General features: G+C 74.1%; 50 protein-coding genes, 1 rRNA gene and 1 pseudogene (1 of these 52 running past the window's edge). 48 read left to right on the top strand and 4 right to left on the bottom strand.

What is annotated here, in order from left to right; genetic code table 11:
• From rrf to EUS26_RS10535, 15 genes are all read left to right on the top strand, one after another.
• A 5S ribosomal RNA gene (rrf, locus tag EUS26_RS17705) occupies window positions 1-77 on the top strand; the annotation flags it as partial.
• Window positions 78-452: 375 nt separating this feature from the next.
• Complete coding sequence (locus tag EUS26_RS10470; protein WP_202865117.1) at window positions 453-1,247, top strand: tetratricopeptide repeat protein; 795 nt, start codon at window positions 453-455, stop codon at window positions 1,245-1,247.
• Window positions 1,244-2,074, top strand: a complete 831-nt coding sequence (locus tag EUS26_RS10475; RefSeq protein WP_130013792.1) for an HAD-IIA family hydrolase — start codon at window positions 1,244-1,246, stop codon at window positions 2,072-2,074. Before EUS26_RS10470 ends, EUS26_RS10475 begins: the two co-directional genes overlap by 4 nt.
• Window positions 2,071-2,325: a hypothetical protein gene (locus EUS26_RS10480; RefSeq protein ID WP_130013793.1), complete on the top strand. Its 255-nt coding sequence runs from the start codon at window positions 2,071-2,073 to the stop codon at window positions 2,323-2,325. The genes EUS26_RS10475 and EUS26_RS10480 overlap by 4 nt, the downstream gene beginning before the upstream one ends.
• Window positions 2,322-3,191: a TlyA family RNA methyltransferase gene (locus EUS26_RS10485; RefSeq protein ID WP_130013794.1), complete on the top strand. Its 870-nt coding sequence runs from the start codon at window positions 2,322-2,324 to the stop codon at window positions 3,189-3,191. Before EUS26_RS10480 ends, EUS26_RS10485 begins: the two co-directional genes overlap by 4 nt.
• Window positions 3,188-4,117 (top strand): NAD kinase, encoded by a 930-nt coding sequence (locus tag EUS26_RS10490; protein ID WP_130013795.1) that lies wholly within the window; start codon window positions 3,188-3,190, stop codon window positions 4,115-4,117. Before EUS26_RS10485 ends, EUS26_RS10490 begins: the two co-directional genes overlap by 4 nt.
• Complete coding sequence (recN, locus tag EUS26_RS10495; protein WP_130013796.1) at window positions 4,114-5,913, top strand: DNA repair protein RecN; 1,800 nt, start codon at window positions 4,114-4,116, stop codon at window positions 5,911-5,913. The genes EUS26_RS10490 and recN overlap by 4 nt, the downstream gene beginning before the upstream one ends.
• On the top strand, window positions 5,910-7,088 hold the full coding sequence (gene steA, locus EUS26_RS10500; RefSeq protein ID WP_130013797.1) for a putative cytokinetic ring protein SteA: 1,179 nt from the start codon (window positions 5,910-5,912) through the stop codon (window positions 7,086-7,088). The genes recN and steA overlap by 4 nt, the downstream gene beginning before the upstream one ends.
• Complete coding sequence (locus EUS26_RS10505) at window positions 7,085-8,152, top strand: copper transporter (protein WP_165368587.1); 1,068 nt, start codon at window positions 7,085-7,087, stop codon at window positions 8,150-8,152. The genes steA and EUS26_RS10505 overlap by 4 nt, the downstream gene beginning before the upstream one ends.
• Window positions 8,149-8,961, top strand: coding sequence for a hypothetical protein (locus tag EUS26_RS10510; protein ID WP_130013799.1), 813 nt, complete (start codon window positions 8,149-8,151; stop codon window positions 8,959-8,961). The genes EUS26_RS10505 and EUS26_RS10510 overlap by 4 nt, the downstream gene beginning before the upstream one ends.
• The gene (locus tag EUS26_RS10515) at window positions 8,958-10,595 is read left to right on the top strand and encodes a lipid II flippase MurJ (protein WP_165368588.1); all 1,638 of its coding nucleotides are present in this window, start codon (window positions 8,958-8,960) and stop codon (window positions 10,593-10,595) included. Before EUS26_RS10510 ends, EUS26_RS10515 begins: the two co-directional genes overlap by 4 nt.
• Window positions 10,596-10,605: 10 nt before the next feature.
• Window positions 10,606-11,763: a glycosyltransferase family 4 protein gene (locus tag EUS26_RS10520; protein WP_130013801.1), complete on the top strand. Its 1,158-nt coding sequence runs from the start codon at window positions 10,606-10,608 to the stop codon at window positions 11,761-11,763.
• A 118-nt stretch (window positions 11,764-11,881) separates the two neighbouring features.
• Window positions 11,882-13,576, top strand: a complete 1,695-nt coding sequence (locus EUS26_RS10525) for a CTP synthase (RefSeq protein ID WP_130013802.1) — start codon at window positions 11,882-11,884, stop codon at window positions 13,574-13,576.
• A complete protein-coding gene (locus tag EUS26_RS10530; RefSeq protein ID WP_130013803.1) occupies window positions 13,576-14,178 on the top strand; it encodes an NUDIX domain-containing protein in 603 nt (200 codons plus the stop codon). The genes EUS26_RS10525 and EUS26_RS10530 overlap by 1 nt, the downstream gene beginning before the upstream one ends.
• A 122-nt stretch (window positions 14,179-14,300) precedes the next feature.
• A complete protein-coding gene (locus EUS26_RS10535) occupies window positions 14,301-15,680 on the top strand; it encodes a sugar porter family MFS transporter (protein ID WP_130013804.1) in 1,380 nt (459 codons plus the stop codon).
• 69 nt (window positions 15,681-15,749) lie between these two features.
• On the opposite strand, the gene EUS26_RS10540 is transcribed toward EUS26_RS10535, so the two are convergent.
• Window positions 15,750-16,574 (bottom strand): hypothetical protein, encoded by an 825-nt coding sequence (locus EUS26_RS10540; protein ID WP_130013805.1) that lies wholly within the window; start codon window positions 16,572-16,574, stop codon window positions 15,750-15,752.
• Between the two features lie 355 nt (window positions 16,575-16,929).
• Between EUS26_RS10540 and aspS the strand changes: the two genes are divergently transcribed.
• The gene (gene aspS, locus EUS26_RS10545; protein ID WP_130013806.1) at window positions 16,930-18,726 is read left to right on the top strand and encodes an aspartate--tRNA ligase; all 1,797 of its coding nucleotides are present in this window, start codon (window positions 16,930-16,932) and stop codon (window positions 18,724-18,726) included.
• Window positions 18,727-18,857: 131 nt separating this feature from the next.
• On the opposite strand, the gene EUS26_RS17540 is transcribed toward aspS, so the two are convergent.
• The 3 genes and pseudogenes from EUS26_RS17540 to EUS26_RS10555 form a co-directional block, all read right to left on the bottom strand.
• On the bottom strand, window positions 18,858-19,472 hold the full coding sequence (locus EUS26_RS17540; RefSeq protein WP_272947961.1) for an HNH endonuclease: 615 nt from the start codon (window positions 19,470-19,472) through the stop codon (window positions 18,858-18,860).
• A gap of 141 nt (window positions 19,473-19,613) precedes the next feature.
• Window positions 19,614-20,231: pseudogene (locus EUS26_RS17545) on the bottom strand (DUF222 domain-containing protein); the annotation flags it as partial.
• Between the two features lie 356 nt (window positions 20,232-20,587).
• Complete coding sequence (locus tag EUS26_RS10555; protein WP_130013808.1) at window positions 20,588-21,352, bottom strand: GNAT family N-acetyltransferase; 765 nt, start codon at window positions 21,350-21,352, stop codon at window positions 20,588-20,590.
• 18 nt (window positions 21,353-21,370) lie between these two features.
• On the opposite strand from EUS26_RS10555, the gene EUS26_RS10560 reads away from it, so the two are divergent.
• The 32 genes from EUS26_RS10560 to fmt all read left to right on the top strand — a co-directional run.
• On the top strand, window positions 21,371-22,759 hold the full coding sequence (locus EUS26_RS10560; RefSeq protein ID WP_420330006.1) for a replication-associated recombination protein A: 1,389 nt from the start codon (window positions 21,371-21,373) through the stop codon (window positions 22,757-22,759).
• A gap of 112 nt (window positions 22,760-22,871) precedes the next feature.
• Window positions 22,872-25,556: an alanine--tRNA ligase gene (gene alaS, locus EUS26_RS10565; RefSeq protein WP_130013809.1), complete on the top strand. Its 2,685-nt coding sequence runs from the start codon at window positions 22,872-22,874 to the stop codon at window positions 25,554-25,556.
• Window positions 25,553-26,092, top strand: a complete 540-nt coding sequence (gene ruvX / locus EUS26_RS10570) for a Holliday junction resolvase RuvX (protein WP_130013810.1) — start codon at window positions 25,553-25,555, stop codon at window positions 26,090-26,092. Before alaS ends, ruvX begins: the two co-directional genes overlap by 4 nt.
• Entirely contained in the window at window positions 26,089-27,360 is a 1,272-nt protein-coding gene (mltG, locus tag EUS26_RS10575; RefSeq protein WP_130013811.1) for an endolytic transglycosylase MltG, read from the top strand. Before ruvX ends, mltG begins: the two co-directional genes overlap by 4 nt.
• Complete coding sequence (locus tag EUS26_RS10580; protein ID WP_130013812.1) at window positions 27,354-28,184, top strand: shikimate dehydrogenase; 831 nt, start codon at window positions 27,354-27,356, stop codon at window positions 28,182-28,184. The genes mltG and EUS26_RS10580 overlap by 7 nt, the downstream gene beginning before the upstream one ends.
• Entirely contained in the window at window positions 28,181-28,900 is a 720-nt protein-coding gene (locus EUS26_RS10585; protein ID WP_130013813.1) for a prepilin peptidase, read from the top strand. The genes EUS26_RS10580 and EUS26_RS10585 overlap by 4 nt, the downstream gene beginning before the upstream one ends.
• Window positions 28,901-28,955: 55 nt before the next feature.
• The gene (gene aroC, locus EUS26_RS10590) at window positions 28,956-30,218 is read left to right on the top strand and encodes a chorismate synthase (RefSeq protein WP_130013814.1); all 1,263 of its coding nucleotides are present in this window, start codon (window positions 28,956-28,958) and stop codon (window positions 30,216-30,218) included.
• Window positions 30,215-30,727, top strand: coding sequence for a shikimate kinase (locus EUS26_RS10595; RefSeq protein WP_130013815.1), 513 nt, complete (start codon window positions 30,215-30,217; stop codon window positions 30,725-30,727). Before aroC ends, EUS26_RS10595 begins: the two co-directional genes overlap by 4 nt.
• Window positions 30,712-31,806, top strand: coding sequence for a 3-dehydroquinate synthase (gene aroB / locus EUS26_RS10600; protein ID WP_238148925.1), 1,095 nt, complete (start codon window positions 30,712-30,714; stop codon window positions 31,804-31,806). The genes EUS26_RS10595 and aroB overlap by 16 nt, the downstream gene beginning before the upstream one ends.
• 105 nt (window positions 31,807-31,911) lie before the next feature.
• Window positions 31,912-32,472, top strand: coding sequence for an elongation factor P (gene efp / locus EUS26_RS10605; RefSeq protein ID WP_130013816.1), 561 nt, complete (start codon window positions 31,912-31,914; stop codon window positions 32,470-32,472).
• A 3-nt stretch (window positions 32,473-32,475) separates the two neighbouring features.
• Window positions 32,476-32,889, top strand: a complete 414-nt coding sequence (gene nusB, locus EUS26_RS10610) for a transcription antitermination factor NusB (RefSeq protein ID WP_130013817.1) — start codon at window positions 32,476-32,478, stop codon at window positions 32,887-32,889.
• Window positions 32,890-32,976: 87 nt separating this feature from the next.
• The gene (gene pyrR, locus EUS26_RS10615; RefSeq protein WP_130013818.1) at window positions 32,977-33,558 is read left to right on the top strand and encodes a bifunctional pyr operon transcriptional regulator/uracil phosphoribosyltransferase PyrR; all 582 of its coding nucleotides are present in this window, start codon (window positions 32,977-32,979) and stop codon (window positions 33,556-33,558) included.
• Window positions 33,555-34,487, top strand: coding sequence for an aspartate carbamoyltransferase catalytic subunit (locus tag EUS26_RS10620; protein ID WP_130013819.1), 933 nt, complete (start codon window positions 33,555-33,557; stop codon window positions 34,485-34,487). Before pyrR ends, EUS26_RS10620 begins: the two co-directional genes overlap by 4 nt.
• Entirely contained in the window at window positions 34,484-35,803 is a 1,320-nt protein-coding gene (locus EUS26_RS10625; RefSeq protein WP_130013820.1) for a dihydroorotase, read from the top strand. The genes EUS26_RS10620 and EUS26_RS10625 overlap by 4 nt, the downstream gene beginning before the upstream one ends.
• Before the next feature lie 26 nt (window positions 35,804-35,829).
• Window positions 35,830-37,008 (top strand): glutamine-hydrolyzing carbamoyl-phosphate synthase small subunit, encoded by a 1,179-nt coding sequence (gene carA / locus EUS26_RS10630; RefSeq protein WP_238148927.1) that lies wholly within the window; start codon window positions 35,830-35,832, stop codon window positions 37,006-37,008.
• A gap of 2 nt (window positions 37,009-37,010) precedes the next feature.
• Window positions 37,011-40,352: a carbamoyl-phosphate synthase large subunit gene (gene carB, locus EUS26_RS10635; RefSeq protein WP_130013822.1), complete on the top strand. Its 3,342-nt coding sequence runs from the start codon at window positions 37,011-37,013 to the stop codon at window positions 40,350-40,352.
• Window positions 40,342-41,157: an iron-sulfur cluster-binding protein gene (locus EUS26_RS10640; RefSeq protein ID WP_130013823.1), complete on the top strand. Its 816-nt coding sequence runs from the start codon at window positions 40,342-40,344 to the stop codon at window positions 41,155-41,157. Before carB ends, EUS26_RS10640 begins: the two co-directional genes overlap by 11 nt.
• Window positions 41,144-41,974: a nitronate monooxygenase gene (locus EUS26_RS10645; protein ID WP_130013824.1), complete on the top strand. Its 831-nt coding sequence runs from the start codon at window positions 41,144-41,146 to the stop codon at window positions 41,972-41,974. The genes EUS26_RS10640 and EUS26_RS10645 overlap by 14 nt, the downstream gene beginning before the upstream one ends.
• Window positions 41,971-42,840: an orotidine-5'-phosphate decarboxylase gene (gene pyrF, locus EUS26_RS10650; protein ID WP_130013825.1), complete on the top strand. Its 870-nt coding sequence runs from the start codon at window positions 41,971-41,973 to the stop codon at window positions 42,838-42,840. The genes EUS26_RS10645 and pyrF overlap by 4 nt, the downstream gene beginning before the upstream one ends.
• A 140-nt stretch (window positions 42,841-42,980) precedes the next feature.
• Window positions 42,981-43,298: an integration host factor, actinobacterial type gene (mihF, locus tag EUS26_RS10655; RefSeq protein ID WP_130013826.1), complete on the top strand. Its 318-nt coding sequence runs from the start codon at window positions 42,981-42,983 to the stop codon at window positions 43,296-43,298.
• A gap of 50 nt (window positions 43,299-43,348) precedes the next feature.
• A complete protein-coding gene (gene gmk, locus EUS26_RS10660; RefSeq protein WP_420330007.1) occupies window positions 43,349-43,897 on the top strand; it encodes a guanylate kinase in 549 nt (182 codons plus the stop codon).
• Between the two features lie 7 nt (window positions 43,898-43,904).
• The gene (rpoZ, locus tag EUS26_RS10665; protein ID WP_058890998.1) at window positions 43,905-44,174 is read left to right on the top strand and encodes a DNA-directed RNA polymerase subunit omega; all 270 of its coding nucleotides are present in this window, start codon (window positions 43,905-43,907) and stop codon (window positions 44,172-44,174) included.
• A gap of 34 nt (window positions 44,175-44,208) precedes the next feature.
• A complete protein-coding gene (coaBC, locus tag EUS26_RS10670) occupies window positions 44,209-45,465 on the top strand; it encodes a bifunctional phosphopantothenoylcysteine decarboxylase/phosphopantothenate--cysteine ligase CoaBC (RefSeq protein WP_130013828.1) in 1,257 nt (418 codons plus the stop codon).
• 89 nt (window positions 45,466-45,554) lie between these two features.
• Window positions 45,555-46,025 (top strand): DUF2243 domain-containing protein, encoded by a 471-nt coding sequence (locus EUS26_RS10675; RefSeq protein WP_130013829.1) that lies wholly within the window; start codon window positions 45,555-45,557, stop codon window positions 46,023-46,025.
• A gap of 6 nt (window positions 46,026-46,031) precedes the next feature.
• A complete protein-coding gene (locus EUS26_RS10680) occupies window positions 46,032-46,907 on the top strand; it encodes a cytochrome c oxidase assembly protein (protein ID WP_130013830.1) in 876 nt (291 codons plus the stop codon).
• Between the two features lie 44 nt (window positions 46,908-46,951).
• Entirely contained in the window at window positions 46,952-48,166 is a 1,215-nt protein-coding gene (metK, locus tag EUS26_RS10685) for a methionine adenosyltransferase (protein ID WP_130013831.1), read from the top strand.
• A gap of 13 nt (window positions 48,167-48,179) precedes the next feature.
• Entirely contained in the window at window positions 48,180-50,255 is a 2,076-nt protein-coding gene (locus EUS26_RS17550; protein WP_165368589.1) for a primosomal protein N' family DNA-binding protein, read from the top strand.
• Window positions 50,256-50,468: 213 nt separating this feature from the next.
• Window positions 50,469-52,334, top strand: a complete 1,866-nt coding sequence (locus EUS26_RS10695; RefSeq protein ID WP_202865118.1) for an ABC transporter substrate-binding protein — start codon at window positions 50,469-50,471, stop codon at window positions 52,332-52,334.
• A gap of 246 nt (window positions 52,335-52,580) precedes the next feature.
• A complete protein-coding gene (locus EUS26_RS10700) occupies window positions 52,581-54,113 on the top strand; it encodes an ABC transporter permease (RefSeq protein WP_130013832.1) in 1,533 nt (510 codons plus the stop codon).
• A 64-nt stretch (window positions 54,114-54,177) separates the two neighbouring features.
• The gene (locus tag EUS26_RS10705) at window positions 54,178-55,170 is read left to right on the top strand and encodes an ABC transporter permease (protein WP_130013833.1); all 993 of its coding nucleotides are present in this window, start codon (window positions 54,178-54,180) and stop codon (window positions 55,168-55,170) included.
• Window positions 55,170-57,023: an ABC transporter ATP-binding protein gene (locus EUS26_RS10710; RefSeq protein ID WP_130013834.1), complete on the top strand. Its 1,854-nt coding sequence runs from the start codon at window positions 55,170-55,172 to the stop codon at window positions 57,021-57,023. Before EUS26_RS10705 ends, EUS26_RS10710 begins: the two co-directional genes overlap by 1 nt.
• 6 nt (window positions 57,024-57,029) lie before the next feature.
• Window positions 57,030-57,671, top strand: the 5' portion of a protein-coding gene (gene fmt / locus EUS26_RS10715) for a methionyl-tRNA formyltransferase (protein WP_130013835.1). It continues 300 nt past the right edge of the window; the window shows 642 of its 942 coding nt (coding positions 1-642); it begins with the start codon at window positions 57,030-57,032; the stop codon falls past the right edge of the window.

Here is a 57,671-nt window from a genome sequence, read left to right on the forward strand (position 1 = left end):
CGAACCCGGAAGCTAAGCCTGACAGCGCCGATGGTACTGCACTGGGAACGGTGTGGGAGAGTAGGACACCGCCGGACCACCCTTCACGAAAGGGCCCGCCCACCAGGGCGGGCCCTTTCGCATGCCCACCGGCCGATGGGCCCGGCGGACCTGCCAGACTGAGCATCCCAGCCTGCTACCGAGAGGACCTCCCCGTGAACCAGGACCGACGCCCGCCCGCGCCCGGCCGGGGGGACGACGACAGGTCGCGGCGGAGCCCGCTCGACCGCGGTGAGCGTCCGCAGCGAGGCGATCGTCCGCAGCGGGACGGCGGGGACCCGCGCCGGGGACGAGGCCCGTCGGACCGGGACCGGCGCGACGACGGTCGTGGCCGTCGGGGGGAGCGGCGCGGACGTGACGAGGGTGGCGCGCGCCGCGGTTCCGACCGGTCCACCGGGGGAGACCGCCCCGACGTGCGCCGGCCGCCCCGCATCCCGGAGCCGCCGCTGCCCGAGGACGCCGACGCGGGCGGGCTCGACCGCTCCCTGCGCGCCGAGCTGCGCACCCTGAGCAAGGAGAACGCCGAGGGCGTCGGCGGCCACCTCGTCATGGTGGGGCGGTTGCTCGACGCCGAGGACTTCGACCTGGCCCTGGCGCACGCCGAGGCGGCGGCCCGCCGCGCCGGCCGCGTGGCGGGTGTGCGGGAGACCCTCGGCATCGTCTACTACCGGCGCGGTGAGTGGGCCAAGGCCCTGGCCGAGTTCCGCACCGCCCGCAGGCTCAGTGGGTCCCAGCACCTGCTGCCGCTCATGGCCGACGTCGAGCGCGGTCTGGGCCGTCCGGAGCGCGCCGTCGAGCTCGCCGCATCGCCCGAGGCCGCCCAGCTGGCGGCGGCCGAGCAGGTTGAGCTGGCCATCGTCGTCACCGGTGCGCGCGCCGACCTGGGCCAGCACGCGGCGGCGGTCCAGCAGATCGAGAGGCTGGCCCAGGCCAGCACGGCCCGTCAACCATGGGCAGCCCGGGTCCGGTACGCGTACGCGGCCGCGCTGGAGGGCGTCGGCCGCAGCGACGAGGCGATGCAGTGGTACGCCCGCGCCGCGGAGGTGGATGTCCACGGTGAGACGGACGCTGCCGAGCGGCTGGGCACCAGCGACGAGACCTGGGTGGTCGACCTGGGCGACGACGACGGGCCGGAGTCCGCGGCGGAGCGCCCGCGGACGGGCCCGTCGCGCCCGGACCAGAGCCGCCGGCCGCCGGGGTCGCCGTGATCCGCGGCCTCCTCTGCGACCTCGACGGGGTCGTCTACCGCGGCGACGAGGCGTGCCCGGGCGCCGTCGAAGGCCTGCAGCGGGCGAGGGACGCCGGCGTCGACGTCCTGTTCATGACCAACAACGCCTCACGGACCCCTGAGGTGGTCGCCCGTCAGCTGACGGCGCTGGGCGTGCGCGCGGAGGAGCACGAGATCCTCACCGCCTCGCAGGTCGCGGCGCAGGTGCTGCGGGAGGAGCACCCGGAGCTGGTGGGGTCCGTCCCCGTGCTCGCGGTGGGTGGTGAGGGTGTCGCGCACGCGTTGCGCGCCGCCGGTTTCGAGGTCACCACCCCCGAGGCCGTGGCTGCGGCCGCCGCGGACGGTGGTCCGCCCGGGCTGGGCGCCGTCGTCCAGGGCTACGGTCCCGACCTGGGGATCACCGACCTCACGGAGGCCGCCTACGCCATCCGGGCCGGCAGCCCGTGGTTCGCGACCAACGACGACGCCACCCTGCCCACCGCCCGAGGCCTCGCCCCGGGCAACGGCTCGCTCGTAGCAGCCGTGGCGCACGCCACGGGACACCGGCCGACGGTCGTCGGCAAGCCGCACCAGCCGGCCTACACGGTGGGGCTCGAGCGGCTCGGCCACGCGCGCGAGGAGACCCTCATGGTCGGGGACCGGCTCGACACCGACATCGCCGGTGCCCGGGCCGCCGGCCTGACCAGCGCGCTGGTGCTGACCGGGGTGTCCGGCCAGGACGAGGCCGAGCGGGCGCCCGAGGAGCAACGCCCGGACCACGTCGTGCGCACCCTCGTCGACCTGGCCGACCTGTGGGGCGAGTCGTGAGCACGGGAGCACAGGACGAGGGCGCCGCCGTCGACGTGCCCGATCCGCGGACGGACCTCCCCGCCGTCCCGACCACCGGCGACGACCAGGTGGACGCCACGCTACGGACCCTGCGGCAGGAGCTGGACCGGGGCGACCCCGGTGCGGCCGCGGACGCCCTCGCCGCGGCCCACCGGTCGCTCCAGGCACGGCTCACGAGCCCGGAGGTCGACGAGCCGGGTTCGCCGGGGGCCAGGCCGCGACCACGGTGAGCAGCCGCCTGGACCAGGCCCTCGTCGCCCGCGGTCTGGCCACGAGCCGTACCCAGGCCCAGCTCCTCGTCCGTGACGGTCTGGTGCGGGTGCGGGGCCGCGTCGTCCGGCGTCCCGCGCACCAGGTCGGCGATGCCGACGTGGTCACGGTGCACGGGTCGGGCGCCGGCACGGAGGCCGCGTGGGTGCGACAGGGCTGGGTCGGCCGCGGCGCGGTCAAGCTGGCGCACGCGCTCGACTCCTGGCCCGACGTCGCCCGGCGCGCCGTGGGCTGCCGAGCCCTGGACGTGGGGGCGTCCACAGGGGGCTTCACCCAGGTGCTGCTCGAGCACGGGGCCGGGTCCGTGGTCGCGCTCGACGTGGGACACGACCAGCTCGCGCCCGCTCTGCGCGACGACCCGCGCGTGGCGGACCGGTCCGGTCTCTCCGTCCGGGACGCCACCCCGGTGGACCTGGGAGGCCCGTTCGCGGTGGTCGTCGGGGACCTGTCGTTCATCTCGCTGTCCGTCGTCCTGCCGCACCTGGCGTCGCTCGCCGCGCCCCACGCCGACCTCGTGCTCCTCGTGAAGCCGCAGTTCGAGGTGGGCGCGCAGGCCCTCGGTCGCGGCGGCGTCGTGCGCTCGGCGGAGCAGCGTGAGCGGGTCCTGCGCCGGCTGGACGCCGAGGCACGAGGTCTCGGGCTGAGCCCGCAGGACCTCCTGCGCTCCCCGCTGCGTGGCGGCAGCGGCAACGTCGAGTACCTGTGGTGGCTGCGCCGGTGCGCCCACCCGGGGCCGGGTCCGGGTCAGGAAGGCATGATGGGCTGTGCACCCGGGCCGGCGGACATGACGGCCCTGATCAGGGCCCGAGCACAGGAGGACGGATGAGCCGACGGATCATGCTCGTGACCCACCCGACGCGCTCGGACGTGCCGCACCTCGCGAGCCGCTTCGCCGAGCTCCTGGGCCGGCATGGGATCGAGGTGGAGGTCGTGCCCGAGGCCGACCCCACGCACCAGGTCGTCGGTGACAGCGAGGTGGTCGCCCTCAAGAGCCCGGTGCCCGCGCACGTCGACGCGACCGGGTACGAGCTCGTCGTGGTGTTCGGCGGCGACGGCACCATCCTGCGCGGGGCGGAGATCGCGCGACCCGCCGGGACGCCCCTGCTGGGCGTGAACCTGGGACGCGTCGGCTTCCTGGCCGAGGCCGAGAAGGACGACATCGAGGCCATCGTCGCCCGCATCGTCGACCGCGACTACCTCGTCGAGCGGCGGATGACCCTCGAGGTGGACGTCGTCCACCACGGTCGGGTCGTCTGCCACAACTGGGCCCTCAACGAGGCCAGCGTGGAGAAGTCGGCCCGCGAACGCATGCTCGAGCTGGCCGTCGAGGTGGACGGCCGCCCGCTGTCCACCTGGGGGTGCGACGGGGTCGTCATGTCCACCCCGACCGGGTCCACCGCCTACGCCTTCTCCGGTGGCGGCCCCATCCTGTGGCCCGACGTGCAGGCCCTGCTCGTCGTGCCCATCTCCGCGCACGCCCTCTTCGCCCGCCCGGTGGTCCTCGGACCGGACACCCACCTGGCGGTCGAGGTGGTGCCGAACAGCCACGTCACCGGGGTGATGTGGTGCGACGGCCGCCGCACCGTGGAGCTGCCCCCCGGCGCCCGGATCGAGGTCCGCCGGTCGGCCACCCCCGTCCTGCTGGCGCGGATGGGCACCGGCCCGTTCACCGACCGCCTCGTCGCGAAGTTCGCGCTCCCGGTCTCCGGCTGGCGCGGTCCCGCGGGGGGTCAGTCCGAGGCGACGGCGTGACCCTGCGCCGCATCCGGCTCCAGCAGCTCGGCGTCATCGAGGAGGCCGAGCTCGACCTGGCCCCCGGCCTCAACGTCATCACCGGCGAGACGGGTGCCGGCAAGACGATGGTCGTCAGCGGCCTCGGGCTGCTGCTGGGTGCGCGGGCCGACGTCGGTCTCGTGCGCGCCGGCGCCACCCGGGCCGTCGTCGAGGGTGAGGTCGACGTGACCCCCGACCACCCGGCCTCCCACCGGGTGGAGGAGGCCGGCGGGGACGTGGCGGACGGGCTCATCCTGGTGCGCTCCGTGGCCGCCGAGGGCCGCTCCCGCGCGAGCGTGGGCGGACGCAGCGCTCCGGTCTCGGTGCTGGGCGAGGTGGGGGAGCACCTCGTCGCGGTCCACGGCCAGGCGGACCAGTGGCGGCTCCGCGACGCCGAGCAGCATCGGGTGCTGCTCGACGCCGCCGGCGGTCCCGACCTCGCCACCGCGGCGCAGGAGTATGCGGTGGCCTGGGAGGCCTGGCAGCACGCCCGGTCCCGGTGGGCCGAGCTGACCAGGACCAGCACCGAGCGGTCGTTGCGGGTGGCCGCGCTGCGCACCGCGGTGGAGCAGATCGAGCAGGTCGACCCGGCTGCGGGGGAGGAGGTCACGCTGCGGGCGGAGGCGGAGCGGCTCACCTATGCCGAGGAGCTGCGCAGGGCCGCCCACGACGCCCACGAGGCGCTCGTCGGGGCGGACCCGGCCACCGGCGCCGTCGACGGCCCGTCGGTGGCCGGGCTGCTGGGTGCGGCCAGCGCCGCGCTGACCCCCGCCTCCGACCACGACGAGGAGCTGGCCGCCCTGCTGGCCCGGGTGCAGGACCTCCTCTACCTCGCGACCGACCTCGGCCCCGACCTGGCCGGCTACGCCTCCGGGGTCGAGGTCGACCCGGAGCGGCTGGAGGCGGTGCACGCGCGCCGCGCGGAGCTCGGCGGTCTGCTGCGGCGGTACGGCTCGAGCACCGAGGAGGTCCTGGCCTTCGGCCAGCGGGCGGCGGCCGAGCTGGACGAGATCGACGTCACCGACGAGGACCTGGCCGAGCTGCGCGAGGAGGTCGGCCGGCTGGGGCAGGAGGTCGGGCGGCGGGGGGCCGCGCTGGGGGCGGCCCGTCGACGCACCGCCGAGCGGGTCGCCACCCAGGTCACCGAGGAGCTCGCTCACCTCGCGATGGGGTCGGCGACCGTCTCCATCGACGTCGCGCACCGCCCGGCCGGTGCCGGGTCGACGGATGCGGCGGTGGACCCGCCTTCCTCGGCCCCGGGGCCAGAGCCGGTGGTGGAGCTGCCGGACGGCACCCTCGTCCGCGCCGCGCGCTCGGGACTGGACACCGTGGAGATCCGGCTGGCGGCCAACCCGGGGGCGCCGGCCCGGTCGGTCACCCGGGCGGCCTCGGGGGGCGAGCTCTCCCGGGTCATGCTGGCGCTGGAGCTCGTGTGCGGCGACGGGACGGTCCCCACCTACGTCTTCGACGAGGTCGACGCCGGGGTCGGGGGAGCGGCGGCGCTGGACCTCGGGGCCCGGCTGGCCCGCCTGGCGCGCTCCTCCCAGGTGGTCGTCGTGACGCACCTGGGGCAGGTGGCCGCCTACGCCGACCGCCACCTCGTCGTGCGCAAGAGCACCGACGGGCAGGTCACGAGCAGCGGGGTGAGCGTCGTCGAGGGGGACGAGCGCGAGGCGGAGCTGGCCCGCATGCTCGGGGGTGTCGCCGACTCCGACGCGGCCCTGCAGCACGCACGGGAGCTGCTCTCCCGCCGTGCGACCATTGACGCCGGATGAGCACCAGGCGTCGAGCTGCCCCCCGCCACGCCGGTCCCGTCGCGGGGCCGGTGCGCGTCGACGCGCGCACCAAGCGGCTGACGGCCCGGCTGCAGGCGGGTGACGTCGCCGTCATCGACCACGCCGACCTCGACCAGGTGAGCGCCGCCGCGCTCGTGGCCTGCGCCCCCGCGGCCGTGGTCAACGCGGCGGCCTCGACCACGGGTGCGTACCCCAACATGGGCCCGCAGATCCTCCTGGACGCGGGCATACCCCTGCTGGACGCCGCCGGGGCGGACGTCATGGCCCTGCCCGAGGGCGCGACGGCGACCGTGTCCGGGGAGCAGGTGCTCATCGAGGGCGCGGTCGTGGCGGAGGGGACCCGGATGACCCGGGAGCTGGTGCGGGACCAGCAGGAGCGGGCCCGCAGCAACCTCTCGGAGCAGATCGAGGCCTTCTCGCACAACACGATGGAGTACGTCCGCGCCGAGCGGGAGCTGCTCCTCGACGGCATCGGCGTGCCCGACCTGCGCACCAGCTTCACCGGCCGCTACGCCCTGGTCGTCGTGCGCGGCTACCACTACAAGGAGGACCTGCAGACACTGCGGCCGTTCCTGCGCGAGGCCCGGCCGGTCCTCATCGGGGTGGACGGCGGGGCCGACGCGCTGCTGGAGATGGGGCACACCCCCGACCTCGTCGTGGGTGACATGGACTCCGTCTCCGACGCGGCCCTCACCTGCGGTGCCGAGCTCGTGGTGCACGCCTACCGTGACGGCCGCGCCCCCGGCCTGGAGCGGGTGGAGGCGCTGGGGGTGGACGACGCCGTCGTGCTGCCGGCGCCCGGCACGAGCGAGGACATCGCCATGCTGCTGGCCGACGAGCTCGGTGCCGAGCTCATCGTGGCGGTCGGCACGCACGCCACGCTCGTGGAGTTCCTCGACAAGGGCCGGCAGGGGATGGCCAGCACCTTCCTCACCCGGTTGCGGGTCGGCAGCAAGCTGGTGGACGCCAAGGGGGTGAGCCTGCTCTACCGCTCCCGCATCCCGACGGTGTCGCTCGTCTGGCTGGTGCTGGCAGGTCTCCTGGCCCTGCTCGTGGCGCTCGCCGTCACCCCTGGTGGCAGGGCCCTGCTGGGGGTGCTGGCCGTACGATGGGACGACGTCTGGGCCTGGATGGAGGGGCTGTTCTCACCGTGATCGACTTCCGCTACCACCTCGTCTCGCTGGTCGCGGTCTTCATCGCCCTGGCGGTCGGGATCGTGCTCGGCGCCGGTCCGCTGCGGGAGGGGATCTCGGACACCATCGACGAGGAGGTCGCCCAGCTGCGGACCGAGCGCACCGAGCTGCGCACCGAGCTGGACGTCCGGTCCCGGCAGGCCGCCGCCAAGGACGAGGCGGTCGCCCTGCTCAGCCCGCGCGGCGTGGCCGGCACCCTCAACGGCACCCGGGTGGGCCTGGTCGTGCTGCCCGGGGCCGACCGCAACCACGTGGCCCTCCTGGAGGACCGGCTGGGCGAGGCCGGCGGTGCCGTGGTGCTCCAGGTCGAGGTCGACGGGTCCTTCGACGCCGCCGAGCTCGACGCCGGGGTCGTCGAGCGGCTCGCGACCACGCTGGAGGTGCCGGAGGCCCGCGGCCTGGACGACGGCAGCATCGGAGCCCTGCTGGGGGCCACCCTGGCCGGCGCGGACCGCGAGGGCGACGTCGGGGCCTGGCTGGCGGCCGCCGAGCGCCTGGAGGACGAGGGGCTGCTCGACCTGCGCTGGCAGCAGCCGGACGCGCAGGTGACCGACCGGCGCCCCCCCGACGCGCTCATGGTCGTGGGCGGGGGGCTGCCGGTGGCCGACGGCGACGACGTCGACCCTGACGCGGAGACGCGGTTGCGCACCCGTCTCGACCTCGTCCGTGCGCTCGCGGCGCTGGGGCAGCCGCTCGTCGTCGCGGCGGCCGGGACGGAGACCGACGCGCTGGCCGAGGGCGGTGGCGAGGACGGCCTGGTCGGGGCGGTCCGGGACGACGGTGCCCTGCGTGACGACGTCTCGACGGTCGACGACCTGGAGAGCCACAGCGGACGGGCCGCGGCGGTGCTCGCCGTGGCCTGGGAGCTGCAGGAGGAGGCGGGGCACTACGGGCTGGGTGAGGGTGCCGAGGCCCCGGTGCCGGCGCCACCGCCGCTGCGCCTCGGCACGACCCCCGGCACGGCGGAGCGGGCCCCCGCGCCCGAGCCGGTGCCGGACGACGCCGAGACCACGTCGGACCCGTGAGCGGGGCCCGTCCGCAGGGCCGCCCACCGAGGCCCGGCGTCGTGCTGCCCGCCGCCGCGGTGGTCACCGCCGGCGTGGCCTGGCTGGACCGGCGCGGCGCCCTGCCCGGTGGCGGGCGGCGGTGGGTGCGCCTCAACCACCGCGGGGTCGAGGTCACCCTCGTCGAGGGCGTCGCCGTGGCGCTGGGCACCGCCACGCCGCTCGCCGTCGTGGAGCCGGCCTCGGCCGCGGTCGTCCTGCTGGCCGCCGGCGCCGGCGCGGTCGACGACCTGGGCGGTGACGGCGGCGTCAAGGGCCTGCGCGGCCACCTCGGGGCGCTGCGGCACGGCACGGTCACCACCGGCGTCCTCAAGATCGGTGTGCTGGGCGCCGCGGGGCTGCTGGCCGCCTGCTCGGTCGACCGGGACCGGGGACGGGGACGGCATACCCTCGCGGCCGCGGGGCTCGTCGCCGGTGCCGCCAACCTGGCCAACCTCCTCGACCTGCGCCCCGGCCGGGCGCTCAAGGCCGGGCTGCTCGTGGGCCTGCCCCTCGCGGGCGGTCAGCCGGCCGCAGCCGCCTGCACCGGTGCTGCGCTCGTGGCCCTGCCCGAGGACCTGCGCAGCCGGAGCATGCTCGGCGACACCGGCGCCAACGCCCTGGGCGCGGCGCTCGGGGTCGCGGCCGCGCGCCGGCTGTCACCGCGGGGGCGGTGGGCCTGGCTGGGGGTCGTCACCGCACTCACCCTCCTCAGCGAGCGGGTGAGCTTCTCCCGCGTCATCGACGCGACCCCGGGGCTGCGGCAGCTGGACCGCTGGGGCCGCGAGTGACCCCGCCGGGGCCGAGCACCCGGATCGCCGGCCAGGGGCTGCTGGCCGCGGCTGGGGTCGTCGCGGCCACGACGTTGCTCGCCCGGGTGGCCGGGGTCGCGCGGTGGGTGGCCTTCTCCGAGGCGGTGGGGACCACCTGCCTGGGCGGGGTCTACGTCACGGTCAACCAGGTCCCCAACGTCCTGTTCGAGATCGCCGCCGGTGGTGCGCTCGCCGCCGTGGCGGTGCCCCTGGTCGCGCGGCACCTGCAGGCGGGCGACGAGGAGCAGGCGGACCGGACCGCGTCGGCGCTGCTCGGCTGGGCCCTGCTCGTCCTCGTCCCGCTCACCCTCCTGGCGGCGTTGCTCGCCGGGCCGCTCACCACGGCGCTGCTGACCTCCACCGGCGCCGGCGGCTGCGACCCGGTGGCGGCGGAGCGGGCGGGTCGTCTCATGCTGCTCCTCTTCGCGCCGCAGGTGGTGCTCTACGGCGTCGGCATCGTGCTGACCGGCGTGCTGCAGGCGCACCGCCGCTTCCTCGCCGCGGCGGTGGCCCCGCTGCTCTCCAGCGTCGTGGTCATCGCCGTCTACCTCGCGGTCGGCGCCACCGTCGACGCGGACGTCCCGCTGGCCCAGGTGCCCGACCGCACCCTGCTCCTGCTGGCCGGCGGCACCACGCTCGGGGTGGCCGCCCTCAGCCTGCCGCTGCTCCTGCCCGTCGCCCGGGCCGGGGTGCGCTGGCGACCGACGCTGCGCTTCCCGCCCGGTGCGGGACGCGCGGCCGGCGCGCTGGCCCTCGCCGGGGTGGTGACCGTGGGGGCCCAGCAGGTCTTCACCGTCGCCGTGCTGGTCGTCGCCAACAGCACCGGCGTCGGCGGCATCACCGTCTGGACCTACGCCCAGACGGTCTACCTGCTCCCGTACGCCGTGCTGGTGGTCCCGCTGGCGACCGCCGCCTTCCCCCGCCTGGTGGGCGAGGCGCAGCAGACCCGGCCGGTGCTGCGGCGGACGGTGACAGCTGTCGTGGTGGCGGGGGTGGCGGGGGCCGCGGCTCTCGTCGCGGCGCGGGCGGAGGTGGGCGCCGCCTTCCTGGCTCTCGACGCCGGTGCCGAGGGGGCGGGGCAGGAGGCGCTGCAGGCCCTCCCTGCCGCCCTGGCCACCCTCGCGCCCGGCCTCGTCGGCTTCGGGCTCGTCGCGTTGCTCACCCGGGCGCTCTACGTCGTCGGGCGGCCACGGGCGGCGGCGGCCGGGGCTGCCTCCGGCTGGGTCCTGGCGGCCGTGGTGGGTCTGGCCGGGGCGCAGACGGCGGCCCGAGAAGGGGTCACCGGGGTCCTGGTCCTGCTGTCCGCCGCGTCGTCGGTGGGCATGCTCGTCTCCGCGCTGGTCCTCGCGTGGTCGGTGCGGCGGGCCTGGGGCGCCGACGCGCTCGCCGGGCTGCCCCGCGCCCTGCTCGTGTCGCTGGCGGGTGGCGTCGTCGGGGTGCTGCTGGCGGGTCTGCTGCCGGGCGCTCCCGCCGGTCTGGCCGGTGCGGTCGGCCTGGGCGTGGTGCGTGGCCTGCTGGCCCTGGCCGCGGTCCTCGGTCTCGTGCTGCTGCTCGACCGGGAGGCGGCGGCACCGATCCGGGACCGGCTCCGACGGCGGGCCGGTCGCGGGTGAGGAGCGTGTCATGAGGGTGCTGCTCGTGGTCGGTGTCGTCGGTGGCGGAGTGGGCCGCCACGTGCGACAGCTGGCGGAGGACCTCGTGTCCAGCGGGCACCAGGTGGTGGTCGCCTGCCCGGAGGTCGTGGCCGACCGGTTCGACCTCGCCGCCACCGGGGCCACGGTGCGGCCGGTCGAGGTCGGCGTCGCCGCACCACCGGCCTGGGCCCGCGCCCTCTCGGGTCTGCGCGTGCTGGCGCGCGGGGCCGACGTGGTGCACGCCCACGGTGTCCGCGCCGGAGCGGCTGCGGCCCTCGCCGCGGGCGGCGGCCGGCGGGGGACACCTCCGCCCGGCGACGCGGCTTCATCCCCGCGGACCCCCGTCGTGGTCACGAGCCACAACGGCCCACCCTCCGGGCGCTCCGCAGGCCTGGTGTATGCCGTGCTCGAGGCCGCCGTCTGCCGCCGGGCCGACCTCGTCCTCGGGGTCTCCGCGGACCTGGTGGAGCGGGCCCGCAGGCGCGGGGCCCGGGCGACGCTGCTCGCCGTCGTGCCGTCCACGGCCGCCGCGCCGACGACCGACGCGCAGCGGCACGACGCGGCGCGCACGCTGCGGGCCGAGCTCGGGGTGGCGCCCACCGCCGCCGTCGTCCTCACCGCCGGCCGGCTGGCGGAGCAGAAGCGGGTGGACCTGCTCGTCGAGGCCCACCGGCGGCTGGTGTCCGAGGCCCGGCCGGGTGACGCGCCGGTGCTCATCGTCGCGGGCGACGGCCCGCTCGCCGGCGAGCTGCGGGAGCAGGCGGCCCGGGGTGGGGGAGAGGTGCGCTTCCTCGGGCACCGCGACGACGTGCCGGCGCTGCTCGCGGCGGCGGACGTGGTGGTGTCGTCGGCGGACTGGGAGGGGCAACCGCTGGTCCTGCAGGAGGCGCTGGCCGCGGGCGCACCCCTGGTCGCCACGGACGTGGGGGGCACGGCCGACCTCCTGGACGGTGCCGGGGTCCTGGTCCCGGCGGGTTCGCCGGGGGCGCTGGCCCGGGCCGTCTCCGGCCTGCTGGCCGACCCGGCGGCCCGGGCAGACCTGTCCGCCCGGGCCCGGGCCCGCGCCGACCGGCTGCCCTCCCGGCAGGACGCGCTCGACGCCGTGCTCACGGCATACCGCGCCGTGCTGCCTCCCCCGGTCGCCTGAGCTCCGGCCCTCCCGACCCCGCGCCGGGACGCCGCCGTGACCCGCCCGACCCCCTCGCGCCACGCCCGGTGACCACCCCTGCCACCGTCGCCGACGGTGTCACGTAGACTGCAAGCCCGTGGCGGAGACGACGACGAAGCACATCTTTGTGACCGGAGGCGTCGCCTCCTCGCTGGGGAAGGGACTGACGGCCTCCAGCCTGGGGTTCCTGCTCCGCAGCAGGGGGCTGCGGGTGACGATGCAGAAGCTCGACCCCTACATCAACGTCGACCCGGGCACGATGAACCCCTTCCAGCACGGGGAGGTGTTCGTCACCGAGGACGGCGCGGAGTGCGACCTCGACATCGGGCACTACGAGCGCTTCCTCAACACCGACCTGTGGGGCCGGTCCAACGTCACCACCGGGCAGATCTACAACGACGTGATCGCCAAGGAGCGCCGCGGCGACTACCTCGGCGACACGGTCCAGGTCATCCCGCACATCACCAACGAGATCAAGGCCCGGATGCGGGCCGCCGCCGACCGTCCGCCCGGGGAGCGCCCGGACATCATCATCACCGAGGTCGGGGGGACCGTCGGCGACATCGAGTCGCTGCCGTTCCTCGAGGCCGCCCGGCAGGTGCGGCACGACATCGGCCGGGCGAACTCCTTCTTCCTGCACGTCTCGCTGGTGCCCTACCTCGCGCCCAGCGGCGAGCTGAAGACCAAGCCGACGCAGCACTCGGTGGCGGCGCTGCGGCAGGTCGGCATCACCCCGGACGCGCTGGTCCTGCGGGCCGACCGGGAGATCCCCGAGGGCATCAAGCGCAAGATCTCGATGATGTGCGACGTCGACTCCGACGCCGTGGCGGCCGCCGTGGACGCGCCGTCCATCTACGACATCCCCAAGGTGCTGCACTCGGAGATGCTCGACGCGTATGTCGTGCGGCACCTCGGCATGCCGTTCCGGGACGTCGACTGGTCGGCCTGGGACGCGCTGCTCGAGCGGGTGCACGAGCCGGAGCACCGCGTCGAGATCGCGCTCGTCGGCAAGTACGTCGACCTGCCGGACGCCTACCTGTCGGTCACCGAGGCCATGCGGGCCGGCGGGTTCCGCCACGACGCCAAGGTCGACATCCGCTGGGTGCCCTCGGACGAGTGCCGCACCGAGGCCGGGGCGGCCAGGGCGCTCGGCGGGGTGGACGCCATCCTGGTGCCCGGCGGCTTCGGGGTGCGCGGCATCGAGGGCAAGATCGGGGCGCTGCGCTGGGCCCGCGAACGGCAGGTCCCGACGCTCGGCATCTGCCTGGGTCTGCAGGCCATGGTCATCGAGCACGCGCGGCACGTCGCGGGCATCGACGGCGCGAGCTCCACGGAGTTCGACCCGGACACCCCCGCGCCGGTCATCGCGACGATGGAGGAGCAGAAGTCCTTCGTCGAGGGCGCGGGTGACCTGGGCGGGACCATGCGCCTCGGGTCCTACCCGGCCGTCCTCACCGAGGGGTCGATCGTGGCGGAGTCCTACGGGACCACCGAGGTGACCGAGCGGCACCGGCACCGCTACGAGGTCAACAACGGCTTCCGCGACCAGCTCGGGGCCGCCGGGCTGGTCTTCAGCGGCCAGTCGCCGGACGGCGGCCTGGTCGAGTTCGTCGAGCTGCCGCGCGAGGTGCACCCCTACTACGTCGCCACCCAGGCGCACCCCGAGTTCAAGTCCCGCCCGGACCACGCGCACCCGCTCTTCGCCGGGCTCGTCGCGGCGGCGCTGGACGCGCAGCGCAGCCAACGGCTGGTCGAGGTCGAGCGCCAGCGCCACCACGAGCTGCCCGACTGATGACGCTCTCCGCACCCCGCCTGGACCTCACCCAGCTCGTCGACCTGCCCGGGTCGCGCCGCGTCCGGCACTCCGAGGTCGCGATGCACGGCGCCGTCTGGGACGTCCACCGTGACGAGGTCGAGCTCGACGACGGCCCGGCGAGCCGGGAGTACGTCCACCACACCGGGGCCGTCGCTGTCCTGGCCGTCCGCGAGGACCGGGGCGCGCCGGAGATCTTCGTCATCCGCCAGTACCGCCACCCCATCGCCGCCGAGGACTGGGAGGTCCCGGCCGGGCTGCTGGACGTCGAGGGCGAGCCGCCGGTGGAGGCGGCGCGCCGCGAGCTGGCCGAGGAGGCGGACCTGCGGGCCGAGCACTGGGAGCCACTGGTCTCGTTCACGCCGTCCCCGGGCGGCCTGGACGAGACGATCCACGTCTTCGTCGCCACCGGGCTCGCCGACGTGCCCGAGTCGCAGCGGCACGCCCGTGAGGGCGAGGAGGCGGGTATGCCGTCCGGCTGGGTCCGCCTGGACGACGCGGTGACCGCGGTGCTCACCGGGCAGGTGCACAACGGTCCGCTCATGCTGTCGGTCCTGGCGCTGCATACCCGCCGGTCCTGAGGGAGGCCACCGGCGCGTCCCGACGCGCCGACCCCCCACCGTGCTCCCGACGAGGGGATGTGTCAGGCTGACGTGACGTCAGGCGGGGGACCGTCACCGTCATCGTCGGCAAGGGAGCAGACATGTCACCACTCGTCCTGCGCAGCGCGATCATCGCGGCCCTGGGGGGTCTGCTGTTCGGCTTCGACACGGCCGTCATCTCGGGCACCACCTCGGACCTGACCGAGGTGTTCGGGCTGTCCGGCTTCGCGCTCGGCTTCACCGTCGCCACGGCCCTCATCGGGACCGTCATCGGGGCCGCCTACGCCGGGCTCGGCAAACCGGCCGACCGCTTCGGCCGCAAACCGGTGCTCATCGTCATCGGGGTGCTCTACGTGGTCTCGGCGCTCGGCAGCGCCCTGGCGACCGACTGGGTCGTCTTCATGGTGTTCCGCTTCGTCGGCGGTCTCGGGGTCGGGGCCGCCACCTCGGTGGCGCCCATCTACAACGCCGAGGTCGCGCCGCCGCGGCACCGGGGCCGTCTCGTCGGGCTCTTCCAGTTCAACATCACGGTGGGCATCCTGCTGGCCTACGTCTCCAACTTCGCCATCCTCAACCTCTTCCCGGAGGAGACCGCGTGGCGGTGGATGTTCGGGGCGGAGGCGCTGCCGGCGCTGGTCTTCGCGCTGCTGGTGTTCCTCGTCCCCGAGAGCCCGCGGTGGCTCATGGCGGTGGGCCGCGACGACGAGGCCCGCGAGGTCATCGAACAGCTCTCCTCCGACGAGGAGGAGGCGCGGGTGCAGCGCGAGGAGATCAAGGAGGCGCTCGAGGTCGAGGGCGACAGCGCCAAGGTGCCGTTCTTCACCCAGGGGCACCGGAAGGTCATCCTGCTGGCCTTCGCGATCGCCGCCTTCAACCAGCTGGGTGGCATCAACGCGGTGCTCTACTACGCCCCCTCGATCTTCGAGAGCGCCGGGCTCGGCGAGAGCGCGGCCTTCCTCAACAGCGCCGGCGTGGGGCTGGTGAACCTGCTGGCCACCATCCTGGCGCTGACCCTGATCGACAGGGTCGGGCGACGCTTCCTCATGCTGGTCTGCTCGGCCGGCTACGTCCTGACGCTCGGTCTGCTGACCGTGCTGTTCTTCGCCTACGAGGGCAGCTTCAGCGGGGTCACGAGCGGGCTCGTGGTCGCCAGCACGATGCTCTTCGTCGGGGTGCACGCCTTCGGCCAGGGCGCGGTCATCTGGGTCTTCATCGCCGAGATCTTCCCCAACGCCATCCGGGCGCGCGGTCAGTCCTTCGGGGCGCTCACCCACTGGACCTTCGCCGCCGCGATCTCCTGGTCGTTCCCGGCGATCGCCGGTGGTCTCGGTGGCGGGGCCGCCTTCCTGCTCTTCTTCCTCGGCGGGGTCGCCATGACGGTGTGGACCATCAAGGTCATGCCGGAGACGAAGGGCATCCCGCTGGAGGAGATGCAGGAGAAGCTCGACCTGTCCGGCAGCGCCGCCATGGAGGCGCGGTAGGGAGCACCTCGCCCGGGCGTCGGCGCGGCTGGGCTCCTGCCGGCCCGGTCGACGCCCGTGGTCTCCCCCTCAGAGGGGGATGACGGTGACCCCGAGCAGCCAGCTGAGCAGCTGGGCGCCGGCCGTCAGGAGGAACGAGCCGAGCAGCAGGACGGCGAAGCCGTAGCCACCCGTCGACCGCTGCTGCGGTGCCGGCGTGCGGTGGTCGCGCCAGCCGCCCTCCTCCCAGATCGCGTAGGCCAGCACCCCCAGGCCCGCCGGCAGGCCGATCAGCCAGAACCAGAACCACCGGGTGCCGTGCACCGGGGCGCGCCCGAACACGACGCGCAGCAGCATGCTGAGCGCCAGGACGAGACCCAGCAGGCCGTGCGCCTGGGCGACCGAGCCCCGCCCGGACGCCGCGACCGTGGAGGGCAGCCCGCTGGTCACCAGCTCCGCCTCGATCCACTCCATCTCCGACTCCGTCCAGGACCCCCAGCCGGTCGTGCTCAGCGCCAGGCGGTCCGGGACCACCAGGCGCGGCCGTGAACCGGCCACGGTGTAGACCACGACGGCCGTGCCGGTGCGCACATCCTCCACGGACGCCGGGGCCAGATCCTGTCCCGTCCACCACCCGGCGGTCGAGGAGCTCACCCCTCCGGGCCGGTCCGCGACCAGCTCGAAGCTGGTCATCCTGCCGTACGACAGGTCCTCCACCGCCTGGCTGTGGTGGACCAGCTGATGACCGCCCAGGAGCGACAGCAGGGCCCACGCCGCCCAGAGCAGGATGACCGCGATGCCGGCGATGCGGCGGGCCCACCGGTCAGCACCCTGGCGACGGCCCGGCGCCCCGCGACCCCGGGCCGGCTCGGGGGAGGCATACCCCGGTCCCTGCCCGGCACGCGTCGTGGCCACCCGATCGTCCCGCCCTCGATCCGTGCCTCAGGGTGGCACGGCATCCCGCCCGCGGCAGGTCGACGCGGCCCGCTCCGGTGCCGGACGTCGCCCGTCGACCCGTAGACTGGTCCCGTTCCCGGGGCGGAGTGACGACCCGCCGGGGTGGACGAGGACCGAGGCGCAGGCATACCTCGCGACCGTGACACCCGCCCGGGGCCGCGCGTCCGGCGAGACCGACGAGAGGCCGAGGTCCCCTCGGCGAAGGTGTGGTGGCACCGCGACCTGGCCCCCGCCCACACCTCCCGGGCTGCCTTGGCGGGCCGGGTCGTCGCATCGACAGATCCTCCGGCGCGCCGCACCGAGAGGAGAGATCATGCTTCGCACCCACGAGTCGGGCACCCTGCGGCCCGAGCACGTCGGCCAGACCGTCACCCTCACCGGCTGGGTGGCCCGACGCCGCGACCACGGCGGCGTCGCCTTCATCGACCTGAGGGACGCCAGCGGCGTCGTCCAGGTCGTCGCGCGTGACGAGGTGCTGACCGGCACCGCGCACGACCTGCGCAGCGAGTACTGCGTCAAGGTCGTCGGTGAGGTCACCGCCCGTGCCGAGAAGGACGTCAACCCCGAGCTGCCGACCGGGGGCATCGACGTCGTCGCCACGGAGATCGAGGTGCTCAGCGCCTCGGCGCCGTTGCCCTTCCAGATCGACGAGCGGGTCAGCGTCGGCGAGGAGGCGCGGCTGCGCCACCGCTACCTCGACCTCCGCCGGCCCGGTGCCGGCGCGGCGGGTCAGAACCTGCGCCTGCGCTCGAAGGTCAACGCCGCCGCCCGCACCGTGCTCGCCGAGCGCGACTTCGTCGAGGTCGAGACGCCGACCCTGACGCGGTCGACCCCGGAGGGCGCCCGCGACTTCCTCGTGCCGGCGCGCCTGCAGCCGGGCAGCTGGTACGCCCTGCCGCAGAGCCCGCAGCTGTTCAAGCAGCTGCTCATGGTGGCCGGCATGGAGCGCTACTACCAGATCGCCCGGTGCTACCGGGACGAGGACTTCCGGGCCGACCGGCAGCCGGAGTTCACCCAGCTCGACATCGAGATGAGCTTCGTCGAGCAGGACGACGTCATCGAGCTCGGCGAGGCCGTCGCGGCCGCCGTGTGGCGGACCATCGGGGTCGAGCTCACGACGCCCTTCCCGCGGATGACGTATGCCGAGGCCATGCGGCGCTACGGGTCGGACAAGCCGGACCTGCGGTTCGGGGTCGAGCTCGTCGAGTGCACCGACTACTTCGCGGAGACACCGTTCCGGGTGTTCCAGGCCGAGTACGTCGGGGCGGTCGTCATGCCCGGCGGGGGCAGCCAGCCGCGACGCCAGTTCGACGCGTGGCAGGAGTGGGCCAAGCAGCGGGGCGCCAAGGGCCTTGCCTACGTCACCGTGGGCGAGGACGGCACGCTGGGCGGACCGGTGGCCAAGAACCTCACGGACGCCGAGCGGGACGGGCTCGCCGCCCACGTGGGTGCCGAGCCCGGGGACTGCGTCTTCTTCGCCGCCGGCGCCACCAAGGCCTCCCGTGCCCTGCTGGGCGCGGCGCGCCAGGAGATCGCCGAGCGGGTCGGGCTGGTGGACGAGGACGCGTGGAGCTTCCTCTGGGTCGTCGACGCGCCGCTGTTCGAGCCGGCCGGCGACGCCGTCGCCGCGGGGGACGTGGCCGTCGGCGCCGGGGCCTGGACCGCGGTGCACCACGCCTTCACCTCGCCCAAGGCGGAGTTCCTCGACTCCCTGGAGGAGGACCCGGGCGCCGCGCTGGCCTACGCCTACGACCTGGTGTGCAACGGCAACGAGATCGGGGGCGGGTCCATCCGTATCCACCGCCGCGACGTGCAGGAGCGCGTCTTCGCCATCATGGGGCTCTCCCCGGAGCAGGCGCAGGAGAAGTTCGGGTTCCTCCTGGAGGCGTTCAAGTTCGGCGCCCCGCCGCACGGTGGGATCGCCTTCGGCTGGGACCGCATCGTCGCGCTGCTCGCCGGCACGGACTCCATCCGCGACGTCATCGCCTTCCCCAAGTCGGGGGGTGGCTTCGACCCGCTGACCGCCGCACCGGCGCCCATCACGCCGGAGCAGCGCAAGGAGGCGGGTGTGGACGCCGAGCCGGAGCCGGAGCAGCCCGAGACCGCCTGAGACCGCCTGAGACCTGGTGGCCGGCTGCGAGGTGGAGCGGCCGGCCACGGGGCCTGCGTTCGAGCAGGGTCGCCCGGACGGTAGGAGTTCTAGGTCTGGGCAGCCGGCCAGATGATGGCCCACGAGGCGGGTCAGGGTGACGGGGGCGCCGGACCGGCCTCCGGTCCGCCCCGCCCCTGCCCAGCGGCGGCCGACACCGACCCCACGGCGGGCGACATCGGCCCCGCGGCGGGCGACACACGCCCGGCGGCGGGCGACACCGGCCCCTGCGCGCCATGGCCGTTTTGCCCGACCCGCGGCGAGATCCTCGGGAGCACAGCGCTCGCACGGAGGTAGAGGGTCGGGGGCACGGCGGCCTGCCGGGGACGCTCGCGGGCCTGGTTGCAGCGCTGGCACAACCCCTGTCCGTTGCTGAGATCGGTCGAACCGCCGTCTCGGTGCCGGACCCGGTGGTCGACGTGCCGGATGGGAGCGCCGCACCACGGCGTCCGGCAGGAGCGGTCCCGGCTGACGACGAGCGCCCGCTGCGCCTCGCTGAAGAACCGTCGACGGCTGTCCCGCGCGAAGACCTCTCCCGAGAGCGGGTCGGCGTACAACCGGCGGACGAAGACCCGGGCAGCGGTGACGTCGGCGTCGGGCAGCGAGCCGTCGTCGGAGAGTGGGCCGTCGGCGGGTAGCGAGCCGTCGTCGGAGAGTGGGCCGTCGGCGGTCAGCGAGCCGTGGTCCTGCCGCCGGCCCTCCGGCACCCCGTGCGCCCGGAAGCACGACGCCTTCGTGCAGCGGGGCTCGTCCTGACAGGGCCTGCCGACGTCGCCGTCAGGCGTGGGCCCACCCGGTCGCCGTGTGGCTGCCTCCCGGTCGCGTGGCGTCAACAGGTCTCGGGCCGTCTGCGCCGGGAGCGGCCCGTAGCCGTCGAGGTGCGCAGCCACCGTGTCGCCGGCCATGAGCGAGGCATCGGTCATGACCAGGCTGAGGTCGATGTCGGGCAGTCGGCCCGGGTCCCGCCCGGTGACGTGGGCGTAGAGCGTGTCGGCCATGATCTTGCCCTGGCTCCGTGGGTCGCCGGAAGCGCGGAGCAGCTCGGCGTGACGCTTGAGCGCGGCATACACCGCGACGCCCTGGGCCGCCGGAAGCATGGCGGAGACCACGCACATGACGTCGGGCGCGGGGCGCATGGACACGTAGGCGTCCTCGGCCGCCCGGGCGGCGCGGCGCACGTGGGCCTGCGGGTCCAGCTCGTCGACGAGGGCGGTCACCGTGGCACGCAGCTGCTGGGTGGACAGCCCGGCGAGCCGGCCGACGAGCTGCTCGTCGACGAGCCTTCGGTCCTCCGGCGACAGGCACGCCGTGGCCCGGGTGAGGGTCTCGGCCTGGTGACCGTCGATGACGCCGCCGGCCAGGGCCGCCAGGGTCGACGGCGTCTCGCGGGCGAGCGCCCGCGAGCAGGCCAGGCGGTTCGAGGAGCGGGCCGGGGACGCCTTGCTCGCCACCGCCAGGTCGTCGGCGACCCCCGATCCGACGAGCGCGGGTGCACCCCCTCCGCCGCCTGCTGCCGCCGCTGCGACCGGTCGAACTCGTCCGACAGCACGGCATGTGCCGCCGCGGACGCGCGGTTGAGATCCTCGAGCGCCCGGACCAGCTCGAGTCGCTCGGCGTCAGACGCGTCCGGCCGGGGCAGCGCGAGACGATGAGCCAGCGCCCGGATCTCGGCGCACCCCGCGGCCTCTCCTGTCGACGACGGCTCCTCGGCCGACCACACATGGTTCGACACGTCCCCCACCCCCTCGATGGCTTCTGCCTCCAGTTCATCGAACAGATGTTCGACATGCAAGGGTGGTGAGCGGTCGTTTTGGGGATCGCCTCAGGCGAGCATCCGGGAGTGCCAGGCGCGCGCCGTGCGGTAGCCGAGCCGGGCGTAGACCGTCCTGGCGGCCGCGTTGTCGCTGAACATCCCTAGCGTGCAGGCCCCGTGACCCGCCAGCGCCCACCGCGTGAGGGCCGCGCTGACCACCGTCGCGAGCCCGGTGCCGCGGTACCGCGTCGAGGTGACGATCCCGGCCAGGTGCGGGACGCCGGTCGGCTCCCGCTCGGCCCCGCCGACGGCGAGCAGATCTCCGTCGGGCCCGCGCAGGCCGACCCAGTGGTGCACCCGCCCGGTCCCGATCTCGGTCCACACGCGAGGGTTGTGGGTGTGGGTGAACGCCTCCAGCTCGGCGGCGTCCGCCCGGTCGTCGAGGTGTATGACGTGCCGCTCGCGCGGGTCGACGCGCGGCACCACGGTGGTCCACATCCAGTCCCAGTCACCTCCGTCAGCGAGGTCGAGGACGTCGTGCGCGACGGCGGCGTGCTCGCGCGGCACGGAGACCGCGCGGGCTCCCAGCCGCACGAGGTGGCCGTCGTCCCGCAGCCGGCACAGGGCCGCCCGCACACGGGCCGCCTCGTCCGCCATCGCACCCGGCCGCAGCGGCGCCACCCAGAACCCCGGCCGGTCACCGAGCCGCTGCACGAGCGCGACGCCCTCGTGCACCCATACCTCCCCGTGCAGCGGGTCGGGGAGCGCCCACCGCACCCACGGGTCGTCGCCGGACAGCGTGAGCAGCTGGGCGTGCGCGGTCAGTCGGTCCACGGCGTTAGCCTGACATGCGTGTCCGACCTCTTCACCTCCGCCGCGGACGCCACGACCGGCGGTCCTGCGGGTGCCGGTGACGCCCGTGGCGCGCTGCTGGCCCCGCTGGCGGTCCGGATGCGTCCGCGCTCGCTGGACGAGGTCGTCGGGCAGCGCGACGTGCTCCGCGCGGGCTCGCCGCTGCGCCGGCTCATCGAGGGCCACGGCGGCGCCGCCGGTCCGCTGTCGGCGATCCTCTGGGGGCCTCCGGGGACCGGCAAGACCACCCTGGCGCACCTCGTCGCCCAGGCGGCCGACCGCACCTTCGTCGAGCTGTCGGCCGTCACCGCCGGCGTCAAGGACGTCCGGGCGGTGATGGACCACGCCGTCCAGGAACGCTCCCTGCACGGCCGCCAGACCGTGCTCTTCCTCGACGAGATCCACCGTTTCACCAAGGCGCAGCAGGACGCCCTGCTCCCCGGTGTCGAGAACCGCACCGTCATCCTCGTCGCGGCGACCACCGAGAACCCGTCGTTCTCGATCATCGCCCCGCTGCTGTCGCGCTCGGTCCTGGTGACGCTGACCTCCCTTGACGACGAGGACGTGCGCGGCGTCGTGGGGCGTGCGCTCGCCGACGACCGTGGCCTCGACGGGGCGTTCACCCTGGCCGAGGACGCCACCGAGCACGTCGTCCGGATGGCCGGGGGCGACGCCCGACGCGCGCTGACCACCCTCGAGGCGGCGGCCGGGGTGGCCGCCGACGACCGGCCGGCCGGCCGCGAGGACGACGTCACCGAGATCACGCTGGCGCAGGTCGAGCAGGCGGTGGCGCAGGCCGCTGTCCGCTACGACCGCGCCGGCGACCAGCACTACGACGTGGCCAGCGCCTTCATCAAGTCGATGCGCGGCTCCGACGTTGACGCGGCGCTGCACTACCTCGCCCGGCAGCTCGAGGCGGGGGAGGACCCGCGGTTCATCGCCCGGCGCATCGTCATCGCCGCCAGCGAGGACGTCGGCATGGGTGACCCCACCGCGCTGCAGACCGCGGTGGCCGCGATGCACGCCGTCGCGCAGATCGGGATGCCCGAGGCCCGGATCATCCTGGGCCAGGCGGTCGTCCACAACGCGCTGGCGCCCAAGTCCAACGCGGCCTACTCCGCGGTCAACGCGGCGGTCGCGGACGTCCGCGCCGGCAAGGGCGGCCCCGTCCCGGCGCACCTGCGGGGGAGCGGGTATGCCGGGGCCGCCCGCCTCGGCCACGGCGAGGGCTATCGCTACACCCACGACGAGCCGGCCGGCGTGGGGGAGCAGCAGTTCCTGCCCGACGACCTCGCCGAGGCCGACTACTACCAGCCCACCTCGCGGGGCTGGGAGGAGCGTCTGGGCCCGCGCTGGCGCGAGCTGCGCCGCATCATCCGCGGCCGCTGAGCCCGCCCCGCCCCGGGGCGTCGGGGTTCGGCCGGTGCCGGTGGGGTCGTCTAGAGTGGATGAGCCCTGTCGCACCGCCGGCGCACCCTGGCGCCGGGCCTACGAGGAGATCATGGAAACCGCCGAGATCCGCCGCCGCTGGCTGTCCTTCTTCGAGGGCAAGGGCCACGTCGTGGTGCCGAGCGCCTCGCTGGTCAGCCAGGACCCGACGCTGCTGTTCACCGTCGCCGGCATGGTGCCGTTCATCCCCTACCTCACCGGTCAGCAGACGCCCCCGTGGAAGCGGGCCACGAGCGTGCAGAAGTGCGTGCGCACCCTCGACATCGAGGAGGTCGGCAAGACCACCCGGCACGGCACCTTCTTCCAGATGAACGGCAACTTCTCGTTCGGCGACTACTTCAAGGAGGAGGCGATCTCCTACGCGTGGGAGTTCGTCACCGGGTCGCAGTCGCAGGGCTGCCTCGGGTTCGACCCGGAGAGCATCTGGGTCACCGTGCTCAAGGGCGACGAGGAGGCCGCCGAGATCTGGGGGCGGGTCGCGGGGCTGCCGCCGGAGCGCATCCAGGAGCGCGGCCTGGAGGACAACTACTGGCACACCGGAGTCCCCGGCCCGGGCGGGCCCTGCAGCGAGATCTACGTCGACCGCGGCCCCGAGTTCGGCCCGGACGGCGGGCCGGTGGTGGACGAGGACCGGTTCCTGGAGATCTGGAACCTCGTCTTCATGCAGGAGGAGCTCTCCGAGGTCCGGTCCAAGACCGACTTCGACGTGACCGGTGAGCTGCCGAGCAAGAACATCGACACCGGCATGGGCCTGGAGCGGGTGGCCTACCTCCTCCAGGGCGTGGACAACCTCTACGAGATCGACGAGGTCTACCCCGTCATCGAGCGCGCAGAGGAGCTGAGCGGCCGCGCCTACGGCGCCGACGACGAGGACGACGTGCGCTTCCGCGTGGTCGCGGACCATGTGCGGTCCGGCCTCATGCTGCTCGGCGACGGCGTCGTGCCCGGCAACGAGGGCCGTGGCTACGTCCTGCGGCGACTGCTCCGGCGCGCGGTGCGCTCCATGCGGCTGCTGGGGGTGGAGCAGGCCTCGCTGACCGAGCTCCTCACGGTGAGTAAGGACGTCATGCGCACGTCCTACCCCGAACTGCAGGAGCAGTGGGAGCGGATCAAGGAGGTCGCGGCGGCCGAGGAGGAGGCGTTCCGGCGCACCCTGGCCAGCGGGACGACCATCCTCGACGACGCGGTGGCGCGCGCCCGGTCCGCCGGCGCGACGCGGCTCGGCGGGGCCGAGGCGTTCGCGCTGCACGACACCTACGGCTTCCCCATCGACCTGACCCTGGAGATGGCCTCCGAGCAGGGGCTGACGGTCGACGAGGACGGCTTCCGTGCGCTCATGAGCGAGCAGCGCGAGCGCGCCAAGGCCGACGCCAAGGCCAAGAAGTCCGGGCGCGGCGGGGCGGGGGCCTACCGCGGCCTCGCCGAGCGGCTCGGGACGCAGACGGTCTTCACCGGCTACGAGCAGATGACCGGCGAGGACCGGGTCCTCGGCCTGCTGTCGGAGGGGCGCGAGGTCGAGGGCTACCGGTCGCACGGCGACGACGCCGGTGCCGAGCTCGAGCTGGTGCTCGCCAGCACCCCGTTCTACGCGGAGGCCGGAGGCCAGCTGGCCGACCACGGCACCATCCGCCTCGGCAGCGGCGGGCTCTTCGAGGTCACCGACGTGCAGCGGCCGGTGCCGGGCCTGGTCGTGCACCGCGGACGGCTGCTCGAGGGCGAGGTGCGCGTGGGCGAGGACGCGCACAGCGAGATCGACGTCGCCCGCCGGGCCTCGGTGTCGCGCGCGCACACCGCGACCCACATCGTGCACAAGGTCCTCCGTGAGACGCTGGGGGAGAGCGCGACCCAGGCGGGCTCGGAGAACGCGCCCGGCCGGCTGCGCTTCGACTTCCGGGCGACCCGGGGGCTGGACGCCGCCGAGCTGGCCGCGGTCGAGGCCCGCATCAACGAGCGCCTCATGGCCGACCTGCAGGTCAGCGCTGCCGAGATGAGCTTCGCGGAGGCGCGGGAGATGGGCGCGATGGCGCTCTTCGGGGAGCGGTACCCCGACGTCGTCCGCGTCGTCTCGGTGGGCGGCCCGTGGAGCCTCGAGCTGTGCGGAGGCACCCACGTGCAGGGCAGCTCCCAGCTCGCGCTGGTCAAGATCATGGGTGAGTCCTCGATCGGCTCCGGCGTGCGTCGCGTCGAGGCGCTGGTGGGCGCGGACGCCTATGCCCACCTCGCGCGGGAGAACGTCATCGTCAACCAGCTCACCGACACCCTCAAGGTGCGGCCGGACGAGCTGTCCGACCGGGTGGCGCAGCTGGTGGCCCGGCTCAAGGACGCCGAGAAGGAGATCGCGCAGGCCAAGGCCTCGCAGGTGCTCTCCGCCGCGTCCGGGCTGGTCGACCAGGCGCGCGACGTGGCTGGCACGACATACCTCGGGCACGACCTCGGCGACGGCGCGGGCGGGGACGACCTCCGCCGGCTCGTCACCGACCTGCGGGCCCGGCTCGGCAACGAGCGCCCGGTCGTCGTGGCGCTGACCGCGAGCGCGGGCGGGCGCCCCTCGGTCGTCGTGGCCACGAACGAGGCGGCGCGCCAGCGTGGCACCAAGGCCGGTGCCCTGGTGCGGGTCGCCGCCCAGGCCCTCGGCGGCGGGGGCGGAGGCAAGGACGACCTGGCCCAGGGGGGCGGGCAGGACGCCGGCGCGACCGGAGCGGCGCTGACGGCCGTCGAGGACGCCCTCCGGGCATGAGTGCCGCGCAGGACCGGGACCGCGTGGGAGACGCCACCGGTGTGCTGCTCGGCGTCGACGTCGGCGAGGTCCGGGTCGGTCTCGCCGCCTCCGACGCCCTGGGCATGCTGGCCCACCCGGTGACCACGCTGCGGCGCGACCACGAGGGCGGGACCGACCTCGAGGAGATCGCCGAGGAGGTCCGTCGACGGGACGCCGTGCTGGTCGTCGTCGGGATGCCGCGATCGCTCGACGGGACCGAGCGGGTGGCGGCGCAGCGGGCCCGCGGGTACGCTGAGCGGCTGCAACGGTGCCTGGAGGTGCCGGTACGGCTCTGGGACGAGCGGATGTCCACGGTCGACGCCCACCGGGCGCTGCACAGCAGCGGTGTCCCGGGACGCGAGCAGCGTGGTGTCGTCGACCAGGTGGCGGCCGTGCTCATCCTCCAGGCCGCCCTGGACGCACGTCGCGCCGGCCGTCCCGCCGGCACCCCCGTGACGACGCGCAAGCCCCGGGCCCGACGGTCCCGCCACCCTGACGCGAAGGACGCCACATGAGCCAGCCCCCCGAGGACGACTGGGACGAGCACGACGCCCGCGGTGTCGCGCGACGCTTCGACGACGACCTGCTCGCCCTGCGGGGCACCCGGCACCACGACGAGTCGCTGGCCGACCACGTGCTCGACCCGGGAGACCCTGGGCACCACGACGACCCCCACCTCGACCCCGGCCACCGGCCGCGGCGTCGTCGGCACCGCAGCCCCTGGCTCGTCGCGCTCGCCCTGGGCCTGGCGGGGGTGGTGGTGCTGGTGGCCGCCGTCTACTCCCTCGGCTCCCTCCGCTCGCTGGTGCCGGACCTCGCCGCCGGCGGTGAGGACGTCTCCACCGCCGACTACGAGGGCGAGGGCAGCGGGGAGGTGATGGTCGAGATCCCCGAGGGGGCGGCGGGCGCGCAGATCGCCCAGATCCTCGTCGAGGAGGACGTCGTCGGGTCGGTGTCCGCGTTCTCGACGGCGCTCCAGGCCGACCCGGACTCCGCCGCGATCCAGCCGGGGACCTACCGGATGGCCAACCAGATGAGCTCCGAGGCGGCCCTGGAGCGCCTCCTCGACAGCGAGTACCGCGAGTTCAGCGGGGTCACCGTGCGCGAGGGTCTCTGGGTCGACGAGACGTTCACGGTCCTGGCCGAGGAGACCGGTCACGAGGTGGCCGACTACGAGGCCGTGGACCCCGAGGACCTCCAGCTCCCCGCGGCGGCGCGGGGAGAGCTGGAGGGCTTCCTCTACCCGAGCACCTACGAGTTCGGGCCGGACACCACGCCGCAGGAGCAGCTGCAGGCCATGATCGACCAGGGCGTCCAGGTCTACGACGAGATCGGCATCCCGGACGACCAGCTGCGCGAGGTGGTCATCAAGGCCAGCATCGTGCAGGGCGAGGGGCAGTTCGCCGAGGACCTGCCCAAGATCGCCCGGGTCATGGAGAACCGCATCGAGGGCAACTCCGAGACCAACGGCCTCATGCAGATGGACTCCACGGTCCACTACATCTACCAGGAGCGCGGGCGCGCCGGGACGACCGAGGAGCAGCGCTCCAACGACAGCCCCTACAACACCTACGTGCACCCGGGGCTGCCCCCGGGGCCCATCAACAGCCCCGGCGAGGCGGCGCTGCGCGCCGCGATGGAGCCCGAGCCCGGTGACTGGGTCTACTTCGTCACCGTCGACCCCTCGACCGGCGAGACGAAGTTCGCCGAGACCTACGAGGAGCACCTCGTCAACCAGGAGGAGTTCCTCCGGTGGTGCGAGGACAACCCGGACCAGTGCTGACCCGCGCGGGCGTCGTCGGCTCGCCCGTGGCCCACTCCCTGTCCCCGGTCCTGCACCGCGCGGCCTACGCCGCTCTGGGTCTGGAGGGCTGGTCCTACGACCGCGCCGAGGTGCCGGCCGGCGAGCTGGCGGCGCACGTCGCGGCGCTGGGCCCGGACTGGGCGGGGCTGTCGGTCACCATGCCCGGCAAGGAGGAGGCGCTGTCGCTGGCCGTCGAGGCCAGCGCCCCCGCCGTCGCGGTCGGCGCCGCCAACACGCTCGTCCGTCGACGCGCGGGGTGGTATGCCGACAACACCGACGTGGACGGGCTCCGGGCGGCGCTGGTCGAGTCCGGGGTGGTCGAGGTGCACCACGCGGTCGTGGTGGGCGGCGGGGCCACCGCGCGCTCGGCGCTGCTGGCGCTGCGGGACCTCGGCGTCCGGTCGGTGCGGATCCTCGTCCGCGACCGCCTGCGGCCGCCGACCGCCCGGCTCGTCGAGTCCCTCGGCCTCGACGTGCGGGTCGGGCGCCTGGCGGACGGGCTACGGCTGGACGACGCCGAGGTGGTGCTGAGCACCCTCCCGGGCGGCACGCCGGCCCCGCCCGTCCTCCGGGCCGGCGCGCCGCGGGCGACCGTGATGGACGTGAGCTACGCCCCCTGGCCGAGCCCGCTGGCCGACGCGGTGGACCAGGCCACGCAGGGTAGGGTCCCGGTCGTGAGGGGAACGCGGATGCTGCTGCACCAGGCGGCGCGGCAGGTCGAGCTCATGACCGGTCGGGACGCACCCACCTCGGCGATGGACGAGGCGCTCGGACGTGCGCTGGCCGGGCGGACCCCCCGGTGACCGACCTCGTCCTGCCCGTCGCCGTCGCGGTCGTGGTCGCCGTGCTCGGCGTCCCCGTGGCGCGCTGGCTGCAGCAGACGACCTACCGCAAGCCGGACGAGGTCGACGAGCCCTCGCCAGGACGCCGCTGGTGGGTGCCGTTCGCCCTCGCCCTGTCGGCGGCGGCGGTGATGCACCGCGTGTGGCAGGTCCCCGACGACGCCGTCCCGGGCTGGCCGGTCGCGGCCGTCCTCACCCCCACCCTGCTCATCGTCACGCTCGCCTGCGTCTGCCTGGCGGCGATGGACCTCGACGTGCACCGGCTGCCCGACCGCATCATGTGGCCCACCATGGGCACGCTGCTCGTCGGGCTGCCGCTGGCGGCGCTGGTCGGCGGGGGGATGGAGCCGCTCGTGCGGGCCCTGCTCGCCGGGCTCGCCGCCGGGGGCTTCTACCTGCTCATCGCGTTGCTCTCCCTCGCCCGCGGCTCGCTCGCGCTGGGCCTCGGCGACGTCAAGCTCGCGGCCGTCCTGGGCACCGGGCTCGGGTGGTTCGGCTGGGCCGAGATGATGCTCGGGATCTACGCCGGCTTCATCGTGGGCGGCCTCTTCGCCGTCGGGCTGCTGCTCTCGCGCCGGGTGAGCTGGAAGGGCGACTTCGCCTACGGCCCGGCCATGATGGTCGGCGCGCTGGTCGGGCTGCTGCTGGGAGGAACGACCCTGACCGGGCTGGCCTGACCGCGCCCCTGGACCGGCCCGGGCACGATGCCCGGCGCGTGGGAGGATGGCGGCCATGCTGCGTTGGTTGACCGCCGGGGAGTCGCACGGACCCGCACTCACCGCCATCCTGGAAGGGCTCCCGGCCGGGGTGCAGGTCGCCCGGGCCGACGTCGAGGGGGCCCTGGCCCGCCGGCGCCTCGGCTACGGCAGGGGCGCGCGGATGAGCTTCGAGGCCGACCGGCTGCACTTCCTCGGGGGCCTGCGCCACGGCGTCTCCCTGGGATCGCCCCTCGCGCTGCAGATCGAGAACTCCGAGTGGCACAAGTGGCAGGCGGTCATGGGGCCCGAGCCGGTCGACGCGACGTCGCTGCAGGGCGCCGACGACGTGGGGGCTCCGCAGGAGCTCGCCCGCAACCGTCCGCTGACCCGGCCCCGGCCGGGCCACGCCGACCTGGTCGGGATGACGAAGTACGGCTTCGAGGAGGCCCGGCCCGTGCTGGAGCGGGCCTCGGCCCGGGAGACCGCGGCGCGCGTCGCCCTCGGGGCGGTGGCGGCCGCCTTCCTCGACCAGGCCCTGGGGGTCCGGCTCGTGTCGCACACGGTGAGCATCGGCCGGGCCGGGGTGCCCGGCATCGACGACGACGCCCCGGACCCGGGCTCGCTGCCCCGCCCGGAGGACGTGCACCGGGTGGACGCGGACCCGGTGCGGACCCTCGACGCCGCGCGCTCGGCCGCCATGGTCGCCGAGGTGGACGCCGCGAAGAAGGCCGGCGACACCCTCGGGGGTGTGGTGGAGGTCCTGGCCTACGGCCTGCCGCCCGGGCTGGGCTCCCACGTCCACTGGGACCGACGGCTCGACGCCCGGCTGGCGGCGGCCCTCATGGGCATCCAGGCCATCAAGGGCATCGAGGTGGGCGAGGGCTTCCGCACCGCGGCCCGCCGTGGGAGCGAGGCCCACGACGAGATCGACCGCGGCGACGACGGGCTGATCCGCCGCGCCAGCCTGCGCAGCGGCGGCACGGAGGGCGGCATGAGCACCGGTGAGGTGCTGCGCGTGCGGGCCGCCATGAAGCCGATCTCCACGGTGCCCCGCGCCCTGCGCACCGTGGACACCGCCACGGGCGAGGCGGGCACGGCCATCCACCAGCGCTCGGACGTCTGCGCGGTCCCGGCCGCGGGCGTGGTGGCCGAGGCCATGGTCGCGCTCGTCCTGGCGGACGCCGTGCTGGAGAAGTTCGGCGGCGACTCGGTGCCGGAGGTGGCGCGCAACCACGCGGCATACCTGTCGGCCGTCGCCGAGCACCAGCGCACCCCGGCCACGGAGCGCGGCCGGTGAGCGGGCCGCGCGTGGTCCTCGTCGGCCCTCCCGGGGCGGGCAAGTCGACCGTCGGCGGGGTGCTCGCCGAGCGGCTCGGTGTCCCGCTGCACGACACCGACAGCGCGGTCGAGACCGCGCAGGGCCGCTCCATCAGCGACATCTTCGTCGAGGACGGCGAGAGCGCCTTCCGCGCGATGGAGCGCGAGGAGGTGCTGCGCGCGCTCCGCGAGGAGCCGGGCGTGGTCTCCCTGGGGGGTGGCGCCGTGATGCAGGAGCCGGTGGCGCAGGCGCTGCGCGAGGACGGGCACCGGGTCGTCTTCCTCGACGTCGGGATCGCCGACGCCGCCGGCCGCGTCGGCTTCGACGCCTCGCGGCCGCTGCTGCTCGTCAACCCGCGCGCCTCGTGGACGCGGCTGATGAACGCCCGGCGGCCGACCTACGAGGCCGTGAGCGGCCTGCGGGTGGACACCGCCGGCCGCACCCCCGAGCAGGTCGCCGACGAGGTCCTGTCGTGGCTGCCGGGCTGAGCCGCACCATCGAGGTCGGTGGACCGCGGCCGTATGCCGTCCACCTCGGCGCTGACGCCCTGGCGCGGCTGGCCGAGCACGGGTCGCCCGGGCGCCGGGTGCTCGTCGTGCACCAGACCGGGCGCGAGGCCCTGGCGCGCGAGGCTGCCGCGGTCCTGGCGGGCGCCGGGGCGGCGCCGGTGCTGGCGGAGGTGCCCGACGCCGAGGCGGCCAAGACCGCGCAGGTCCTCGCCGGCCTGTGGACCCGGCTGGGGCAGGAGGGCTTCACCCGCTCCGACCTCGTGGTCGGCGTCGGGGGAGGCGCCACCACCGACCTGGCCGGGTTCGTCGCCGCCAGCTGGCTGCGCGGCGTCGAGGTCGTGCACCTGCCCACCTCGCTGCTGGGCGTCGTGGACGCCGCGGTCGGCGGCAAGACCGGCATCAACACCGCGGAGGGCAAGAACCTCGTCGGCGCCTTCCACCCCCCGGCGGCGGTCCTGTGCGACCCCGCCTGGACGACCACGCAGCCCCGCGCCGACTACGTCTCCGGGCTGGCCGAGGTCGTCAAGTGCGGCTTCGTCGCCGACCCCGCCATCCTCGACCTCGTCGAGCACGACCCGGCGGCCGCGACCGACCCGGCGGGCGACCCGGCGCTCGCCCTCGAGCTGGTGGCCCGCGCCGTCCAGGTCAAGGCCGACGTGGTCACGGCCGACCTCACCGAGTCCTCGGTGCGGGAGGTGCTCAACTACGGCCACACGTTCGCCCACGCCGTCGAGCAGGTCGAGGGCTACACGTGGCGCCACGGTGACGCGGTGTCGGTGGGCCTGGTCTACGTCGCCGAGCTCGCCCACCGCGCCGGGCGCCTCGACGCCGCCCTCCGCGACCGGCACCGCAGCGTGCTGGATGCGCTCGGGCTGCCCACGGCATACCGGGCCGGGCAGTGGGCGGCGCTGCGCTCCGCCATGGGGCGCGACAAGAAGACCCGGGGGTCGACGCTGCGCTTCGTCGTGCTGGACGGGCTGGCCCGGCCGGGCCGGCTGGAGGGCCCGGCGGAGGAGGACCTGCGCGCGGCCTACGACGCGGTGTCCGGCACGCCCTGACCTGCCGCCGCGCGTCCGGGCCGACCGGCTGGTCGCGGCGCCCGGGTAGACTCGTCGGTCGATCCCTGAACCCGCCGACCGGCACACCGAAGGAAGACTGACGACGTGGCTAGCACGAACGACCTGAAGAACGGCATGGTCCTCGACATGGACAACGGGCTGTGGCAGGTGCTGGAGTTCCAGCATGTCAAGCCCGGCAAGGGCCCCGCCTTCGTCCGCACCAAGCTGAAGAACGTCCTCACCAACAAGATCGTGGACAAGACCTTCAACGCGGGCACCAAGGTGGAGACGGCCACCGTCGACCGCTCGGACTACCAGTACCTCTACAACGACGGCACCGACTTCATCTTCATGGACGAGAAGACCTACGAGCAGGTCCCGGTGAGCCCCGAGGCGATGGGGGACACCTCGAAGTACCTGCTCGAGAACAACCGGGCGATGATCGCCCAGCACGAGGGCCGCGTCCTCTACGTCGAGCTGCCCCCCTCGGTGGTCCTCGAGATCACCCACACGGACCCTGGCCTGCAGGGCGACCGCTCCACCGGCGGCACCAAGCCGGCCACCCTCGAGACCGGCGCCGAGATCCAGGTGCCGCTGTTCCTCGAGACCGGCACCAAGGTCAAGGTGGACACCCGCGACGGGTCCTACCTCGGCCGCGTGAACTGACCCGTGGCCGCACGCACCCGGGCCCGCAAGCGGGCCCTGGAGCTGCTCTTCGAGGCCGAGCAGCGCGGCATCAACGTCGGTGAGCTGCTCGAGTCCCGGATCGAGACGCCGACGACGCAGCACGCGCTGCCTGACTACACCGTCGAGATCGTCCGTGGCGTCCTCGCCCACTGGGGCCAGATCGAGGAGATCCTCGCCACCTGGTCGCAGGGGTGGAGCCTGGAGCGGATGGCCGCGGTGGACCGGGCGGCGCTGCGCGTCGGCGCGTGGGAGATCCTCTGGAACGACGAGGTGCCCGACATGGTCGCCGTCGCCGAGGCGGTGGAGCTGGTCGGCCGGATGAGCACCGACGAGTCGCCGGGCTTCGTCAACGGCCTGCTGGCCCGCATCGCCGAGGTCAAGCACACCCTCGTCTGAGCCGCCCGGCGGACCGGGTAGGCTGCACACCGCACCGACACGTCCTTTAACCACCGTCCTGTGAGGCGGGGAAGGAGAGTGGGCCCGATGAGCCCTGCCCGCGAGCGAGAGGCCGCCCCGCCGACGGGCGCCGCCGGCCCCCCGGGAGGACGTGAGGTCCTCACCGGCGAGGAGATCCGACGGGCGCTCAAGCGCGTCGCCCACGAGATCCTCGAGGGCAACAAGGGGGCCGACGACCTCGTGCTCCTGGGGATCCCCACCCGTGGCGTCCCGCTGGCCGACCGGCTGGCCGCGGCGGTCGCCGCCGTCGAGGGCACCGCGGTGCCCACCGGGTCCCTGGACATCACGATGTACCGCGACGACCTGCGCAGCCAGCCCACCCGGGCACCGGAGCCGATGAAGGTCCCGGCCGGGGGCGTCGACGGCAAGGTCGTCGTGCTGGTGGACGACGTGCTCTACTCCGGGCGCACCGTGCGGGCCGCCCTGGACAGCCTCGCCGACCTGGGCCGACCGGCGGCCGTCCGGCTGGCCGTCCTCGTGGACCGGGGCCACCGCGAGCTGCCGATCCGGGCCGACTACGTGGGCAAGAACCTGCCCACCTCGCGCTCGGAGCGGGTCATGGTGCGGCTGCACGAGGCGGACGACGCCGAGGGGGTGTGGATCGCGTGAAGCACCTGCTGTCCATCGCCGACCTGAGCGCCGAGGAGATCACCCGGATCCTCGACACCGCCGTCTCCATGCACGAGGTGCAGGACCGGCAGGTCAAGAAGCTGCCGACCCTGCGCGGGCGCACCATCATCAACTTCTTCTTCGAGGACTCCACCCGCACCCGCGCGTCCTTCGAGATCGCCGGCAAGTGGATGAGCGCCGACACCATCAACCTCACCGGCAAGGGCACGTCGGTGTCCAAGGGGGAGTCGCTGCGCGACACGGTGATGACGATCGACGCCATGGGCGTGGACATGATGGTCATCCGCCACCCGGCCAGCGGGGCGCCCGCGCAGGTCGCGGACTGGACCGACTGCGCGATCGTCAACGCCGGGGACGGCACCCACGAGCACCCCAGCCAGGCCCTGCTCGACGCCTACACCCTGCGCCGCGCGCTCGGTGACCTGCGCGGCCGCCACGTGGCGATCGTCGGCGACCTGACCCACTCGCGGGTGCTGCGCTCCAACCTGCTGTGCCTCCGGGCACTGGGGGCGCAGGTGACCCTGGTCGCGCCCCCCACGCTCATGCCCAGCGGGGCAGGACCGTGGGCGGCCGCGGACGGCTTCGAGCTCTCCTACGACCTCGACGCGGTCCTGCCGACGGTCGACGCGGTGATGATGCTGCGGGTGCAGCGCGAGCGGATGAGCGGCGGCTACTTCCCGACCGCGAGGGAGTATGCCGTGACCTACGGACTCACCGCCCGTCGCCTCGGTCTGCTGCAGGACCACGCGGTCATCGCCCACCCCGGCCCGATGAACCGTGGCCTGGAGATCTCCGCCGACGCCGCGGACGCCGCCCGCTCGCTGGTCCTGGACCAGGTCAGCGCCGGCGTCGCGGTCCGGATGTCCATCCTCTACCACCTCCTCGCCGGGGAAGGAGACGCAGCGTGAGCCGCACACCCGCCCTGCTCGTGACGGGTGCCGACCTCGCCGGAGGGGGTGCCGGGGACGTGCTCGTCGTCGACGGCACCCTCCGCGCGGTCGGTCCCGACGCCGCCGCCGAGGCACCCGCCGGCGTGCAGCGCCTCGACGCCGACGGGCTGGTGCTGCTGCCCGGCCTCGTCGACCTGCACACCCACCTGCGCGAGCCCGGCCGGGAGGACGCGGAGACCGTCGAGACCGGGTCGCAGGCCGCCGCGGTCGGCGGCTTCACCGCCGTCCTGGCCATGGCCAACACCACCCCGGTCACGGACACCGCCGAGGTCGCCGAGACCGTCCACGACCTGGGCCGGCGCGCCGGCTACGTCGACGTCCACCCGGTCGGCGCCGTCACCAAGGGCCTGGCGGGGGAGGAGCTGGCCGAGCTCGGCCTCATGGCGCGGTCGCGGGCCCGGGTGCGGGTGTTCTCCGACGACGGGCGGTGCGTCCACGACGCCCGGCTCATGCGCCGCGCGCTGGAGTACGTCAAGACCTTCGACGGCGTCGTCTCGCAGCACGCCCAGGACCCGCGCCTGGCCGACGGCACCGCCTGCTGCCACGAGGGGGAGCTGTCCGGCCGGCTCGGGCTGCCCGGGTGGCCGGCGGTCGCCGAGGAGACCGTCGTCGCGCGCGACGTCATGCTGGCCCGGCACACCGGCTCGCGGGTCCACGTCGCCCACGTGTCCACGGCCGGGAGCGTCGAGGTGGTCCGGTGGGCCAAGGCCCAGGGCATCGCGGTGACCGCCGAGGTCACCCCGCACCACCTCATGCTCACCGAGGCCGAGGTGGCCGGCTACGACCCGACGTTCAAGGTCAACCCGCCGCTGCGCCCGCACGAGGACACGCTCGCCCTGCGCGAGGCCCTGGCCGACGGCACCATCGACGCGGTCGCCACCGACCACGCCCCGCACGTGCGCCAGGACAAGGAGCACGCCTTCGCCGACGCCGCGTTCGGCATGCTCGGGCTGGAGACGGCGCTGCCCGTCGTCTCCACGGTCATGGTCGCCGAGGGCCTCATGACGTGGGCCGACGTCGCCCGCACCATGTCGACGACGCCCGCCCGGATCGCCCGGCTCTCCGACCAGGGTCAGGGCCTCGCCGTCGGGGCGCCGGCCCACCTCACGCTGGTCGACCCGACCCGCAGCCACACCGTGGACCGGGCGCTCTCGCGCTCGCTGTCCCGCAACAACCCCTGGCACGGCCGCCGGCTCACCGGCGCCGTCCACCTCACCATGCTCCGGGGCCGGGTCACCGCCCGCGAGGGCCTGGTCTGGGGGGCGGACTCATGACGGACCCGACGAGAGAAGACGCAGCAGTGAGCACCCCACGCACCGAGCCCGCCCTGCTCGTGCTCGAGGACGGCCGCACCTTCCGCGGCGAGGCCTACGGCGCCCGCGGCCATACCGTCGGCGAGGCGGTCTTCTGCACCGGGATGACCGGCTACCAGGAGACGCTCACCGACCCGTCGTACCACCGCCAGGTCGTCGTCATGACCGCCCCGCACATCGGCAACACCGGGGTCAACACCACCGACATGGAGAGCCAGCGCATCTGGGTGGCCGGCTTCGTCGTGCGCGACCCCGCGATCCGCCCGTCCAACTGGCGCTCCCAGGGTGACCTCGAGCAGGCCCTGGAGCAGGCCGGTGTCGTCGGGGTCAGCGGTGTCGACACGCGGGCCCTGACCCGGCACCTGCGCGACCGCGGGGCGATGCGGGTCGGCATCTTCTCCGGTGAGGCCGCGGCCGCGAGCCCCGAGGAGCTGCTGCGCCAGGTCACCGAGGCGCCCCGGATGGCCGGGTCCGCCCTGGCCGCCGAGGTCTCCACCCCCGAGCCCTACGTCGTGTCCCCGCCGGAGGGCGTGCCCACCCGGTTCCGGGTCGCGGCGCTGGACCTCGGCATCAAGGGCATGACGCCCATCCACATGGCCCGCCGGGGCATCGAGGTGCACGTGCTGCCGAGCCGGACCACCGCGCAGGAGCTGCTGGACCTCGAGCCGGACGGCGTCTTCTTCTCCAACGGGCCGGGTGACCCGGCGACCGCCGAGCACGAGGTCGAGCTGCTGCGCCAGGTCCTCGACCGGCGGATCCCGTTCTTCGGCATCTGCTTCGGCAACCAGCTGCTCGGCCGGGCGCTCGGCCTCGGCACCTACAAGCTGGCCTTCGGCCACCGCGGGATCAACCAGCCGGTGCTGGACCGGACCACCGGCAAGGTCGAGGTGACCAGCCACAACCACGGCTTCGCGATCGCCTGGCCGGACGGCATACCGACCGACCAGCCGGCGGACACCCCCTACGGACCGGTCCGGTGCGACCACGTCGCGCTCAACGACGACGTGGTGGAGGGCCTCTCCTGCGTCGACGTGCCGGCCTTCAGCGTGCAGTACCACCCCGAGGCCGCCGCCGGGCCGCACGACGCGGAGTACCTCTTCGACCGCTTCGTGGACCTCCTCGAGCGGCGTGCCTCCACCACCTCCCCGACGTCCCAGGAGTCCTGAGCGTGCCCAAGCGTGACGACATCAGCAGCGTGCTGGTGATCGGGTCCGGCCCGATCGTCATCGGCCAGGCGGCCGAGTTCGACTACTCCGGCACCCAGGCCTGCCGGGTGCTCCGCGAGGAGGGGGTCCGGGTCATCCTGGTCAACTCCAACCCGGCCACGATCATGACCGACCCGGGCGTGGCCGACGCGACCTACGTCGAGCCGATCACCCCCGAGATCGTCGAGTCGATCATCGAGCGGGAGCGCCCGGACGCCGTGCTCGCCACCCTCGGCGGGCAGACGGCGCTCAACACGGCCATCGCCCTGCACGAGTCCGGGGCGCTGGAGCGCCACGGGGCCCCCCTCATCGGCGCCAACGTCGAGGCCATCCAGCTGGGCGAGGACCGGCAGGCGTTCAAGGGCGTCGTCGAACGCTGCGGGGCCGAGTCGGCCCGGTCGGCGATCTGCCACACCATGGACGAGGTGCTCGCCGCGGCGGACGAGCTCGGCTACCCGGTCGTCGTGCGCCCCTCCTTCACCATGGGCGGCCTGGGCTCGGGCTTCGCCTTCGACGAGGGCAGCCTGCGCCGCATCGCGGGGGCCGGGCTGCAGGACAGCCCCACCACCGAGGTGCTCCTCGAGGAGTCGATCCTGGGGTGGAAGGAGTACGAGCTCGAGGTCATGCGCGACCGCGCCGACAACGTCGTGGTCGTCTGCTCCATCGAGAACCTCGACCCCATGGGGGTGCACACCGGGGACTCCATCACCGTCGCCCCGGCGATGACGCTGACCGACCGGGAGTACCAGCGGTTGCGCGACATCGGCATCGCGGTCATCCGGGAGGTGGGGGTCGACACCGGCGGCTGCAACATCCAGTTCGCCGTCAACCCGCAGGACGGGCGCATCATCGTCATCGAGATGAACCCGCGGGTCTCCCGCTCCTCGGCGCTGGCCTCCAAGGCGACCGGGTTCCCCATCGCCAAGATCGCCGCGAAGATGGCGCTGGGCTACACCCTCGACGAGGTGCCCAACGACATCACCCAGAAGACCCCGGCCAGCTTCGAGCCCAGCCTCGACTACGTCGTCGTCAAGGTGCCGCGCTTCGCCTTCGAGAAGTTCCCGCTGGCCGACCCCACCCTGACGACGACGATGAAGTCGGTGGGGGAGGCGATGGCCCTGGGCCGCAACTTCACCGAGGCGCTGCAGAAGGCGCTGCGCTCGACCGAGGCCCGGCACACCAGCTTCCACTGGCGTGAGGACGAGGCGCCCACCCGCGAGATGGCCTTGGCGCTGCTCCGGCAGGCGGCCACCCCCACCGACGGGCGCCTGGTCCTGGTGCAGCAGGCGCTGCGCGGAGGGGCCACCGTCGAGGAGGCCCACGAGGCGACCGGCATCGACCCCTGGTTCCTCGACCAGATCGCGGCGATCAACGAGATCGCCGAGCTGGTCCGGACGCAGGCGCGCTCGGTCTCCGGGGGCCAGCTCACCCCCGAGCTGCTGCGGCTGGCCAAGCGGCACGGGTTCTCCGACCCGCAGCTGGCGCAGCTCACCGGGCTCGCCGAGGGCGTCGTGCGCGGGGTGCGGCAGGCGCTGGGCGTGCGCCCCGTCTACAAGACCGTCGACACCTGCGCCGGGGAGTTCGAGGCGACCACGCCCTACCACTACTCCTCCTACGACGAGGAGACCGAGGTGCTCCCGCGGGAGCGGCCGGCCGTCATCATCCTCGGCTCGGGCCCGAACCGGATCGGCCAGGGCATCGAGTTCGACTACTCCTGCGTGCACGCCTCGCTCACCCTGCGCGAGCACGGCTTCGACACCGTCATGGTGAACTGCAACCCGGAGACGGTCTCGACCGACTACGACACCTCGAGCCGGCTCTACTTCGAGCCGCTCACCCTCGAGGACGTCCTCGAGGTCGTGCACGCCGAGCGGCAGGCCGGGCCGGTGGCCGGGGTCGTCGTGCAGCTCGGCGGGCAGACCCCCCTGGGTCTGGCCGCGGCGCTCAAGGCCGAGGGGGTGCCGGTCGTCGGGACCTCCCCGGAGGCCATCCACCTCGCCGAGGACCGCGGGGCCTTCGGCCGGGTGCTCGCGCAGACGGGGCTGAGCGCGCCCCGGCACGGCACCGCATACTCCGTCGACGACGCGCTGGAGGTCGCCCGGGAGATCGGCTTCCCGGTGCTGGTGCGGCCCTCCTACGTCCTGGGCGGCCGGGGTATGCAGATCGTCTACGACGAGGAGTCGCTCGCCTCCTACGTCGCGCGGGCCACGGCGGTCACCCCCGACGAGGTCGCGCACCCCGTGCTCATCGACCGCTTCCTGGACACCGCCGTCGAGATCGACGTCGACGCGCTCTACGACGGGACCGACCTCTACGTCGGCGGGATCATGGAGCACATCGAGGAGGCCGGCATCCACTCCGGCGACTCCGCGTGCGTGCTCCCGCCGTTCACCCTCGGGCGCTCGGAGCTGGACGCCGTCCGGTCCGCCACCCGGGCGCTCGCCGAGGCGATCGGGGTGCGCGGCCTCATCAACGTGCAGTTCGCGCTGAGCCAGGACGTGCTCTACGTCCTCGAGGCCAACCCCCGGGCCAGCCGCACCGTGCCCTTCGTCGCCAAGGCGACCGGGGTCCCCCTCGCCCAGGCCGCGGCTCGCGTCATGCTCGGGACCTCGGTGCAGCAGCTGCGCGAGGAGGGCGTGCTCCCGGCCGGCGCCGACGGCGGGTCGCTGCCCGGGCACGCGCCGTTCTCGGTGAAGGAGGCGATCCTGCCCTTCCGCCGCTTCCGCACCCAGACGGGGGAGGCCATCGACTCTATCCTCGGGCCGGAGATGCGCTCGACCGGCGAGGTCATGGGCATCGACGCGTCCTTCGGCTCGGCCTTCGCCAAGAGCCAGCTGCGGGCCGGGTCCAGCCTGCCCACCGGGGGCACCGTCTTCGTCTCGGTGGCCAACCGCGACAAGCGCTCGATGATCTTCCCGGTCAAGCGGCTGGTCGACCTCGGCTTCTCGGTGCTGGCCACCGAGGGGACGGCAGACGTGCTGCGGCGCAACGGCATACCGGCGGAGGTCGTGCACAAGCACAGCGAGGCCCGTGGGGACGGCTCGGTCCGCACCATCGTGGACCGGATCGGCGCCGGCGAGGTCGACATGGTCATCAACACCCCCTCGGGCCGCGACGCGCGCGCGGACGGGTATGCCATCCGGGCTGCGACGACCTCGCTGGACAAGCCGATCATCACCACGGTCCAGCAGCTCGCGGTCGCCGTGCTCGGCATCGAGGCCATGCGCTCCGGGCCGTTGTCGGTGGCGCCGCTGCAGGAGCACGCGGCCCGGCTGGACCTCTACGGACGCGCGGGTGAGCGCTGAGCGGGGGGCGATGACCGACCGCGGGTCGGGCGGCCCGGTCCGGACCGCCGTCGTGACCCTGGCGCGGGCCGCCGGTGCCTACGACGTCGTCAGCCTCGCGGTGCCGGCCGCGCCGGGCTGGGCGTCGGCGCGGCCCGGTCAGCTCCTGGTGCTGCCCGGCAGCCCCGCACGCGGCGAGGTGCTGCCCCGGCTGCTCTGGCTGGCCGACGTCACCGTGGACCCGGTGCACGGCACGGCGGTGGAGGTCGCGGTGCCCGCGGGAGCCGGCTGGGAGGTGGGGCGGCGGCTGCGCCTGGTCGGTCCGCTGGGCCGGGGGTTCGGTGTCCCGACGGACCCCGTCCCGGCGCTGGTGGTGGGTCACGGCGGGTCGACGGTCCCGCTGCGCTGGCTGACGTCGCGGCTGCGGGCCAGGGGCTGCCCGGTGCACCTCGTGCTCTCGGCGCCCGAGCCGGACGGGCTCTTCGAGGTGGCCGCGCTGCGCCGCCAGGCGGCCTCGGTGCGCCTCACGACCGAGCAGGACCTCGCGCGGGTGACGCTCGAGGTGCTGGAGCAGGAGCCGCGCGTCGGGGTGGTGTATGCCGCCGGGCCCCGCGGTCCGGTCCGGCAGGTCGCGCAGGTCGCCGTGGGAGCGGGCCGTCCGGTGCGGGTGAGCGCCCTCGACCTGGACGAGCCCCTGCTGTGCGGCACCGGGCTGTGCGGGCAGTGCGACCTGAGGCCCGCCGGCCCGGGTGGGCCGCGGCCGCTGCGGCCGTGCCTGGAGGGTCCGGTCGTGCCCGGTGAGCAGGTGCTCGATGCGGCGCGGTGACCGCCTGCCCCCGGTCTGGGTCGCGGCGGGGGCGATCGACGACCCCCGGGGGCTGCTGCGGTTCGGCGACCTCGGGTCGGTGCTGGTGCCCGTCGGGCCGGTCGTCGGCGGTCCGGGTGGCGGCCGGAGCGCGCAGGTGCACGGCATGGGCCCGGGTGGTGTCGAGCACGACGAGGCGCCCGGCATCGGGCTCGTCGAGGCGGTGGACCGGCTGCGCTGGTGCGCCACCCGCGACCTGCGGGCCGTGCTGGCGGTGCGCGGCACCACGCCGGGCGAGCCCGCCACCCTCGCCGGGCGGCTGTGCCGGGGGCTCGAGGGCGACGCCGTCGCGGCCGTCGAGGTGGACCTTCGTGGCGCCGACGACCAGCACTGCCTCAGGGTGCTCGCCCGGGTCCGTGAGGAGACCCCCCGCGACCTGCTCCTCCTCGCCCCGTTGTCGGCGCTGCAGCCCGACCTCGTCGGCTGCGCCCGCGGCGCGGTCGCGGGCGGGGCGGGGGCCGTCGTCGTGTGCGGGTCGGTCCCGCTGGGTGGCGGCCGCTGGTGGGCGGGCTCCTCCACGGCCGCGACGAGCCGCGCCGGCGTCCGGACCCTGGCGCAGGCCGCGGACGAGCAGCGCTGGCCCGCCGTGCCGCTCGTCGCGGCCGGGGGCGTCCACGACGCGCCCTCGGCGGGGGCCGTGCTGCGGGAGGGGGCGCGCGCCGTCCAGCTGGGCACGGCGCTGTGGGCCGACCCCACCCTGCTGTGGGCCGTGCTCGACGACCTCACCGGGACCGAGCGTCCCGGTGCCCGACCTGACGACCAGGAGGACCACGGATGACCCACGTCGACGACACGAGCCGCCCCGCGCCGGTCGGTGGGGACAGGTTCGGCGTGCGCCTGCACCGGGCCCTGGCCGAGCACGGGCCGCTCTGCGTGGGGATCGACCCGCACCGCGAGCTGCTCGGTGCCTGGGGCCTGCCGGACTCGGCGGAGGGGCTGCACGAGTTCTGCGCGGTCGTCCTGGACGCGGCCGCCGGCCGGTGCGCCGCGGTGAAGCCGCAGTCGGCGTTCTTCGAGCGGCACGGCGCCGCGGGCGTCGCGGTCCTGGAGGACGTGCTGGCCCAGGCCCGGCAGCGAGGGCTGCTCACCGTGCTCGACGCCAAGCGCGGTGACATCGGCACCACCATGCAGGGCTACGCGCAGGCCTACCTCGAGGACGGCGCCCCCCTGGCCGCGGACGCCCTCACCGTCAGCCCCTACCTCGGCTACGACGCGCTGCGACCGGCGCTGGACCTGGCCGCCGGCTCCGGCCGGGGCGTCTTCGTGCTGGTGCGCACCTCGAACGCCGAGGCCGCGCAGGTGCAGTCGGTCGGGCGGCCCACCGTGGCCGCCCGGGTCCTGTCCTCCGTCGGGCGCGACAACACCGGTCAGGAGCCGTGCGGCGACGTCGGCGTGGTCGTCGGCGCCACCGTCGACCTCTCCGGCGAGGAGCTGGGGCTGGGCGACTCCCTCGCCCCGGTCCTCGCGCCCGGGGTGGGCGCGCAGGGGGCGGACGAGCACGACGTCGCCCGCTCCTTCGCCGCGGTCCGCGACCGGGTGCTGGTCCCCGTCTCCCGCGGGGTGCTGGGTGCCGGGCCGGCAGGCGTGGCGGGCGAGGTCGCCCGCTGGACCGACCGGCTGGCGAGCGCCCTGGGCCGCGGCTGACGGGCCCGGACGACCGGCGTCCGCGCCGACGGGCCGTCCCGCCGGCCCACCCGGGGGCTGCGGGTTGGCACGGCGGGGGGAGGGTCGCTATGTTCGTCCGCACCAGGGTTCCCTGGCACTGGATGACAAGGAGTAGGACCGTGGCCCTTCCCGAGCTGACGCCGGAGCAGCGCGCCGACGCGCTGGCCAAGGCTGCTGCCGCCCGACGTGAGCGCGCAGCCGTCAAGAACCGCCTGAAGAACTCCCAGGGCTCCCTCAAGGACGTCATCGCCGAGGGCAAGGAGAACGACGTCATCGGCAAGATGAAGGTCTCGGCCCTGCTGGAGTCGATGCCCGGCGTCGGGCGGGTGCGCGCGCGCCAGCTCATGGAGGAGATCGGCATCTCCGAGAGCCGGCGCGTCCGGGGGCTGGGCGCCAACCAGGTGCACCACCTGCTCGACCACTTCGACGGCCGCTGAGCACCGCGGCGGCGCCTGCCGGGGGGACGGGCCAGGAGCGCAGGCTGGTCGTGCTGGCCGGGCCGACGGCGGTCGGCAAGGGCACGGTGGCCAGCTACGTCCGCGAGCACTACCCGGAGGTGTGGCTCTCGGTCTCGGCGACCACCCGCACGCCTCGCCCCGGCGAGGAGGAGGGACGCCACTACTTCTTCGTCGACGACGGCGAGTTCGACCGGCTCGAGACCTCGGGCCAGCTGCTGGAGTCGGCCACCGTCCACGGTCGCGCCCGGTACGGCACCCCGCGGGGACCGGTCGAGCAGGCCCTGGCGCAGGGGCGGCCGACGATGCTGGAGATCGACCTGCAGGGGGCCCGGCAGGTCCGGTCGGCCATGCCGCAGGCCCTCTTCGTCTTCCTGGCCCCGCCCAGCTGGGAGGAGCTGGTGCACCGGCTCGTGGGCCGCGGCACCGAGACGGAGGCCGAGCGGACCGCCCGGCTGGCGACCGCGCGCACCGAGCTGGCGGCGGCCGAGGAGTTCGACGTGACCATCGTCAACGACGATGTCGCCCGGGCCGCCGAGGAACTCGTATCATTGATGGTCGACCCCCGAACGAAGGACTGAGACGAACGTGAGTGGAACCGGCACCATCGCCCACCCCGACGGCATCACCAACCCGCCCATCGACAGCCTGCTGCAGCGCGCCGACAGCAAGTACGCGCTGGTCATCTACGCCGCGAAGCGCGCCCGGCAGATCAACGCCTACTACTCCCAGCTGAGCGAGGGCCTGCTGGAGTACGTCGGCCCGCTCGTCGAGGCCGAGGCCACCGACAAGCCGCTGTCCATCGCCCTGCACGAGATCGACCAGGGCAAGCTGCACACCAGCTCTCCCGAGAGCTGACCCGGGCCTCGGGCCGGGGAGGGACGTCGACCGTATGCGTGTGGTCCTGGGCGTCGCGGGAGGCATCGCCGCCTACAAGGCGTGCTCGGTCCTGCGGCTGCTGACCGAGGCCGGTCACGAGGTCACCGTGGTGCCGACCGCGTCGGCGCTGCGCTTCGTGGGTGCCCCCACCTGGGAGGCGCTCAGCGGACGCTCCGTGGCCAGCTCGGTCTGGGAGGACGTCCCGCAGGTGCCGCACGTGCGGCTGGGCCAGCAGGCCGATCTCGTGGTCGTCGCCCCCGCCACCGCCGACCTGCTGGCGCGGGCGGCCCACGGCCTCGCGGACGACCTGCTCACCTCGACGCTGCTCACCGCGCGGTGTCCCGTGGTGCTGGCCCCGGCCATGCATACCGAGATGTGGTTGCACGCGGCCACCGCGGCCAACGTCGAGACCCTGCGGGCGCGGGGGGTGCACGTCGTCGAGCCTGCCTCCGGGCGGCTGACGGGCGCCGACACCGGCCCGGGACGGCTCCCGGAGCCGCAGGACATCGTGGCCGCCGCGCTCGCCGCCGTGGGGGAGGGGGACCAGGACCGCCGGGAGCCCGGTGACCTCGAGGGCCGGCACGTCGTCGTGACCGCCGGCGGGACCCGTGAGCCGCTCGACCCGGTCCGCTTCCTCGGCAACCGGTCCTCGGGCAAGCAGGGGTACGCGATCGCCGCGGAGGCGGCCGCACGGGGCGCCAGGGTCAGCCTGGTGAGCGCCAACGTCTCGCTCGGCGCACCGGCCGGGTGCGACGTCGTCGAGGTCGGGAGCGCGCTGGAGCTGCAGGAGGCGGTCGAGGGGCTCGTGCGCGACCGGTCCGTCGACGCGGTCGTCATGGCGGCCGCGGTCGCCGACTTCCGGCCCGCCGCCTACGCCGAGTCCAAGATCAAGAAGACGCACGGGACGGGCGAGCCGGACGCGCCCGTCATCGAGCTGGTCCGCAACCCGGACGTCCTGGCCACGCTCGTCGCGGGGCGCGGGGGCAGCCCCCGCCCCTACCTCGTCGGTTTCGCCGCGGAGACCGGTGACGCCACCGGCGACGTCCTGTCGTTGGCGCGGGCCAAGCTGGAGCGCAAGGGCTGCGACCTGCTCGTCGCCAACGAGGTGGGGACGGACAAGACCTTCGGCCGGGACGACACGACCGTCCACCTGCTGCACCCCGGTGAGGCCGAGGCGGACACCGTCGGACCGACCACCAAGGCGCTGGTCGCCCGGGCCATCTGGGACCACGTCGCGCCAGCCCTGGGTGAGCGACCCGAGGCGGGCTGAGCGCCGCTCTGCCGGCCAGCCGCACGCAGGAGGCCCGGGCCCTGGCCGTCGAGCGCGCCGACGCCGCGGTGCCGGGCGACGATGGGGGCATGAGCCGCGTCGACGACACCGGGCCGCACCTGGGCCGCCGCACCGACCTGTCCGGCTTCCTCTTCGGGTGCGGGATCGCGGCGTCGGTGATCGACCTGTTCCTCTTCCACCTGGTGCTGCAGTGGCACCACTTCTACGACCTGTCGACGACGCGGGTGGCCCTCACCGCCGACGGCTTCTTCCACGCCGTCGGGTGGTTCATCACCGTCTGGGGCCTGTTCCTGCTCGCTGACGTGCGCCGCCGGGCCGAGGTGGGGTGGGCCCGGTGGGCGGGCGCGGTGGTCGCGGGGGTGGGGTTCTTCCAGCTCGTCGACGGGGTGGTCAGCCACAAGCTGCTGGGCATCCACCAGATCCGGTACGGCGTGGACCTCCTGCCCTACGACGTGACGTGGATCGGGTCCGCGGTGCTGCTGATGGTCGTCGGCCTGCTGGTCCGGCACCGGGCCGCGACCACCCGTTCCTCCTCCTGAACCGCCGTGCAGCACGACCACCAGCACGGCCACGACCACGGCGACGGCGACGGTCCGACGTCTTCGGTCCCGGTCGGCGGCTGGGAGGTCGCCGAGGTGCTCGTGCTCCTCGCCCTGGGGGTGGCCCTCGTCGGCTACGCCGTGGCCCGACGGGCGGCCGGGACCCGTCGTGCCTGGCCGGCACGGCGGACCCTCTGCTGGTCCGCCGGGGTGCTCTGTGCCGGTGCCGGGCTCGTGGGCCCGGTCGCCACGGCCGCGCGCACCAGCTTCACCGCGCACATGGCGGCGCACCTGCTGGTCGGGATGCTCGCGCCGCTGCTGCTGGTGCTCGGCGCGCCGGTGACCCTGGCGCTGCGCGCCCTCCCGGTGACCGGCGCGCGGCGTCTGACGCGCCTGCTGCGCACCGTGCCCGTGCGGGTCGCGACGCAGCCCGTGGTGGCCGGCATCATGAGCGCGGGAGGCCTGTGGGTGCTCTACACCACCGGCCTCTATCCGCTCATGCACGGCTCCGTCCTGGTGCACGCGCTGGTGCACGCCCACGTCCTGGTGTGGGGCTACGCCTTCACCGCGTCCCTCGTCGGGGTGGACCCGGACCCGCACCGGTCCTCGGTCGTCGTCCGCTCGGGCGTGCTGGTCGGCTTCGTCGCGGCGCACTCGGTCCTGGCCCGGTGGCTCTACGCCCACCCTCCGGCCGGGGTCGAGGCCGTCGACGGCCGCACGGGCGCCCAGCTGATGTACTACGGCGGCGACGTCGTGGACGTCCTGCTCATCGTGCTCCTCCTGCACGGCTGGTACGTCTCCGTGCGGCCCCGAGGCGCCCTGCGCTCCACCCTCGTCCCCGCAGCGCCGAACCGTCCGGGGCCTGTCCGGGGTGACCCGTAGACTCACCGGGTCAGTCAGCAGCCGCTGCCCCGAAGGAGTCGTGCATGATCCGCCTGTTCACCTCGGAGTCCGTGACCGAGGGCCACCCCGACAAGATCTGCGACCAGATCAGCGACGCCATCCTCGACGACCTGCTGGCCCAGGACCCGCAGTCGCGGGTCGCGGTGGAGACCATGGTGACGACCGGGCTGGTGCACGTGGCCGGCGAGGTGCGCACCCAGGGCTACGCCAACATCGCGCAGCTCGTGCGGCAGACCATCCTGGACATCGGCTACGACAACTCGCACAAGGGTTTCGACGGCCGCACCTGCGGGGTGGAGATCTCCATCGGCGACCAGTCGATCGACATCGCCACCGGGGTGGACGACGCGGTGCTCAGCCGGGGGTCGACCGACGCCGACCCCTACGACCAGCAGGGCGCGGGAGACCAGGGCCTCATGTTCGGCTACGCCTGCGACGACACCCCCGAGCTCATGCCCCTCCCCGCCTTCCTCGCCCACCGCCTGGCCGAGCAGCTGGCCGCCGTCCGCAGGAGCGGTGAGCTCGACTACCTGCGGCCGGACGGCAAGACGCAGGTCACCATCGCCTACGACGGGGACACCGCCGTGCGGCTGGACACCGTCGTGCTGTCCACCCAGCACGCGACCGGCATCGACCTGGCCGACCAGCTCACCCCGGACATCCGCGAACGCGTCATCACCCCGGTGCTGGAGCAGGCGCACGAGGCGGGCGTCCAGCTCAAGACCGACGGCTACCGCATGCTCGTCAACCCGACCGGCGTCTTCACCATCGGCGGTCCGATGGGCGACGCCGGGCTCACCGGCCGCAAGGTCATCGTCGACACCTACGGCGGCATGGCCCGGCACGGTGGCGGGGCGTTCTCCGGCAAGGACCCGTCCAAGGTCGACCGCAGCGCGGCCTACGCCATGCGCTGGGTGGCCAAGAACGTCGTGGCCGCCGGGCTGGCCCGGCGGTGCGAGATCCAGGTGGCCTACGCCATCGGCTACCCCCACCCGGTCGGGCTCTACGTCGAGACCTTCGGGACCGAGAGCGTGCCCGTGGAGTCGATCCAGCGGGCCGTGACCCAGGTGTTCGACCTGCGTCCCGCCGCCCTCGTCGACCAGCTCGACCTCCTGCGTCCCATCTACCGTCCCACCGCGGCCTACGGCCACTTCGGCCGGACCCAGGCTCCGGGGCTGGTCGACGGCTTCACCTGGGAGCGGCTGGACCGCGTGGACGCGCTGCGCTCCGCGGTCTGAGACGCCGGGCGGGATGAGCGAGCAGCTCGAGCTGGTCCCCGCGCCCACCGGCGGCGCCCCCCGCCGGCGCGCGCGCACCCCCGCGTCCGACGTGCCCCTGGCAGCAGAGGACCCGGTGGCCACCGTGCTGGTGGACACCCCGCTCGCCCACCTCGACCGGCCGTTCGAGTACGCCGTGCCGGCCGACCTCGCGCAGACCGCCCGTCCCGGCGTCCGGGTCCGGGTCCGCTTCGCCGGCCGGGACCACGACGGGTTCCTGCTGTCGCGGACCTCGACGGCCGAGCACACCGGCCGCCTGGCCCCGTTGCGCTCGGTCGTCAGCCCGGAACCGGTGCTGACACCCGAGGTGCTGGCGCTGGCCCGGCAGGTCGCCGACCACTACGGCGGCACCCTGGCCGACACGGTGCGGCTCGCCGTGCCGCCGCGGCACGCCCGCGCGGAGCGCTCGGTGCCCCCGGCCGGCGAGGCGGCCGACCGGCGGCTGCCCGACGGCGGGTGGGAGCAGGTGTGGGCGCCCTACCCCGCGGGCGCGGCTCTGCTGCGCCGGCTCCGGGCCGGCGAGGCGCCGGCCGCGGCCTGGCTGGCCCTGCCCGGCATGCCGCCCGAGGGCGACTGGCCCCGTGCCGTCGCCGCCGCGGTCCGGGAGACGCTGCTCGGCGGGCGGGGGTCCCTGGTCGTGCTGCCGGACCGACGCGACGTGGAGCGGGTGCTGCCCGCGATCGTCGACGCCGTGGGGGAGCAGGAGGTGGTGCGGCTCACCGCGGACCTGGGGCCGGAGGCCCGCTACGCCGCCTTCCTGCGGGCGTTGCGCGGCCACGCGAGGGTGGTCGTGGGCACCCGGGCCAGTGCCTTCGCCCCCGTGCGCGACCTCGGGCTGGTGGTCTGCTGGGACGAGGGGGACGACCTGCACCAGGAACCGCGGGCGCCCTACCCGCACGCCCGCGAGACGTTGCGCCTCCGCGCCCGCGACCAGGGCGCCGGGCTGCTGCTCGGCGGGTTCACCCGCAGCGTCGCCGTGCAGCGCCGGGTCGCGGACGGGGAGCTGGCGACGGTGGTCGCCGCGCACGACGTGCTGCGCCAGCAGGCGCCCAGCGTGGTGGTGGGCGGCGAGGGGCACCAGGAGGACCGCGACGCCGCCGCCCGCACCGCACGGCTGCCGGGCGTGGCCGTGCGGGCGTTGCGGTCCGGGCTCGAGCGCGGCCCGGTCCTCGTGCAGGTGCCCCGGCAGGGGTATGTCCTGGGGCTGGCCTGCCAGGACTGCCGCGCCCGGCTGCGGTGCGGGGTCTGCCACGGCCCGGTGGGGGCGGGCGACCGCCGGTCCGCGGCGTCCTGCCGGTGGTGCGGCACCGAGCTCGCCGCGGACCACCCCTGCGAGGAGTGCGGCTCGCGGCGGCGGCGGACGACCGGGGTGGGGGACCGGCGCACCGCGGAGGAGCTGGGCCGGGCCTTCCCCGGCACGCGGGTGGTGTCCTCCGGCGGCGACCACGTCGTGGACGAGGTGGACGGGGCACCCGCCCTCGTCGTCGCGACCCCCGGTGCCGAGCCGTGGTGCCCGGCGGGCTATGCCGCGGTGGTCCTCGTGGACGGCTGGCGGCTGCTGGAGCGGGCCTCGCTCGACGCGGCCCAGGAGGCGCTGCGCCGGTGGTGCGGGGCCGCGGCCCTGGCCCGCCCGGCGACCACGCAGGGGCGTCGCGCGGTCGGGGTCGTCCTCTGCGGCGTCCCCCCGCACGGGTCCGTCCCGGCGGTGGAGGCTCTGGTGCGCTGGGACCCGGCGTGGCTGGCGGACCGGGAGCTCGCCGACCGCGCCGAGCTCGGCCTTCCCCCGCTCGTGCGGCACGTCGAGGTCTCCGGACCGACCGGCGCGGTCGACGAGGTGGGCCGGACGCTGGTCGCGGCGGGCCTGCACCTGCTCGGGACCCTGCGTTCCGACGACGGCCCGGACACGGACCCGCAGCCGCGGGTGCGGGCCACGCTGCGGCAGGGCACGGGGGAGGCCGCACGGGCGGTCCGGGCGGTTCGGGCCGACCGCAGCGCCCGCAAGGCGCAGGACGTCGTGCGCATCCGGATGGACGCCGACGGGGCGGTCTGAGGGCCCACGGCAGGCCGTGCGGCACTTGACGTGGCGTCAGTCCTACGGAAGTCTCAAAAGGGTAACGATCGCGTCACCGTGTGGGCACGGTGGTGGCGTCGGGCGCAGCCGCGTGCCTAAGTTGCATCTGCAACCCCCCCCGGTGCGTCACCAGAGCATGCGGTGGACCACGACGGTCCACCCCCGCGAGACGCCCATTCACTAGGAGGAACATTGAAGATCAGGCGCGCGACCATGGCCGTCGTGGCCGCCGGTGCCCTGGCGCTGGCCGGCTGCACGTCCGACTCCGGGTCGGAGGACTCCGACACCGCGGCCGAGGGCGGCGGCGGCGAGGAGGACATGTCCGGGGAGACCGGTGACTCCGGCGAGGGCTCGGAGGACTCCGAGGACATGGGCGGCGAGGAGGGCGACACCGCCCGCGCCGACCTGGGTGACGTCACCCCCAACGACGACTCGGTCTCCTTCTCCAGCGGTGCCGAGGAGTACAACGCCTACAACGGCAACACCGCGGCGACGAACTCGACCTACAACGCGGTCGTCAACAACCAGCTGCAGTCCGGCTTCTGGTACTGGGGCACCGACGGCACCATCTACCCGAACGAGTGGTTCGGCTCCTACGAGAAGACCTCCGACGACCCGCTGACCGTCGAGTACACGATCTCCGACGACGCGGTGTGGTCCGACGGGACCCCCATCACCTCCAACGACTTCCTGCTCGACTGGGCGTCGACCAACCCCGAGTCCATGGGTGGCGCCGAGGAGCTCGGCTTCGACCCGGTCTCGACCTGGTCGACCTACGCCACCGAGGGTCTCGAGACCGAGCCGGGCTCCAAGGAGTTCACCGTCGTCTACCCCGAGCCCTACCCGGACTGGGAGATCGCGGTCTCCGGTCCGCTGCCGGCGCACGTCGCGGCCGAGCAGGCCGGCCTGGAGCCGGACGAGCTCGCCCAGGCGATCCTCGACGGCGACGCCGAGACGGTCTCGCAGGTGTCCGAGTTCTGGAACACCGGCTGGCTGTTCCCGAACTACCAGGTCGAGGACGAGGCGCTGGTGCCCTCCTCGGGCCCGTACACCCTCGAGGGCGCGGCCTGGGAGAGCGGCAACCAGCTCGCGCTGGTGCCGAACGAGAACTTCTTCGGCCCGATGCCGGCGACCGGCAACCTGGTCTACAAGTTCGCCGCCCCGGAGACCCACGTCCAGGCTCTGCAGAACGGTGACATCAACGTCATCGAGCCGCAGGCCACGGTCGACACCCGCCAGCAGCTCGAGGGCATGGGCGACATGGTCGCGGTCGAGGACAACCAGCAGATGACCTGGGAGCACCTGGACTTCAACTTCGCCGAGAGCTCGGTCTTCAGCGACGAGAACGGTGGCCTGGCCGCCCGTGAGGCGTTCGCCATGTGCGTCCCGCGGCAGAACATCATCGACAACCTCATCGCGCCGATCGCCGAGGACGCCCAGGTGCTCAACGCCCGCGAGCGCTTCCCGTTCATGGAGGACTACCAGGAGCTCGTGGACGCGTCCTACGACGGCCGTTACGACGAGGTCGACATCGAGGGCGCCTCGGCCAAGCTCGAGGAGGCCGGCCTGGACAACCCCGAGGTCCGCATCGGCTACTCGGCGCCCAACCAGCGCCGCACCGAGCAGGTCGCCCAGATCAAGTCCTCGTGCGACGAGGCCGGCTTCAACATCGTCGACGCCGGCAACCCGGACTTCTTCGAGGCCGGTGGCACGCTGGAGTCCGGCGACTGGGAGGTCGCGCTGTTCGCCTGGGCCGGCTCGGGCCAGATCGCCTCGGGTGAGCCGATCTACTCGACCGGTGGCTCGCAGAACTTCGGCGGCTTCTCCAACGAGGAGGTCGACGCCGCCTGGGACACCCTGGCCAGCTCGGTCGACCCCGAGGTCCACATGGAGCAGCTGAAGGTCATCGAGAAGGCGCTGTGGGACGAGCTGTACGGCATCCCGCTGTTCACCCACCCGGGCATCGTCGGCTACGACAGCACCCTGGAGAACGTCCGGCCGACCTCGGTCCAGACCGGTGTCTCCTGGAACGCCGACCAGTGGGTCCGCGCCAGCTGAGCCGCCTCAGGTCACGGTGAGCACCGCCTCGTACCGTCGACCGCCACGCTGAGGGGCGGGAGGGCATCATGCCCTCCCGCCCCTGGCATGTCCCCACCCTGCCCCGGGTCCCGTCCGGCTCGCACAGGACAGAAGACCCGCGACACGCCGCCCAGGTTGCCGTAGCCCCGACTCAGCGTCAGGGGTTAGAGTCTGCGGGCAGTCCGTCACACCGCCGTGGACCCTCACCGCAAAGGTTGAAACCCCGTGCTCCAATTCATCCTCCGCAGGATCGCGATCTCGACGCTGATCCTGTTCCTGGGCTCCGTGCTGATGTACGTCCTGACGATCAACTCGGCCGACCCGCTGCAGGACCTGCGCGAGTCCCGGGCCGAGAACCGCGAGCAGCTCATGCAGGCGCGCATCAACAACATGGGGCTGGACCTGCCGTGGTGGCAGCGCTACCTGGGGTGGCTCACCGGGGTGAGCAAGTGCTTCGTGCTGCAGTGCGACCTCGGCACGACCCGGGACGGCTCCGACGTCAACGCCCTGCTGCTCTCGTCGGCCGGAGCGAGCCTCCGGCTGGTGACCGTCGCCACCTTCCTGGCCATCTTCATCGGTGTGGCCCTGGGCGTCCTCTCGGCCATCCGGCAGTACTCCGGGTTCGACTACGTCATCACCTTCGGGGCCTTCCTCTTCTACTCGTTGCCGGTCTTCTGGGCGGCCGTGCTCCTCAAGGACTTCGGCGCCATCCGGTTCAACAACTGGATCGCCGACCCGGCGGTCTCCACCACCGCGACAGCCGTCGTCGCGCTGCTGTTCGCCCTCGCCCTGGCGTCACTGCTCGGGGGAGGGCTGCGCCGGCAGCTGGTGACCGGGCTCATCACCTTCGTGGTGGTCTTCGGCTTCGTCTTCGCCTTCGATGAGGTCAACTGGTGGGTCCAGCCCGCCCTCGGGCTGCCGCTCATCCTGGTGGGAGCGCTGGGGGCGCTCGGCTTCATGCTCGTCATGACGGTCGGCCTGGCCAACCGCAAGATCCTGTACGCCGGGCTCGTCACCATCGGCCTGGGGCTGGTGTCGTACGTCGTCCTCGGCCCGGTCCTGGAGGACCCGGCCAACTGGTGGGTGATCCTCGCGCTCGTCGGCGTCACCGTGCTCGTGGGGGCTGCCGTCGGCTGGGTCATGGGCGGTTACGAGCGGCGCACCGCGATGGTCGTCAGCGTGGGCACCGCGTTGGGGATGGCGTTCCTCATCTTCATGGACCGCCTCCTGCGGGGGTGGGCCGGGTTCCTCGAGCTGGCCGGCAACCGCCCGGTCAGCACCATCGGGGAGAACCGCATCATCCCCGAGCGGTTCACCGGTGACTTCTGGGAGAGCATCTTCAACTGGGGGGTACAGCTCGTGCTCCCCACCATCGTGCTGACCCTGATCTCCATCGCCTCCTACAGCCGCTACACCCGCGGCTCCATGCTGGAGACCATCAACCAGGACTACATCCGCACCGCGCGCTCCAAGGGTCTCTCGGACCGGGTGGTGTTCACCAAGCACGCCCTGCGCAACGCGCTCATCCCCATCACGACCATCGTGGCCTTCGACTTCGCCGCCCTCCTGGGCGGCGCGGTCATCACCGAGACGATCTTCGGCTGGCGCGGGCTCGGCGCGATGTTCCGGCTGGGACTCGACACGGTCGATCCCAACCCGGTGATGGCCTACTACCTCGTCGCGGGCGGCGCCGCGGTGATGATGAACATGCTGGCCGACATCGCCTACGCGTCCCTCGACCCGCGGATCCGGCGGTGAGCCGCAGCCGGTCGCTGGCAGCGGCTACCCTCCCGACCCTTCCCACCGACCTGAGGATCGTTCGATGACCGACAGCAAGCGCCCGGACGAGCCGGACCCCACCCCGGTCGCCAGCCCGGTGGAGGAGGCCTACTCGGTCGAGAAGCAGATCGACCTGAGCCAGAAGTCCTACTCCCAGGGACAGCTGGTCGTGCGCCGGTTCTTCCGGCACAAGGGCGCCATGGTCTCGCTCTTCGTGCTGGTCTTCGTCACCGTCATGGCCTTCACCTCCATCGGTTACGGCATCATCCCGAACTGGTGGGACAAGACGTTCTACGACGCCGGGGCCACGGTCGACGGCGGGCGGCCCACGATGCAGCTGTGGCCCTTCCAGATCGGCGAGCACCCCTTCGGGCAGGACACCATCGGCAAGGACTACTTCGCCCTGACCATGCGCGGCACCCAGCGCTCGCTCATCGTGGCGTTCGCCGTCGGGCTGCTGTCGACCATCATCGGGACGATCATCGGGGCGGTCGCCGGCTTCTTCCGGGGGTGGGTCGAGGCCATCCTCATGCGGGTCACCGACCTGTTCATCATCATCCCCCTGCTGGTCCTGGCCGCGGTGGTGGGCAAGATGGCCGAGGGCATCTGGTGGCTGGCGCTCATGCTCAGCCTGCTCACCTGGACCGGCCTGGCGCGCCTGGTGCGCGGCGAGGTCCTCTCCCTGAGGGAGCGCGAGTTCGTCACCGCCGCCGAGGCGATCGGCACCGGCCCGTGGCGGATCATCTTCAAGCACATCCTGCCCAACACGGTCGGCACCATCATCGTCAGCGCCACGCTGGCCATCGCGGCGACGATCCTGCTCGAGTCGGCGTTGTCGTTCCTCGGCTACGGGGTGCAGGCGCCGGACACCTCGCTCGGGCTGCTGATCTCGACCTACCAGAACGCCTTCCTCACCCGGCCGTGGCTCTTCTGGTGGCCCGGCCTCATGATCCTGGCGATCGCCTTGTCCGTGAACTTCCTCGGTGACGGCCTGCGCGACGCCTTCGACCCCCGGCAGAACAGGACGGCCGACTAGTGACGACGACGACGCAGAGCGACTCAGGACAGCCGGTCTACACCGGCTCCGGCACGCCGACCGGCGACGAGGAGGTGGTCCTCGGCTTCAGCGACGTCGACGTGCGCTTCTCGACCGAGTTCGGCAGCGTGCACGCCGTCAAGGGCGTGGACCTCAAGGTGCGGCCCGGGGAGGTGGTCGCCCTCGTCGGCGAGTCCGGCTCGGGCAAGTCGGTCACCTCGATGACCGCCATGCGGCTGCTGCCGCGCAACGCGACCATCGGTGGCCAGGTCGACGTCGCCGGCAAGGAGGTCGGCCGGCTCAAGGAGTCGAGCATGCGCCGCCTGCGCGGCAACGACGTCGCCATGGTGTTCCAGGAGCCGATGACCGCGCTCAACCCCGTGCTGACCATCGGCACGCAGATGGTCGAGTCGATGGAGCTGCACGGCGTGGCCCGCGGCGCGACCGCCTGGAGCCGGGCCATCGAGCTGCTCGGCATGGTCGGCATCCCCGAGCCCGAGCGCCAGATGAAGAAGTACCCGCACGAGCTCTCCGGAGGCCAGCGTCAGCGCGTGGTCATCGCCATCGCCATCAGCTGCGACCCCAAGGTCATCATCGCCGACGAGCCGACCACGGCCCTCGACGTCACCGTGCAGGCCGACATCCTCGACCTGCTCCGCTCGCTCAAGGACAAGCTCAACACCGGCATCCTGCTCATCACGCACAACATGGGGGTCGTCGCCGACATGGCCGACCGGGTGGCCGTGATGTTCAAGGGCGAGATCGTCGAGCGCGGCACCGTCGAGGAGGTGCTGCTCCACCCCAACCACGAGTACACCAAGATGCTGCTCGGCTCGGTGCCCCGGATGGGCCACGGACGTGGCCAGATGGGCATCAGCGTCAAGGAGGAGGTCGACGCCGACGCGCCCCTGGCCATCGAGCTGAAGAACCTCGTCATCGAGTACCAGCGGCTCGGCAAGGCGCCCTTCCGCGCCGTCGACGACGTCAGCTTCGACGTGCGCCAGGGCGAGATCGTCGGGCTGGTCGGGGAGTCCGGCTCTGGCAAGAGCACCATCGGCCGGTGTGCCCTCGGGCTCATCCCCGCCGCCTCCGGCGAGTTCCGGCTGCTCGGCGAGAACATCACCGGTATGAAGCGGTCGGCCCTCAAGCCGCTGCGCAAGCGGATCGGCGTCATCTTCCAGGACCCGGCGGCCTCGCTGAACCCGCGGCTGCCGATCGGGGAGTGCATCGCCGAGCCGCTCGTCGTGCACAAGGTCGGCAGCCGCAAGTCCCGGGAGGACAAGGTCTACGAGCTGCTCGACGCCGTGCAGCTGCCGCGCGAGGTCTACAACCGGTACCCGCACGAGGTCTCCGGGGGGCAGCGGCAGCGCATCTCGGTGGCCCGGGCCCTCACCCTCGATCCCGAGCTGCTGGTGGCCGACGAGCCCACCTCGGCCCTCGACGTGTCCGTCCAGGCCAGGGTGCTGAAGATCTTCTCCGACCTGCAGGAGCAGTTCGGCTTCGCCTGCCTCTTCATCAGCCACGACCTCGCGGTCATCGACCTGCTGGCGCACAAGGTGGTCGTCCTGCAGAACGGCAAGGTCGTCGAGGCCGGGCCGCGCGAGCAGATCATGGAGAACCCCCAGCAGGACTACACCCAGCGGCTCATCGCGGCCGCGCCGGTGCCCGACCCGGTCGAGCAGGGCCGGCGCCGCCGTGAGCGGCACGAGCTGCTGCGGGAGCAGGGCGAGGAGATCGTCGAGCTCAAGGTCGACGGCGAGCAGTTCCACCAGTCGGCGGCCCAGGCCAAGGGCGAGGCCCAGGTCGTCGAGGTCGACGACGACGGCCGCACCGACGGCACGACCCGCCGCTGAGCCCGGGTGCGCGTCGTCTTCGCCGGCACCCCGGCGGCCGCGGTCCCCAGCCTGCGCGCCGTCCTGGCCTCTCGGCACCAGGTGGCGGGCGTGCTCACCCGGCCCGATGCGCGAGCGGGTCGTGGACGCGGGATGCGGCCCTCCCCGGTGCGCGAGGTCGCGCAGGAGGCGGGGATCCCCGTCGTGACGCCCCGGTCGCTGCGCGACCCCGAGGCGGTGCAGCAGGTCCACGACTGGGCCCCGGACGCGTGCCCGGTCGTCGCCTACGGACTGCTCGTGCCGCCTGAGCTGCTGACGCTGCCCGAGCACGGGTGGGTCAACCTGCACTTCTCGCTGCTGCCCGCCTGGCGCGGCGCGGCGCCCGTGCAGCACGCCCTGCGCGCCGGCGACGACGTCACCGGCGCAGTGACGTTCCGGCTCGAGGAGGGTCTGGACACCGGGCCGGTGCTCGGGCGGCTCACCGAGACCGTGCGACCGAGGGACACCGCGGGGGAGCTGCTGGAGCGTCTCGCGCAGGCCGGTGCCCGGCTGCTCGTCTCGACCCTCGACGCCCTCGAGGAGGGTGCCGTCCAGCCGGTGCCGCAGCCCGCCGAGGGGGTCAGCCTCGCGCCCAAGATCGACGTGGACGACGCCCGGGTGCCGTGGCGG

Source organism: Serinicoccus sediminis (genome assembly GCF_004153545.1).
GTDB classification, from domain to species: domain Bacteria; phylum Actinomycetota; class Actinomycetes; order Actinomycetales; family Dermatophilaceae; genus Ornithinicoccus; species Ornithinicoccus sediminis_A.

Coding starts and splice junctions, on each gene's coding strand:
- EUS26_RS10530 (WP_130013803.1), top strand. CDS start 13,576: ATGACGCTCTCCGCACCCCGCCTGGACCTCACCCAGCTCGTCGACCTG.
- aroC (WP_130013814.1), top strand. CDS start 28,956: ATGCTGCGTTGGTTGACCGCCGGGGAGTCGCACGGACCCGCACTCACC.
- aspS (WP_130013806.1), top strand. CDS start 16,930: ATGCTTCGCACCCACGAGTCGGGCACCCTGCGGCCCGAGCACGTCGGC.
- steA (WP_130013797.1), top strand. CDS start 5,910: ATGAGCACCAGGCGTCGAGCTGCCCCCCGCCACGCCGGTCCCGTCGCG.
- EUS26_RS10675 (WP_130013829.1), top strand. CDS start 45,555: ATGAGCCGCGTCGACGACACCGGGCCGCACCTGGGCCGCCGCACCGAC.
- metK (WP_130013831.1), top strand. CDS start 46,952: ATGATCCGCCTGTTCACCTCGGAGTCCGTGACCGAGGGCCACCCCGAC.
- EUS26_RS10535 (WP_130013804.1), top strand. CDS start 14,301: ATGTCACCACTCGTCCTGCGCAGCGCGATCATCGCGGCCCTGGGGGGT.
- EUS26_RS10520 (WP_130013801.1), top strand. CDS start 10,606: ATGAGGGTGCTGCTCGTGGTCGGTGTCGTCGGTGGCGGAGTGGGCCGC.
- pyrR (WP_130013818.1), top strand. CDS start 32,977: ATGAGCCCTGCCCGCGAGCGAGAGGCCGCCCCGCCGACGGGCGCCGCC.
- coaBC (WP_130013828.1), top strand. CDS start 44,209: ATGCGTGTGGTCCTGGGCGTCGCGGGAGGCATCGCCGCCTACAAGGCG.
- pyrF (WP_130013825.1), top strand. CDS start 41,971: ATGACCCACGTCGACGACACGAGCCGCCCCGCGCCGGTCGGTGGGGAC.
- EUS26_RS17550 (WP_165368589.1), top strand. CDS start 48,180: ATGAGCGAGCAGCTCGAGCTGGTCCCCGCGCCCACCGGCGGCGCCCCC.
- EUS26_RS10645 (WP_130013824.1), top strand. CDS start 41,144: ATGCGGCGCGGTGACCGCCTGCCCCCGGTCTGGGTCGCGGCGGGGGCG.
- EUS26_RS10490 (WP_130013795.1), top strand. CDS start 3,188: ATGAGCCGACGGATCATGCTCGTGACCCACCCGACGCGCTCGGACGTG.
- alaS (WP_130013809.1), top strand. CDS start 22,872: ATGGAAACCGCCGAGATCCGCCGCCGCTGGCTGTCCTTCTTCGAGGGC.
- mltG (WP_130013811.1), top strand. CDS start 26,089: ATGAGCCAGCCCCCCGAGGACGACTGGGACGAGCACGACGCCCGCGGT.
- ruvX (WP_130013810.1), top strand. CDS start 25,553: ATGAGTGCCGCGCAGGACCGGGACCGCGTGGGAGACGCCACCGGTGTG.
- EUS26_RS10705 (WP_130013833.1), top strand. CDS start 54,178: ATGACCGACAGCAAGCGCCCGGACGAGCCGGACCCCACCCCGGTCGCC.